Source organism: Micromonospora sp. DT46 (genome assembly GCF_049841735.1).
Classification (GTDB): Bacteria; Actinomycetota; Actinomycetes; order Mycobacteriales; family Micromonosporaceae; genus Micromonospora; species Micromonospora reichwaldensis.
The window spans coordinates 170,486-228,156 of the sequence record NZ_JBNCKW010000001.1 but is presented as its reverse complement, the minus strand read 5'-3'; the positions used below and the strand labels follow the sequence as shown (position 1 = coordinate 228,156).

Genomic DNA, 57,671 nt, shown 5'->3' with positions numbered 1-57,671 from the left:
ATCCGGTCGACCACGACGGTGCGGTGGCCCAGTTGCGACGGTCCTACGCGGCGGTGCCCGCGGGCGCGCCGGTGCGGCTGGCCAAGCGCACCTCCAACCTGTTCCGTCCCCGGTCCGCCCCCAGCGCGCCGGGCCTGGACGTCACCGGGCTCACGGGCGTGCTCGCCGTGGACCCGGTCGCCCGCACGGCCGACGTGCAGGGCATGTGCACCTACGAGGACCTGGTCGACGCGACCCTGCCGCACGGGCTGATGCCGCTGGTCGTGCCGCAGTTGCGCACCATCACCCTCGGCGGGGCGGTGACCGGTCTCGGCATCGAGTCGACCTCGTTCCGCAATGGCCTGCCGCACGAGTCGGTGGTCGAGATGGACGTGCTCACCGGGGCCGGCGAGATCGTGACCGCCCGCCCGGAGGGGGAGCACGCCGACCTCTTCGCGGCGTTTCCCAATTCGCTGGGCAGCCTCGGCTACGCCACCCGGCTGCGTATCGAACTCCAGCCGGTACGCCGCTTCGTGGCCCTGCGCAACGTCCGGTTCACCCGGATGGAGGCGCTCGCCGACGCGATCGCCGAGGTCGCCGCGACCCGGTCCTGGGCGGGGGAGGCGGTGGACGCGATGGACGGGGTGATGTTCAGTCCCGGCGAGGCGTACCTGGTGCTGGGCGCCTTCACCGACGACGCGCCGCCGGCCAGCGACTACACGGGACAGGACATCTACTACCGCTCGCTGCGCCGGCGCACGCACGACGCACTGACCACGTACGACTATCTCTGGCGCTGGGACACCGACTGGTTCTGGTGTTCGGCGGCGTTCGGGGTGCAGCACCCGGTGCTCCGGCGGGTCTGGCCGGCGCGGTGGCGGCGCAGCGACGTCTACCACCGGTTGGTCCGGTGGGAGCACCGGCACGGCGTGGCCGCCCGGATCGACCGCCTGCGGGGCCAGCCGGCGCGCGAGCGGGTGGTGCAGGACGTGGAGATCCCGCTGGAGCGGATGGCCGGGTTCCTGCGCTGGTTTGCCGGCACCGTCGGGATGACCCCGGTCTGGCTGTGCCCGTTGCGGCTGCGTGAGCCGTCCGGTCCCGGATCGGCCCGGGCCTGGCCGCTCTATCCGCTCCGGGCCGGGCAGAACTACGTGAACGTCGGCTTCTGGGGCAGCGTGCCGATCGCGTCGGGGGCCGCCGACGGCGACGTCAACCGGGCGATCGAGCGCATGGTGTCGGAGTCGGGCGGCCACAAGTCGCTCTACTCCGACGCGTACTACGACCGGGAATCCTTTGACCGGCTCTACGGCGGCGCGACGTGGCGCGCGGTGAAGGACCGTTACGACCCGGACCACCGGCTCACCGGACTGTACGAGAAGGCGGTAGCGAGAGCATGAGCCTGACCGATCGAGACCAGGGGGCGGCGAGCGCTCCCGCCAGCCCGCCGGCGGGGAGCCGGCGCCTGGGTCCGACCGTGGCGGACGTCGTCCGCGCGTTGACGACCGGCGCCCTGCCGGTGCGGGTCACCGGGTACGACGGCAGCGCGGTCGGCCCGGCCGATGCCGGCATCACCCTGTCGATCCGTTCCGAGCGGGGCCTGACGTACCTGCTCACCGCCCCGGGCGACCTGGGCATGGCCCGGGCGTACGTCGGCGGCGACCTGGCGTTGCAGGGGGTGCACCCGGGCGACCCGTACGAGGCGTTGCGGGTGCTCAAGGACGAGCTGCGGCTGCGTACGCCGTCGCTGGCCGAAGGGCTGGCCCTGGTGCGCGGGCTGGGCTGGGAGCGGCTGATGCCGCCGCCGCCCCCGCCGCAGGAGGCGCTGCCGCGCTGGAAGCGCGTGGTGAACGGGCTGCGGCACTCCCGCACCCGGGACAGCACCGCGATCTCCCACCACTACGACGTCTCGAACGCCTTCTACGAGAAGGTGCTCGGCCCGTCGATGACGTACACCTGCGCGCTCTTCCGCTCGCCCGACGACACGCTGGAGCAGGCGCAGGCGGCCAAGTACGACCTGGTGGCGCAGAAGCTGGCGCTGAAGGCCGGGATGCGGCTGCTCGACGTGGGCTGCGGGTGGGGCGGCATGGTCCGGCACGCGGCCCGCGAGTACGGCGTGAAGGCGCTCGGGGTGACCCTGTCCCGGGCGCAGGCCGAGTGGGCCCGGGCGGCGATCGAGCGGGAGGGGCTGACCGGCCTGGCCGAGGTGCGCCACCTCGACTACCGGGACGCGCCGCGCGAGCAGTTCGACGCGGTCTCCTCGATCGGCCTGACCGAGCATGTCGGGGTGCGCCACTACCCGGCCTACTTCGGGGCCCTGCGGGACCGGCTGCGGCCGGACGGGCGGCTGCTCAACCACTGCATCACGCGGGCCGACAACCGCGCGCCGCACCGGTCGGGCGCGTTCATCGACCGCTACGTCTTCCCCGACGGGGAGCTGGCCGGCCCGGGGCGCCTGGTCAGCGAGATCCACGACGTCGGGTTGGAGGTGCAGCACGAGGAGAACCTGCGGCTGCACTACGCGTTGACGCTGGCCGGCTGGTGCCGCAACCTCGCGGCGCACTGGGACTCCTGCGTCGCCGAGGTGGGGGCCGGCACGGCGCGGGTGTGGGGCCTCTACATGGCCGGGTCCCGGCTGGCGTTCGAGCGCAACGGCATCCAGCTGCACCAGGTGCTCGCCACCCGCCTCGGTCCGGAGGGGGCGAGCGGCTACCCGCTGCGCCCCGACTGGCTGCCCTGACCGGGTCCGACAGCCGCGCCGTCCACCGGCGCGGCTGTCGCCGAAGCTATTGACAAACAAGTTTTGTACGTACAAACTGATTTTGCCATGAGAGACGTCCTGTACCTGGAACAGATCGAGCAGGCCGAGGTCCTGCTCAAGCCGCACCGCGTCGAGGTGCTGCGACAACTGGCCGAGCCGCGCACCTGCACCGAGGTCGCCACCCGGCTGGAGCAGACGCCGCAGCGCGTCTACTACCACGTCAAGCAGCTCGTCGCCGCCGGGCTGGTCGAGCTGGTCAACGAACGCAAGGTCCGGGGCATCACCGAGGGCATCTACCAGGCCGCCGCCCGGTCCTACTGGCTGTCCCCCCGGCTGGTCGGCCGGATCGGCCTGCGCCGGGCCCGCGACGAGCTGAGCCTCGGCTACCTGCTGGACCTGATGGAGGAGGTCCAGGAGGACATCGCCGGGCTCGACCGTGCCGCCCCCGAACTCCCCTCGGTCGGGGTCGCCGGCGAGATCCGGGTGCCGGCGGAGCTCCGCCAGCAGTTCCTGCACGACCTGCAGAGCACTCTGCAGGACCTGTTCACCCGCTACGGGGGCGCCGAGGGCGACGCCTTCAAGCTCGCCGTGGCCTGCTATCCGAAGGGGAAAGAACGTGACTGAATCGATGAGGCTGCCCGTCCGTCTCGCCGCGCCGGCCGAGGCCGTCCGCCGCGCCCTGACCGACCCGGCCGAGCTGCGCGTCTGGCTCGCCGAGCACGCCGAGGTCGAGCTGCCGCGACGGTACGAGTTCTGGGGGCGCCACACCCCGGAAGGCGACGCGCCGCACCAGCGGCTGCTACACGTCGACGACGACACGCTGCGCTTCGCGTGGCTGCTCGACGGGGTGGAGACCACCACCGAGTTCGCCCTGCTCGCGGAGGGCCCCGGGACGACGGTGCTGACGCTGACCCAGAGCCACTTCGACTTCGCCGAGGCGATGAGCGGCAGCACCATCCGGGGCGTGCTCCAGACGTTCTGGAGCCTGTCGCTCGCCAACCTGGCCGCCCACCTGGCGGGGCAGTCGCTGCTGCCGAAGGTCGACTTCGCCTCCGCCGAGATGCGCGGCGAGCTGCTGATCGACGCGCCAGCGGCGAAGGTGTTCGAGTCGCTGACCGACTCCGAGCAGGCCAGCGCCTGGTTCGGCTACCCGATCGGCATCGAGCCCTGGGTCGGCGGCCGCTACGCCATGGGCGGCTTCGAGCACGGCTACGCGGCCAAGGTCGTCGACCTGGAGCCGGGCCGGAAGCTGTCGGTGGACTGGGGGCCGACCGGCGTCAGCACCTGGGAGCTGGCCGAGTCGCAGGGGAAGACGAAGCTGACCTTCGTGCAGTCCGGCTTCGACGAGCAGAACCCGCCGTACGGGGCGTGGGCCGGGTCGGTCTCGTCGCTGTTCGAGCTGCGCCGGTTCCACGAGATGAAGGACTGGCAGCCGATCTGGCTCCCCGCTGAGGTGCCGGGCCTGGAACCCGAGCCCGCGAAGGCGACGAGCTGACGCACGCCCCCGGGGCGCGCTCCAGCCGGAGCGCGCCCCGGGCCGTCGAAAGTCGCAGGTGATAGTCGGGCGACTCGTGGGTACTGGGGGGCGATGTTCTTCATCTTCGGGCTCCGCACCAAGGTCAGCCAGTCCGGCGTGGTGCAGCAGGTCTGCCGCAACTGCCACAACCAGGCCGCGCAGGTGATCACGCGCCGATCGACGAAGTTCAGCCTGTTCTTCGTGCCGCTCATCCCGATCCGCACCCGCTACGTGCAGCAGTGCACCTTCTGCGGCGCCCAGTACGACATCTCCCGGTCGGAGGCCGAGCGCCTCCCGGTCGGCTGAGCCCACCGATGGCCCGTTTCCTCTGCTGGCTGATCGGCCGGCAGCCCGCCGTGCCCGCGCCCGTGCACACCGTCTCCCGGCCGCCGTGCACCCCCGGCCGCCGCCGTCGTCGCCGCGACCGCCGGCCGCTGGCCGGCACCGCCCTGCCCCGTTCGCCCTGGAACCGCTCCGCCGGGCGCTGACCGATTCGTGATCCGCCGAGGCGCGGCGGACTGGTGGGACCGTGCCAGGATGTGGCGGTGTCGTACCCCCCTCATGCGTCGTACCCGCACATGCCAGGCCCGGTGACGCCGATGGTGTACCCCCACCCGATCGCGCCCCCGCCCGGCTACGCGGTGCTCGCCGTCACGGTGAACCGTGGCCCGTACATCGTGCCCGCCCCCGCCACGAGCAAGTTCAAGGTCAACGGCCAGGCGGTGCCGATCCCCGGCGAGGGCACCTGGTACGTGGTGATTCCTCCCGGGTCACTCGACGTGCGGTACACCGATTTCATGGGCCTGCCGCTGATCACCACCACGCTGGTCGCCCATCCCGGCGCGGCCTACCATCTGTCGTTCCGCTTCGGCGGCTGGCGCAACCGCGCCTACGACGGGTACGGCACCGACGTGACGAAGTTCGGGCTCTGGTCGAACTACAGCATCGCGCTGGTCATGTTGGGCGCCTTCGGGCTGATCTGCTGCGGTTTCCTGGGGCCGTTCACCACCCTGCTCTGAGCAGGTCCCGCGCGGCCCGGCCCCGGGTTGACGGCTGCGGCGGCTGCCACCGGCCGGGGCGGCGCCGGGCGCGGGCGGCGGCGACCGCCTATCGTGGCGGATCGTGACGAGCACCGAGGAACGACTGGCCGCGATCCGCGGCGGCGTGCCACCGAGGCGGCACAACGCGCGCACCATCGCCGCCCTGACCGGCAACCCGGGCTGCACCCGGCGGGCCGTGCTGGACGGCGCGGGGGTGGACAAGCCGAAGCTGGCCGAGCGGATCGGCTTTCCCGCCCGGTTCGGGCAGTCCCGGTTCGCCATCACCCGGGGCAACGCGTTCGAGGCGCAGGTCAAGGCCGACGGCGGGGCCGAGCTGCTGCGGCTGGTCGCCGAGCGGCTGGGCGTACCGGTGCCGGCGGCGGCGAGCTGGACGGACCTCGGCGACGGCGTCGAGGACGACACGGCCGCCCGGCACCGCCGCTCCGCCGCGCTGCTGACCGGCGCCACCCCCGGCGGGACGGACGACACCGCCGCACTGTTCGACCACCCGCTGCTCGGCCTGGAGGTCGCCGGCCGCCGGGTGCACCTGGAGCCGGACCTGGTCGCCGCCCGGCTCGCCGGTCGGTTCCACGTCGTCGAGATCAAGTCGTTCCCGGTGGTCGACGGCCAGGCCGACCCGGCCAAGGTGTCCGCCGCCGCGATCCAGTCCGCCGTCTACGTGCTGGCCCTGCGCGAGCTGCTCGCCGCCGCCGGGCACGACCCGGAGCTGGTGTCGCACGACGCGGTGCTGGTCTGCCCGCGCGACTTCGCCCTCCAGCCGGTGGCCAGCCTGGTCGACGTGCGCAAGCAGCTGCTGGTGCTGCGCCGCCAGCTCGACCGGATGGCCCGGGTCGACGCGCTGCTGGCCGCCGTGCCCGAGGACTTCACCGCCGACCTGACGGTCGAGCCGGCGGCCCTGCTCGCCGCGTTGTCGCAGGTGGAGGCCCGCTACGCGCCCGACTGCCTGGCGGCCTGCGAGCTGGCGTACTTCTGCCGGCACGAGGCGCGCGGACACACCGGGGCGCTGGGCCGGCCGGTCCGGGAGGCGCTCGGCGGGGTCGCGGAGGTCGACGAGGTGCTGGCGCTGGCCGCCGGCGAGCGCGCCCCGGAGCCCGGGCAGGAGCAGGCCGCCGCGCTGCTGCGGGCCGCCGCCCGGTTGCGCGCCGACGCCCTCACCGGGACCCCCGCATGAGTACGCCCCGCGACTCCCGCCCGGCCGTCCCGAGCACCGGGCGGGGTGGGCCCGCGTGAGTACGCTCCGCGCGTTCGCCAGGGCCCAGGCGCTCGCCGCCGGGGTGGCCCAGCCGGTGGCCACCGTCCGGCACCTGCACCTGTCCGCGCGGCCGCTGGTGCTGGTGCCGCTGGCGATGGCCGGCGAGGCCAACGCGCCACTGGCGGCGCTGGTCGGCGACGCCCCGGACGCGGCGCGGCTGCTGATCGTGCCGCAGCCCCGCAACCGTGACCAGCGGTTCGCGTTCGCCGCCGAGCTGGCCGGGATCGTGCTGCCCTACCTGGACGGGTTCCGGGGCGTCTCCGAGGCGGTGCCGGTCGACCGGGGCAGGGACGTGCGGTACCGCCACGTCGACGCCCCGCAGCTGCTGGTGCCGAACCCCGCCGGGATCACCTTCCTGCGGCTGTTCGGCCGCTCCACCCGCTTCCGCCGGCCCGACGGGGACTATCCGGTGCACCCGTCGGTGCCGGTGCTCGGGCGCTGGCTGACCTTCTTCGCCGAGCGGGCCGAGCATCCCGGTTCGTCGGCGCTGCTGGCGATGACCGACGCGCTGGCCCTGCACTGGGCCACCGGGCAGAGCGTGGTGGAGGACCTGCACCTGCCGGCGCTGCTCGGCTGGATCGACCCGCCCGCCGGGCTCACCGGCGCCGAGGCGGCGGCCCGGGCCGAGGACCCGGCGACCTGCCCGCCCGCCGGCCCGGCCACCGACCCGGACTTCGACAACCGGTCGCTCGCCCCGGCCATCGCCGCGTACGCCGCCGCCGAGGACGACCCGGTCGCGCGCGCCGGGGCGTACGCGGAGCTGGAACGGCTGCTGCGCGACCAGCTCGCGCCCACCTGGGAGCTGATGTGGCGCGGCGTGGGGTTGCTGCGCGGCCTGCCCCCGGGCGCCCGGGTGGCCGGCCGGTGGGACGGCGACAAGGACGCCTTCACCGGCTACGCCGAGCACGTCGACGCGGGCGGCGCGCCGCAACCCCGCCGGGACGGGGCGGTCTCCGCCGCCCAGCGGCTGCACCGGCTGGAACGGGCCCTGACCTCCTACGCGGTGCAGCGCGCCTACGACGACCCGCTGGTGATGGCGGAACACCGGCTGACCGGGGAGGCGTTCGTCGGCGAGGTGACCCTGGCGGACCCGAAGCGGGTGGACGACACCGGGAAGCGGCCGGTGCTGCGCCCCCGGATCCAGCTGGTCACCACCGAGCCGGTGGCGGTGCCGATCGGCGCGACGCTGTACTCGCCGGCCCGGCCGGCGCAGAAGGCCCGGGTGGTCTTCGTGACCCCGGCGGCGGACGGCAAGACCGAGGTGGTGCTGGAGCTCTCCGGCGGGATGGGCCGGGGGCTGACCGCGCCGCCGGGCAGCGTGCCCGAGGTGGGGGAGCGGCTCTGCTACACCACCCTGTCGGACGCGTTCATGCCGGCGGGGGCGTTCCCGGCGGTCGAGGAGACACCGTGGACGCACGGTGGTCCGCCGGCCGCCGCCAGCGACGGGGCCGGGGACGCGGACGACGATCCCGCGTCGGAGGGGCACTGACCGACCCGCACCCGACGGCCCTCTTGTCCCGTCTCGAACGCCTATGCGCGCAGGGGCATCCCCGCCGTGGCAGCCTCGATAGCATCCATCGAGATCGAACCGACCCTGGTCGGATCGCAACGGTTCACCAATCACGGGGGATGCATTGTCAGTTCACCGAACGCGTCGATGGGGTGCCGCCCTGTTCGCCGCCACGGTCACAGCAGGCCTGCTGGGCGGCGCTTCCGCCCAGGCCGTCACGGGTGCCCAGCCGGTCCCGGACGGCACCTACCGGTTCAGCGCCAAGGTCACCTTCGGCGATCTCCGCGCCTGCTCGGGTGCGCTCGTCGACAAGAACTGGGTCGTGACGACGAAGAGTTGCCTGGCCGAGGGCAGTGCGCCGGTCGCCGCCGGCCCGCCCAGCCGGCCGACCACGGTGCTGGTCGGCCGCGCGGACCTCACCGGCACCGCCGGCCACCAGCGCTCGGTGGCGGCGGTCGCACCGCACCCGGACCGCAACGTCGCCCTGGTCCGCCTCGCCGCCCCGGTCACCGACGTGCCGCCGGTCGCGCTCGCCAGCACGCCGCCGTCGGCCACCGAGACGCTCAAGGTGACCGGCTACGGCCGGACGGCCACCGAATGGGTGCCGGATCGCCTGCACCAGGGCTCGTTCACGGTGCAGGACGTCGACGCCACGTCGGTCGGCCTGCTCGGCGCGTCGGCCGGCGCGACGCTCTGCAAGGGCGACGCGGGCGGCCCGGCGTTCCGCGACGGGTCCGCCGAGCTGGTCGCGGTCGTCAGCACCTCGTGGCAGAAGGGCTGCCTGGCCGAGACCGAGACCCGCGACGGCGCCACCGCCACCCGGGTCGACGACCTCGGTTGGTGGATCCGCTGGCAGACCACCGACGTCCACCTCTTCGGCGTCACGAATCAGCTCATGCCGGACGCCACCGTGCAGAGGCGGCTCGTCGCCCACGCCGTCGACTCCGCCACCGGCGGCCTGCAGACCCGCACCGCGGCCGCGCTCCTGCCCTTCGCTCCCAAGTCGATGGCCACACTCAACGCGGACACCATCCTGCTGACAAACGGGGCCGGCGAGCTGCACCGGGTGGATGTGGCGAACACGGTCGCACTGACCTACACCATCACGAAGATCGCCTCCGCCGACTGGGCCTTCGACGAGTTGGTCTACGACGGACACGGCTCGCTGTACGGCATCCTCGCGGGCTCCCTGCGTCGCTTCACGGTGACCAGCGCCAAGCCGGTGGCGGCCGACTTCACGGCCCCCACCACGATCAGCAGCGGCTTCGGTCTGCAGACGCTCGCCTCGCCCGGCCCCGGGCGGATCCTCGGCACCACCTCTGCCGGCCCTCTGCTCTCCTACAAGATCAATGGGGCCAATTCCTGGTCCCGGTCCGATCTCCACCAGACCGGCTGGGACCGGCCCAGGGAGCTGGTCTCGCCGGGCGGGGGCCTCTATCTCACCATCCATCCGACCGACGGCCTCAAGCGCTACCGCGACGCCAACCCGTTCGACGGCCGGGGTGACGACATCACGTTGATCGGCGAGGAGTCGGTGAGCGGCGCCTGGTTCCGTCACCAGCTGCTCTCCGCGCGGCCGTGGACGGGTGTCGTGTCGGTCTTCGGCACGGGGCCGGAAGGGCGGCTGTCCCACACGACTGTCGATCCGGTGACCGGCGCCAAGCAAAAAGTGGTCGCCGCGGCGCCGCTCGGCTTCACCCCGAAGGCGATGGCCACCCTCAACGCCGACACCCTGCTGGTGACCAGCACGGGAGGGCAGCTCCACCGGGTGGACGTCACCGGCACCGACCCGCTGACCTTCACCACGACGAAGCTTGCCGACACCGGATGGACGCAGGACCGGCTGGCCTACGACGGCAACGGCTCGCTCTTCGGCATCAACGCCGGCTCGGCGCTGCGCCGATACACGGTGACCAAGCCGAAGCCGGCCTACGCCGACATCACCAACGCGAAGGCGATCACCGGCAACTTCACGCTGACCTCGCTGGCCGCCCCCGGTCCCGGCCGGATCCTCGGCACGACCAGCACCGGCAAGCTGCTGGCGTACGTCATCGACGCCGCTGGCGTGTGGACCGTCGCGGAGCTCGCCGCGACCGGGTGGGGCGACACCGCATCGCTCTTCGGGCCCGGCGGCGGCCTCTACTACAAGCGGTTCGACTCCGGTCTGGTCGTCGCACACCTGGACGCCAGCCCGTTCGACGACAGCGGGGCGGACATCAAGATCCACCTGCCCGACGCCCGGAACAACACGGGCTGGGACCCGATCCTCTCGGCCCGCCCGTACGACGCCTGGCCGGACGGCCGCCGCTGGTGACCGCCTGACCGCCCTACCGCAGTGACCGTGCGGGCCGCCCGATCCTCGGGCGGCCCGCACCGTCGTCTCCGGCCGGCGACGCCCGGCGAACCGCCCCGACCCGGGCCGGGACGGCGGATGCGCCGGCCGGCGGGGCGCAGAATGGATCGGGCTTGACCCTCACGTAACGGCAGGCGGGAGCCTCGGTGGCGGAAGGGAGGGAACCATGGCCTACACGGTGGGACAGGTCGCGAAGGCGGCCGGCGTGACCGTGCGGACGCTGCACCACTACGACGGGATCGGGCTGCTCTCGCCCAGTGACCGCAGCAGCACCGGCTACCGGCGCTACGACGACGCCGACCTGGACCGGTTGCAGCACATCCGCTACTACCGGGAGCTGGGGTTCCCGCTGGAGGAGATCGCCGCGATCCTCGACGACCCGGCGAGTGACCGGGCGGCGCACCTGCGTCGCCAGCACGAGCTGCTGTCCGTACGGATCAGGAAGCTCCAGGAGATGGTCGCGGCGATCGAGTTCGCGATGGAGGCGAGCAAGTTGAACATTCCACTGACCCCGCAGGAGCGGTTCGAGGTCTTCGGCGACTTCGACCCGGACGCGCACACCGAGGAGGTCGAGCAGCGCTGGGGCGACACCGACGCGTACCGCCAGTCGAACGAGCGGGTCGCCCGCTACACCAAGGACGACTGGCTGCGGAACAAGGCCGAGAACGAGGACTGGGCGCGGCGGTTCGTCGAGGTGATGGCATCCGGGGCGCCCGCGAACGGGCCGGCGGCCATGGACCTGGCCGAGGAGCACCGGCAGCTCATCAGCCGCTGGTTCTACGACTGCCCGCTCGAGCTGCACACCTGTCTGGCCGACATGTACGTGTCGGACGAGCGGTTCACCGCGTACTTCGAGACGATCAGGCCGGGGATGGCCGCGTACCTGGGTGAGGCCATCCACGCCAACGCCATCACCCGCGCCTGACGCGCGGCCGTACCCGGAGGTCAGCAGTGTTCATCGTCGCCGGCAGTCTCTACGTCGACCCGGACCAGCGGGACGCCTACCTGGCCGACTGCGTGGAGGTCGTCCGGCAGGCGCGGTCCGCGCCGGGCTGCGTCGACTTCGCGATCGGCGCGGACCTGGTCGAGCCGGGGCGGATCAACGTCTACGAGCGCTGGGAGTCCGAGGAGCAACTGCTCGACTTCCGGGGCTCCGGCCCCTCGACGGAGCAGGAGGTGGCGATCCGCGGCGCGGAGGTGCACCGCTACCTGATCTCCGGGGTCGAGGCTCCCTGACGGGGCCGGCCGGGCGTCACGGCGTCCGGCCAGCCCCGGCGGGGGCGACCAGGTGGTCGTAGACGGTGCGGGCGAAGCGACGGACCACCTCGTCGCCGGTGGCGATCGGGCCCGGGCCCCGGCCCGCCGCCGTCCGCCGCCGCGGGGTCCGCCGCCAGCGTCAGCGCCGTGACGACCGCCAGCGGTACGCGGACAGCCGTCCACCGGGAAGACGAACGCTTCTTGTCTGCTTTGCTCACATTCGCACCATATGGACGCGGTTGTCGTGGGCGTCCCCGCCCCCGCTGGCGTCACCCGTCCGGGCGGCGCCCTACGGCGGTCGGCGGCGCCAGTGCCGGTGGCGGGGTCAGGCCCGGGGCGAGGCGGCGCAGCGAGGTGAACGTGGGAACCAGCGCGTCGTAGAGCCCGGCGAAGAGCGGCAGCAGGGCGGCGTAGGTGGCGGCGGCGGCCGGATCCGGGCGTGCCGTCTCCTCGATGCGCACCAGGTGGGCGGCGACCTCGATGGAGGGGATCAGCCCCAGCGCCTCCATGCCGAGCAGCGCCGCGCCGAAGCCGGAGCCCTCCCGCGTGGCGGGGAAGTGCACCGGCATGCCGAGCACGTCGGCCAGCATCTGCCGCCACAGCGCGCTGCGCGCGAAGCCGCCGCTGGCGCGAATCTCCCGGACCTCGTTGCCGGCGGCCCGCACCGAGGCCAGTACCAGCGCCAACTGCTGGCAGACGCCCTCCAGCGCGGCCCGCACCAGGTGCGCCCGGCGGTGCCCGTGGGTCAGCCCCACGTACGCGCCGCGCGGCAGCGCGCTCCAGTGCGGGGCGCGCTCGCTGAGCAGGTACGGCAGCATGATCAGACCGCCGGAGCCGACCGGTGCCAGCGCGGCCTGCGCCAGCAGCTCCTCCTCGGCGTCCTCGCCCAGCTCCGGGGCGAGCGCGTCGCCGGTCCATTCCAGCACGACGCCGCCGTTGTTGATCGCCCCGCCGACCACCCAGCGTTGCTCGGTCAGCGCGTAGCAGAACACCCCGCCGAGCGGGTCGACGCCGGGGCGCTCCACCATCACCCGCATCGCGCCGCTGGTGCCGATCGTGCAGGCCATCACGCCCGGGGCGACCGCGCCGAGCCCGAGGTTGGCCAGCGGGCCGTCCCCGGCGCCGACGACCACCTTCGTGTCCCGGGGCAGCCCGGTCGCCGCGGCGGCCTCGGCGGTGAGGCCGGGCAGCACGGTGGTGGTGGGGACCAGCTCCGGCAACTGCTCCGCGGTGATCCCGGCGACACCGAGTGCCTCCTCGTCCCAGGAGAGCTGGTGCATGTCCATCAGCCCGGTGGCGGAGGCGACCGAGTGGTCGGTCACCAGCGCGTCGCACAGCCGCAGCAGCACCCAGTCCTTGATGCCCACCCAGTACGCCGCCCGCCCGAACAGCACCGGCTCCTGCTCGGCGAACCAGAGCAGCTTGGGCAGCGGCGCCATCGGATGCACCGGGGTGCCGGTGCGGCGGTGCAGCGCCAGCCCGGACGGGACCGCGCGCAGCCGCTCGGCCTGCCGGCTGGCCCGCGAGTCGGCCCAGGTGAGCGACGGGGTGAGCGGGCGGCCGTCCGCGTCCAGGCCGATCAGGCTGTGCATCGCCGTGCCGAAGGAGAGCCCGGCGATCGGCCGGTCCAGCTCCGCCACGACCGCGCGCACCGACTCCAGCACCGCCGCGTGGATGTGCCGCGCGTCCTGCTCCGCGTAGCCGGGGAAGGGTTCGTCGAGGGGGTAGCCGACCGAGTGGTGGGCGAGCTGGGCGCCGTCCAGGTCGTACGCGACCGCCTTGGTGCTGGTGGTGCCGATGTCGACGCCGATCACCACCGGGCGGAGCGGGTCGCCCACCGGTCCCACCCCCTCGTCGGCCCTGGCTGCCGCCGACGTTACCCAGCACCCGGGTGGTCCGTAGGGGGAACAACCCGGTTTCCCGGTCGGGTCTTCCTCGGCACGCCCGCGCCCGGCGAGAATGCCGGTCGTGTGAACTTCTCACACGTCCACCGGACGGGAGGAAGTCCCGATGAGGCCAAGGCCGCTCTGCGCACTGGTCACCGCCCTCGCCACGGTCGCCACCACAGCGGTCGCCGGCGTCCCGCCGGCCGCCGCGCGGCACCATGACGGCGGCTACTCGGCGGAGATCCGCCGGGCGTCGTACGGCGTCCCGCACATCACCGCCCGCACCTTCGCCAGCCTCGGCTTCGGCGTCGGCCACGTCCAGGCCGAGGACAACATCTGCGTCATCGCGGAGAAGGCCGTCACGGTCAACGCCGAGCGGTCCCGCTACTTCGGAGCGGCGAGCCCCACGGACGCGAACGTCCGCAGCGACCTCTTCCACCGCAAGGCGATCGACGACCGCACCGCCGAGCGGCTGCTACAGGGACCCCGCGACGGCGTGCACTCCCCGTCCGACGAGGTCCGTGACCAGATCCGCGGCTTCGTCGCCGGCTACAACAGCTATCTGCGCCGCACCGGCGCGGCGAACCTCACCGACCCGGCCTGCCGGGGCAAGCCGTGGGTGCGTCCGCTGACCGAGCTGGACATGTGGCGCGCGAGCTGGGCCAGCATGGTGCGGGCCGGCTCGCGGGCGGTGCTCGACGGGATCGTCGCCGCCGCCCCGCCCACGGCCACCGGCCCGGCCGCCGCCCTCGACGCGCCGGGCGCCGCGGCGGTCGTCGCCGCCCGCGACGGCGCGCCCGCCGGCGTCGGCAGCAACGCGTACGGGCTGGGCGCGCGGGCCACCACGCACGGCGGCGGGATGGTGCTGGCCAACCCGCACTTCCCGTGGGAGGGGGCGGAACGCTTCTACCGGATGCACCTGAAGGTCCCGGGCCGCTACGACGTGGAGGGCGCGGCGCTCATCGGCGACCCGATCATCGAGATCGGGCACAACCGCACCCTCGCCTGGAGCCACACCGTCTCCACCGCCCGCCGCTTCGTCTGGCACCGGCTCGCGCTGGTCCCCGGCGACCCCACCTCGTACTACGTGGACGGCCGGGCCCGGAAGATGACCACCCGCACGGTCACCGTCCAGGTGCCCGCCCCGGGTGGCGGCACCGTGCCGGTCAGCCGCACCTTCCACGACACCCACTTCGGTCCGGTGGTCGTCGTCCCCGGCACCTTCGACTGGACCACCACCGCCGCGTACGCGATCACCGACGTCAACGCGACGAACAACCGGGCCTTCGACGGCTGGCTCGAGATGGGCCGGGCGAAGACGGTCCGCGAGCTGAAGCAGGTCCTCGACCGGCACCAGTTCCTGCCCTGGGTGAACGTCATCGCCGCCGACGCCCGTGGCGAGGCGCTCTACGCCGACCACTCGGTGGTGCCCAGGGTCACCGACGAGCTGGCCGCCGCCTGCATCCCCGCGCCGTTCCAGCCGCTCTACGCCAGCAGCGGCCAGGCCGTCCTCGACGGCTCCCGGTCGGCCTGCGCGCTGGGCCGCGACCGCGACGCGGCGGTGCCCGGCATCCTCGGCCCGGCCAACCTGCCGATCCGGTTCCGCGCCGACTACGTGACCAACTCCAACGACAGCCACTGGCTGGCCAACCCGGAGGCGCCGCTGGAGGGCTTCCCGCGGATCGTCGGCAACGAGCGCACCGAGCGCAGCCTGCGTACGCGCCTCGGCGTGGAGCAGGTGCGGGAGCGGCTCGCCGGCACCGACGGGCTGCCCGGGCGGGGCTACACCACGTCCCGGCTCTGGCAGACGGTCTTCGGCAACCGCGCGTACGGCGGCGAACTGCTGCGCGACGACCTGGTGGCACTCTGCGCCGCGCAGCCCACCGCGACCGCCTCCGACGGGACCACTGTCGACCTGCGGGGGGCCTGCGCGGCGTTGAAGGGCTGGGACCTGCGCGTCGACCTGGACAGCCGCGGCGCGCACCTGTTCACCGAGTTCGCCCTGTCGGGCGGCATCCGGTTCGCCGACGCGTTCGACGCCGCCGACCCGGTGCGCACCCCGAGCCGGCTCAACACCGCCGACCCGCGCGTGCTCACCGCGCTCGCCGACGCCGTCCGCAAGCTCGCCGGCATCCCCCTCGACGCGCGCCTGGGCGACATCCAGACCGAGCCGCGTGGCGACCGGCGCATCCCGATCCACGGCGGACGCGCCGAGGCCGGCGTGTTCAACATGATCATCGGTCCGTTGGCGCCGGGCGTCGGCTACCCGAAGGTGGTGCACGGCTCGTCCTTCGTGATGGCCGTCGAGTTGGGCCGCAACGGCCCCTCGGGGCGGCAGATCCTCACCTACTCGCAGTCGAGCAACCCGAACTCGCCCTGGTACGGCGACCAGACCCGGCTCTACTCGGGCAAGGGCTGGGACACCATCAAATACACGGAGGCGCAGATCAAGGCCGACCCGAACCTGCGCACCTACCGGGTGGGGGAGGGCCGCCCCCGGCACTGACCGCGGCCCGACGAAATCCACCTATCGCCCGTTTTCGCCCGTCGTTCGGTCATTTTGCCCGTTGCGGCGTGTCCCCGTCGGCCGTTGTCACCGTTGATAGCTGTGACACCCCGGTTGGTGGCCTGCGCGGCGAAGGAGTCGGCGTGGCAAGGACTGATTCGACGGGTTCCACATGGCGGTACCGGTGGGTGCACCGGCAGAACGAACGGCGGCGGCGGGAGTTCCGCAGCGCCGACAAGGCATGGCGACGACGCGACGACGAACTGCGCCGCCTGCGTACCCTCGCCGAGGAGTTCCAGGGCTCGGCCGCGGCGGGCGCCGGCCTGGCGCTGGAGCTCGCGCCCGACGAGGTGGTGTTCTGGGTGCTGCCGGCCGCGCAGCTGGTGGAGGTGCGACACACCACCGTGCTGCCCGCGCCTGACCTGACGGTCGCCCCGGCGGCCGCGCCGCCGCGGCCCCGCAGGCCGGACGGTGTCCGGGTCGCCGACGCCGGCATGGCGGTGATCACCAACCGCCGGCTGGTGCTGCTCGGCGGTCGCGGCCGGCGCGACTGGGCGTACGGGAGGATGACCGGGCTGGCCCACGACCCGCACGCGCCGGTCACCCTCATGCAGGTGCTGGACCGGCGGCGCACCTCCGGCCTGATGCTCCCGGCCGACGTCGCCGCCGATTTCCGGTTCAAGCTGACCCTGGCCTTCGCCGACGCCATCGAGCAGCGCGGCGCGGTGCTCGACCAGCTCGACGAGGCGATCGCCGAGCATGCGCAGCTCAAGCCGTTCCGGCCGCAGATCGCGACCCCGGCGCAGGCCCAGCCCTTCGCGTTCGTGCCCGGCGGCCGGCGCACCGTGGCCGTCGCCGCCGGCATCGCCCTACTGGTGCCCGCCGCCCTGCTGGACACCGATCCCGCCGACCCGACCGGCTCGGAGGTCGCCGTCGCCGCGACTCCCGCGCCGACCTTCGTCGCCCCGCCGGTCGCCCTCCCGGCCGCGCAGGCGAAGGTGCCGCCCGCCGCGTCGAAGCCGCGACGTGGCACCACCGCGCCCACGCCGACGCCCGCCCGCGAGCGGCTCTGCGGCGCCCCGGCCAACCCGATGGGGTACGACTTCTGCGGCGGCGAGCGCATCCGCAGGCCGGCCGTCGAGGTCTGCGACTGGTTCGACTGCGTACCCGAGTTCTGGGCCGGCCGGGGCCACCTGGTGCAGTGCGGCGACGGCTCGGTCAGCCTCACCGGCGGGCGGCGCGACGCCTGCGCCGGGCACGACGGCGTGCGCCGCACGGTCCGGCGCTGACCCCGCTGCGCCACCTGGCCGGGCTGCGCCGGGTCGGTGGCCGGGCTGCGCCGGGTCGGTGGCCGGGCTGCGCCGGGCCGGCGGAGGCGACAGAGCGCGCGTCGTCGCCCGGCTCGGCGGGTTTCCGCACCCGGCTGTGCGGCACCCCTTGGCTGTGCGGCACCCTCGGCTCCGCGGCGCTCCCGGTCGGGGCGAGGGCTCACGTGCGCAACGCTGTCGAGCTGATGTCGTAGACGATTCACCGCCCTCTGGTGGCACAGCGGGCCGGACACCACCACCTGATGTCACAGCCGACTCAGCTCGACAGCGTCGTAGGGTCCCTTCGCTGGCGGACCGACTCGGCGGCCACCACCGAGCCGGCCACCACCGAGCCGGCCACCACCGAGCCGGCCACCACCGGGGCGATGGAACGCCATCCGAGGGATTCGGGGTGGCGCGGAAGTCGCATGATGTTCCCTGTGATCTACCTCCCGAGCAACCAGCGTCGCAAGAAGAAGAGCCGTTTCGACAACTGCGACGCCTGCAACTGCGACATCCCCTGCTGCGACCTGGGGCTCTTCTCCACCCTGCTGACCCTGGGCGCGCTGGGCGCCCGGCTCGTGTCGCCCGGCCGGGCCTCGGCACCGCCGACCGTCGACGCCGGGCGGGCGCCGCTGGTGGACCGGGCCGGGCGGGCCGCGATCCTGGGCTACCGGCGCTGGCTGTCGCACCGCTGGCCCGGGCAGTGCCGCTTCACCCCGACGTGCAGCGCTTACGGGCTCGCCGCCGTGGAGCGCTACGGGCTGGCCGTCGGCGGGCGGATGGCCGCCGACCGGGTGCGCCGCTGCCGGCCAGACGTGCCGCGCGGCACCCACGACCCGGTGCGCTGACCGGGGCGCCCGCGCCCGGGGCCGCTGTTCGCCGGGGCGCCCTGAGCTGCGGGGATGCCGCCATCCGCGCCTCGGGATCGGTCATGATGACAGGATGGAGATCCGCTCCGACGACGGTGCCCGGGTGAGGATCCGGCCGGTGGGCTACCAGCCCGGGGTCGAGCCGCCGGACGACCCGGACGAGGCGGCGGACTGGGACGACTGGCTGCTCGTCGAGACCGACGCCCGCACCGCCGACGGGCAGGCCTGGTCGCGCCTCGAACCCTGCCTGACGGTGGCCGAGGCGTACGCGCTGGCGGGCTGGCTGCGGCAGCAGGCGGAGACGGCCGGTGACCCGGCGGAGCCCTCGGCGGTGGCCCGCTTCACCGAGCCGAACCTGGCCTTCCGCACCCGGGTGCTGCGCCGGCGCCGGCTGGCGCTGACCGTCGAGTTCTCGTACGAGTCGCTGCCGCCCTGGATGCGGCGGCAGCCGCTCGGCGCGGTCTACCCGCTGACGCTCACCGTATCCGCCGACGCCCTCTCCGTGGCCGCCGAGCAGTGGGCGCGCGAAGCCGACGCGTACCCCCGCCGCATCGCTTCCTGACGGCCGCCGACCCGGGCGTGAACCGTGCCGCACGGGCAAGCGGCGTGCAAGCCCTTCCCGCCGTTTAGTTTGCGGCGGCTACGGCCGGATGATCTGACCGTCCGCGTCATGGTGGCTCCACCACGTGGGGCGGTGTTTGCGCAGGCTCCCCGCGACGCGGGTTAGCAGCAGCAGGTCGTAATTGAACATCAGGGCCGCGTCTTCGGCCCGTTCCTTCAGGACCCGGGCGGTGGTCGCCAGCACGTTGGGGATCCCCTTGTCGGCCAGCACGTCCTTGCGCATGTAGAAGCCGATGTCGACGTACGTCTCCGGCTCCCACACCCACAGCGAACCGTCGTCGTCCTCGGCCTCGTAGTACCCGTGGGTGCCCCCGGTGATGTCGACGACGAATCCGCATTCCTCGTTCAGCGCCGAGGTGAGCATGCGGTTGCCGGACGCGGTGCGTGTCTCGACGGCGTTCGGTGCGGCGAGCAAGGCCACCTCGTCGAGGGTGATCTCGCCTGCCAGCATCAACTGGAACTCAACAGCCATCGGGGCGAGCCCGGATCACTGCGTGCCGCCGTCGCCTTCCCCGTGCCCGGTGGGCGGGTCGAAGTCGGGGACGGTGAGTGAGCCGTCCGGGCCGAGGGGGAAGCCCGGGTTCCAGGCGATCTCCCAGACATGCCCGTCGGGGTCGGCGAAGCAGCCGGCGTAGCCGCCGTAGAAGGTCTCGCGTGCCGGCACGGTCACCTCCGCCCCGGCGTCGGCCGCCGCCGTCAGCAGCTCGTCGACCTCGCCCCGGGAGCGGACGTTCTGCGCCAGCGTCATCCCGCCGAACCCGCCCGCCTCCCGGTCGGGCACGCCCGCGTCGGCTGCCAGCTTCTCCCGGCTCCACAGCACCAGGGCCAGGCCGCCCGCCTGGAAGAAGACGGTCTCCTCGACCTCCTGGCCGCGCCAGCCGAGCCGCTCGTAGAAGACGCGTGCCCGGGCCACGTCGGCGACGCCGAGCGTCACGAGGCTGATCCGCTGTTCCATCACCCGACGACCCTCCACGTACGACCCGACACCGTCCACCGCCACCGTAGCGTCGAACCGGCGGCCGTTCCGGCTCCGGCCGCCGGCCTGCGCGATCCGGGCGACGACGCCCCGCTCGACCCGCTGACCGGTGGCTCAGCCCCGCCCCGTCATCCGGTCGGCGAGGCGGCGCAGCGCCGGGGCGGCGGCGAGCAGCGTCTCGCGGTCCGGGGCGTCCAGCTCGGCCAGCGCGGCGGCGAGCAGGTCGCGCCGGTGCCGCCCGTACGCGGCCATCCGCTCCCGCGCCGCGTCGGTCAGCTCCAGCCGGATCGTGCGCCGGTCGGCCGGGTCCCGCTCGCGGTGCAGCAGCCCGGCGGTGGTCAGCTCGCCGACGAGGGTGCTGACCGTGTTCGGAGCGGTGCCCAGCCGTTCGGCGGCCTCGCGGACGCCGATTCCCGGGCGCCGCTGCACCAGTCGCAGCACCTCCACCTGGGCGTCCGGCAGGGCGGTGCGGCCGACCCGCTGGGTGGCCGTCCGGCGCAGCATCCGGTGCAGGTCACCGAGCGCTCCGCCGAGCAGGTCGACCGTCTCTTCCGTCACAGTCAGGCCCTCCGACGCCGAAATAGCTCTGTAGTCAGAGCTATCGTATCCGGGCCGAGCCACCAGTGAGGGGACCGCCATGCCGCACGCCACCGCGCCGCCCGTCCGACCGGACGAGCGCGTCGCCGCGCCCACCGGGCGGGCCGCCGTCGTGCTGCTGGTGCTGCTCGGCACGCTCACCGCGTTCGGGCCACTCTCCCTGGACACCTACCTGCCGGCGTTCCCGGAGATGACCCGCGACCTGTCCGCCAGCCAGGCGCAGATCCAGCTCTCGCTGACCACCTGCCTCGTCGGCATGGCCCTCGGCCAGCTCGTCACCGGCCCGCTCAGCGACCGCTTCGGGCGGCGCCGGCCCGTGCTGGTGGGCGTCGCCGCGTACACCCTGCTGTCGTTGGTGTGCGCGGCCGTGCCGTCGGCCGAGACCCTGGCCGCCGCGCGGCTCGCGCAGGGCTTCGCCGGCGGCATGGGCGTCGTCGTCGCCCGCGCCGTCGTGCGTGACCTCTACGCCGGCCGCGAGGCCGCCAAGTACTTCTCCCGGCTCACCCTGGTCTTCGGCGTCGCCCCGATGGCCGCGCCCGCCTTCGGCAGCCTGGTGCTGCGCTTCGGGGACTGGCGTACGGTCTTCGTCGCCCTCGCGGTGATCGGCGCGCTGCTCGCCGCCGCCGTCGCGTGGCGGCTGCCGGAGACGCTGCCCGCCGCGCGGCGCAGCACCGGCGGCCTCGCCGCCACGGTCGCCGCCGGCCGCTCGCTCTTCACCGACCGGATCTTCCTCGGGTACGCGCTGGCGCAGGGCCTCGCCTTCGCCGCGCTCTTCGCCTACATCTCCGGGTCGTCCTTCGTCTTCCAGGACGTCTTCGGCGTCTCAGCCGGCGCGTTCAGCCTCATCTTCGGCGTCAACGCGCTCGCCCTGGTCGCCGCCGGCCAGCTCAACGCCCGCCTGCTGGACCGCTTCGCGCCCCGCACCCTGCTGCTCCGCCCGCTGGGCGTGGGGCTGCTGGCCGCCGCCGTCCTGCTCGCCGGCGCGCTGCTCGGCAGCCTGCCGCTGGTGGCGGTGGCGCTCTTCGTCTTCATGGGATCCCTCGGCATGGTGATGCCGAACGGCACCGCGCTCGCCCTGGACCGGCACCCCGCCCACGCCGGCACGGCCGCCGCCCTGCTCGGCACCATCCAGTCGCTGGTGGGGGCGATGGCCGCCCCGCTGGTCGGGCTGGGCGGCGAGGGCAGCGCCGTGCCGATGGCCGTGGTGCTCGCCGGGGCGGCGGTCGCCTCCCTCGCCGTCGTCGGCACCCTCGCCCGCACCCGCCGCCCCTGACGGCTCCGTCGCCGGCATGGTGAGCACCCGGCGGCGCTGGCGACCTCGCCCGGTTAACCCCTCGCCCGGGTCCGGCGGTCGGCGGTAGCGTGCCGGCGTGTCCCGCCTCGTGACCCTCGTCCTGGTCGATGCCGCCGGCGCTCCGCTGGGCGCCCTGCCGCCGTTCGACGTTCCGTCGCCCTGGTGGCAGGAGGTCGGCCCCGTCGTGGCCGAGGCCCGCCGGCGGTACGGCGTCGAGGTGGCCGTGCTCCGCCTGCTGACCGGCGACGCGCCGCAGCCGATGGGCGGCACGGTCACGTACCTCGCCCAGGTCGACGGGCCGCCCGCCACGCCGCTCGTACCGGCGAAGCTCGACCTGTCGGCGGACCCGCTGCGCGCCCCCTACGCCGAGCCCGGCGGCCCGGCGCGCAGCCTCGCCTGGGCGACGGCGGAGCTGCGGCGGCTCGGCCGCCCGGCGGAGACCGTGACCCAGCAGCGCACCTGGAACCTGTCGGCGGTCTGGCGGCTCGGCGGGCCGGGCGGTACGGCCTGGCTGAAGCAGGTGCCGGTGTTCTTCCGGCACGAGGCCGCGGTACTGCGCTGGCTCGGCCGGGCCGCGCCGGGGAAGACGTCGACGCTGCTCGCCGACGACGGCGACGGCCGGATGCTGATCGAGCACGTGCCCGGCGAGGACCGCTACGGCGCCCCCGTCGAGGAGCGGCTGGCGATGGCGGCCGACTTCCATCCGGTCCAGCTGCGGTCGGTCCCGGACGCGGCGGAGCTGGTCGCGGCGGGCGTGCCGGACCTGCGCGCCGACGCCCTGCCGGGCTGGATCCGCGACCGGCTGGCCGGCTGGGACACCTCGCTGGTGCAGTCCCTGCTGGCGGGGCTGGAGGCGCGGCTCGACGAGGTACGCGGGTGCGGGCTGCCGGACACCCTCGTGCACGGCGACCTGCACCCCGGCAACGTACGCGCCGACGCCGGGCTGCACGTGGTCATCGACTGGGGCGACGCGTTCGTGGGACACCCGGCGTTCGACGCGCTGCGGCTGGTGGAGGGGCTCGCCGACGACGTCGCCGCCCCGGTGCTCGCCGAGTGGTGCGCGCGGTGGCGGGCCGAGGTGCCGGGATGCGAGCCGGAGCGGGCCGTGGAACTGCTGCGGCCGGTCGCGGCGCTGCGGCTGGCGGCGGTGTACGCGATGTTCCTCGACGGGATCGAGGCGAGCGAACGGGTCTACCACGCGACGGACGTCGACACCTACTTTGAGCAGGCACTCGCGCCCGCTGCCCCCTGACGCCCCTGTGGTGGCGGATGCAGGGTTACCCGCACGCCGGCGGAGCGGCCCCGATCCGGTGGTGGGACGGTGCTCACTCAGGCTTGGAATCCTCGCCGCCCCAGGTCGCCAGCGCGGCGGAAAGCTCTTCGAGAAGCGCGTCGACCTGAGTGGAGTCATATCCGCGCGTGGCCCTGGGCAGGGCGGCGCGCGCCTCGTCAAGCTCGGCTTTGACCTGGTAGCGCTGCAACGTCCGGCCCGAGATCAGCGCGTCCTGGCCGCGTCGGATCAGCTCGTCCACTCGCGCCGGGTCGTAACCGCGCAGTCCGATGGTGAAGTCGGGCGAATCGAACCGCTCTCGGCGTAGTCGCCGGACATCCGTGAAGCGGTCTCCTCCGAAGCGGGCGAGGGCCGCCGCCACCTCGTCCGCCGACTGTCGAACGTCACCGAGGTCGAGGAGGGCCAGGCCAACGCGATCGTCGATCGGGCTCCGGCCCATAAGAGGGCGATCGATGGTCGATCCGGCGGCCGGCACCAGCAACAGCGACGGGGAGGTGGGCTTACTGCCGCCGAGCGACGGCCCCGGCTCATCGAGAATGATCGCGTCGATCTCGGCCCACGGCACCAGCCGGTTGAGCCCGGCAACCCGCAGGGTCAGCCCCTCGGCCCCGATGAGGAACCTGAACGGCTTCAGCTCGCTGACGACGAACACGCCACCCAGCAGCGCCGCGAGTCCGCCGACGACCAATGCGCCGATCGAAGGGGACGAACCTCCCGCGCCACCGCACAGCAGCACGAGTACCCCGAGCGACAGGAACAAGACGCTAGCCACCAGCAAGCGTCGGCTCTTACGCAGCTCCATGCCCAGACCTCGATTTCGTTCGAACGGCCGATGGGAGCATGGCACGGGGTTACAAACGATCAGCCGGTGCGAGCATCGAGGCGGCGAGCTACGCGGCGAGGGCTCGGGCGGTGGCGTACAGCTTGGCGGGGAGGGGATTGTAGCCGCCAACCTGAGCGCATGGCCCTGTCACCGGTGTTCTTTGGCAGGTCATCCGGGCTCGTACAGGCGCACCTGCACGCTCGGCAAGTCGGCGAGGGCTGCCTCGAGCAGGGGGCGGACGTCGGCCCAGTCGAGGCCGCCGTTGCCGCAGCCGAGAGCCGGCACCGCCACCGAGGCGATGCGGTTGTCGCGCAGGACGCGTACCAGATCGGGCAGCCCAGCTTCGACGTCGGCGAGGCGGGACGGCGAGCGCCAGTGGCCCTTGGTCGGGAAGTTGACGACGTAGCGGTGCCGGCCCGGCGTGCCCGAGTCGTAGACGAACATCTGCCCGAGTCGGACGGTGCCGGCGGCGCAGGCCGCGCGGTACGCGGTGAAGTTCGCGGGGTGGGCCCTCTTGAAGGCCAGGGCGAGCCCTTTGCCCATCACACCGACGGTATTGACCGGGTTGACGAGCGCCTCGACGTCCGCGTCGAGCAGGTTGCCGTGCCGAATGCTGATCACGGCAACCTGGCTACCAGAGGGTTGTGACAGCGGAACTCCGCTCGGTGCTGCTGTCGCGTCCCTGACAGAGTCGCTGCGCCATCGTGCTCCAGCCCGTCGGGATGGCCGTCGCGCGGAGTCTCAGCCTCGGACCGGCTGTCCCTACTGAGCAGGGCGAATGCGGCATCGCCGGCAAGTAGTTGTCCGTGCGCAATATCGACTCCGCAGGTAATTGACGGCGGGAACAGGTGAGCCGAGGCCGGCCGATCGGTGGAACCTCGGGGGTCCCGCTGGTAGGACTCTTGTGGGTAGGGTCCGGGGACCGCCAGTGGGGAGGTGGGAGCCGTGCGTCAGCGCGGAGGTGACCGACTGCTCGCACGACGAGCCCGCCTGCCGATCTCCTGACGACAGGTCGATCCGTCCCGTCCTGGCCGGTCCACCCAGCAGAACCAAAGGTGCCGCATGCTTTCCCGCTCCACGTCCTCGACGGAATCGCCCGCACTCATCCGGGACCGGGCCACCTCCCTGGTCGAGTACTTGATGGCCGTGCGGGCGCAGCTGGAGAAGCCGGCCCGGACGGTTCCCACCGCCGACGCCTTCTGGCAGCACGACTTCCCCGCGCACGCCGCCTGCGAGGTGGGCGTCTCGACCGACGGCGCCAGCTGGCTGCGGGTCGGCCTGCCCGCCGCCACGAGACCGATCAGGACCCCCGCGGAGTTCGCGCCGTACCTGGCCGGTGCGCCGTCGTACGCCGTGGAACCCCGGCTCGTCGGCGACGACGAGACGATCGAGAGGCTCCAGGAGCGGTTCGCGCAGTGGCGTGAGCGGGAGTGGCGCCCCTGGGCCGACCAGACCCGGCGTACGGAGGCGACGCGGCAACTGCACCGCAGCCTGTTCGACCTGAAGCACCGCGTCGACATGGACGCCGCCACCCACGAACTCGTGTGGGGCCACGGCGTCATCCGCACCGACGTCGCCGGGCACCGGGTGCAGTACCCGCTGGTGGTGACTCCGGTCGCCATCGAGTTCGACGCCGACCGGTCGATGGTCACGGTGGCGCCGCAGGGCGCGCCCCGGCTTCAGACCGACCCGCTCACCGGCCTCGACGAGCGCTACCTCAGTCAACTGCTCGCGTTGGCCGGCTCCGGCGGTCAGCTCGACCTCGACGTCTGGCACGACCTCGACCGCGTCGAGTTCTTCGAGCGGGCGCTGCGCCGGCTCGGGCACGACCCCGTCGTACGGGACAGCGGCGCGGCGGCCCCGGCCGGCCCGCACGTGCACGACACGGGCGTGCTCTTCGTCCGGCCCCGGCAGCGGATGCTGCGCCGCTTCCTGGAGGAGTTGCGCGCCCGGCTGCTCGCCGGCGACACCGCGAGCATCGGCTCGCTGGCCGCCATCCTGGCGCACGAGCCGAGCCGGCTGGAGATGCCGCAGGACCAGCCGGCGCGGTGGGCGCCGCTGGGGGAGCGGCTGCTCATGCCGCTGCCGACCAACGAGGCGCAGGAGTCCATCGCGCGTCGGCTCGCGCAGCACCGCAACGTCGCCGTGCAGGGCCCGCCCGGCACCGGCAAGACCCACACCATCCGCAACCTGATCTGCCACCTCATGGCGCACGGCAAGCGGGTGCTCGTGGTGGCGCAGAAGGAGGACCCGCTGCGGGTCCTGCGCGACGGCCTGCCGAAGGAGATCCAGTCGCTGTGCCTGGCGGTGCTGGGCCGCTCCACCGACCAGCTCGTGCAGCTCCAATTGGCCGCCCGCGAACTCTCCGACCGTGGGGCGACCCTCGACAAGCGGGGCGAACAGCAGCGCGTCGACCGGCTGCGCCGGCAACTGGAGGAGGCCGAGCGGGACCTCGGCCAGGCCCTCGGCGGCCTGCGCACCATGGCCGAGAACGAGTCCGCGCACTACGAGATCGACGGCATCCGGTTGTCGCCGAGCGACGTCGGCAACTGGCTGCGGGAGCGGGCCGACCGCTACGGGGACATCCCCGACGCCCTCGCGCCGGACGTGGCCGCACCGCTGGGCGTGGAGGAGTTCACCGAGCTGCTCGACATCGCCCGGCGTACCGTCCGGCAGGACCGCACCCAGGCGCTGCGGCACCTGCCCACGGCCGCCGAACTGCCCGCGGAGGCCGCCGTCCTCGCCGGGCGGCGCGAACTCGCCGCCGCCCGCGAGGAACTCGACCGGCTCGCCGCCGCCGGGGTCGTCCTGCCGGAGGTACGGGCGTTCGGCCGGCCGGCGCTCGACGACCTCGTCGGGCAACTGCGTCAGGCGCTGACCCTGCTCGCCGGCCGCGAGGGGGCGTGGACCGACCGGCTGGCCACCCTGCTCCAGGCCGACCCGAACTGGCAGACCATGTGGCAGGACCACGTCGCGGCCTGTCAGCGCGCGCTCACCGACCTGACCGCGGCGACCCGGACCCTCGCCGGCCACCAGGTGAGCGTGCCCGAGGCGCAGCTCGCCGAGCCCCGCCGCCTCCTGGCCCAGCTCGGTGAGCTGCGGCAGCGGTTCGCGACCGGCAAGGGCGTCAACCGGCTCTTCCAGAGCACCCTCGCCCGGCTCGCCACCGAATGCCGCATCGACAGCGAGCCCCTGCGCACCACCGAGGACGTCGACATCGTCGTCGCGTACGTCACCCGGCTGCGGCTGCGTCAGGAGCTGAACACCCGGTGGACCGAGTGGCGGCAACTGCTCAACCTCCCCGCCGACCTCGGCGACCAGCCCGACCTGTGGGTGGGTCGGCTGCTCACCGACGCCGCCACCGCGCTCGACTGGGACCGCCGCCGCTGGCCCACCCTGCACGCCACCGTCCGCCGCCTCGTCCCCCGGGCCGAGCAGGCGGTCGACGTACGCCGGCTGACCGCCCTCGCCGACCTGGTCACCCGGTGCGCGACCGTGTTCGACCACGACCGGCTCGTCGCCGACGAGCGGGCCCTCGGCACGGTGCTCCAGGAGGGCATGTCGAGCACGGACGCCAGCGAGCTGTGGCGGCTGCTCGACCAGAGCCGCCAGCGCGCCGACCTCGAAGGGTGGGACGGCATCCTCGACGAGGTACGCCGGCTCGCCGCCCTGCGCCCCGACGCGCAACGCTTCGCGCAGCTCACCGAGCGGCTGCGGCCGGTCGCGCCCGGCTGGACCGCCCAGATCGAGGACGGCACCGCCGTCGCGATCGGCGGCACCGGGGCCGACTGCCCGCACCGCTGGCAGTGGCGCCGCGCACAGACCTGGTTCGACACCGTCGTCGGCAGCGTCGACCCCGTCGCGCTGGGCCGCCGGATCGAGCAGACGCGGGAACGGATCCGCCGGCTGACCCAGGAACTCGTCGTCGCCTCGTCCTGGCTGGAGGTGTCCAAGGCGCTCGACGACCGGCGCCGGGCCGCGCTCGCCGACTGGACCACCGCACTGCGCAAGATCGGCAAGGGTACGGGCAAGAACGCCGCCCAGTGGCAGGCGCACGCCCAGCGGGCCATGAACTCCGCCGTCGACGCCGTGCCCGTCTGGGTCATGTCCGTCGACCGGGCCATCGAGCAGTTCGCCGGCGGCGCCCACTTCGACGTCGTGATCGTCGACGAGGCGTCGCAGGCGGACATGTTCTCCCTGCCGATCCTCAGCCTCGCCGAACGGGCCGTCGTCGTCGGCGACGACCAGCAGATCGGCCCGCAGCTGTCGTTCGTCGGCACGGTCACCGGCCTGATCAACTCGCACCTGGTCGACGTGCCCTCCGCCGAGCACTTCGACCCGGAGAGCAGCCTCTACGACCACGCCGTACGCCGCTCACCCGAGCGGATCCTGCTCACCGAGCACTTCCGCTCCGTACCGGCGATCATCGGCTTCTCCAGCCAGACGTACTACGGCGGCGAGATCGAGCCCCTGCGCACCGACCGGCCCGCCGGCATCGGCGACCCCGTCATCGCCGTGCACGTCCCCGAGGGCATCCGCCAGGACCTGCCCACCTACGGCAACGTCAACGTCGCCGAGGCCGAGGCCCTCGTCGACCGGGTCGCCGCGATCGTCGCCGACCCCGCGTACGAGGGACGCACCATCGGGGTGGTGAGCCTGCTCAGCACCAGCGGTCAGGCCATCTACCTGCTCACCCGCCTGCGCGAGGTGGTGGGCGAGGAGGAGATGGAACGACGTCGGCTGCGCGTCGGCGACCCGTACACCTTCCAGGGCGACGAACGCGACATCGTGCTCGTCTCCACGGTCGTCTCCCCGCACAACGGCATGGTCTCCGCCTTCACCAAGCGCGACCACCACCGGCGGGTCAACGTCGCCGCCTCCCGCGCCCGCGACCAGCTCTGGGTCTTCCACTCCGTGCAGCCCGCCGACCTGCGCGAGGACGACGCCCGGGGGCTGCTGCTCACCTACTGCCAGAACGTCACCGCCGCCGAGGAGGCCTACGACGACCTGGAGAAGCGCTGCGACAGCGACTTCGAACGCGCGGTGCTGCGCCGCGTCCTGACCCGGGGATACCGGCCGCTGCCGCAGTACCGCATCGGCGGGTACCGGATCGACTTCGTCCTCCCCGCACCCGACGGGCGGCGACTCGCCATCGAGTGCGACGGCGACGCCTACCACGGGCCGGACCAGTGGGAGAGCGACATGCGCCGGCAGGCGGTGCTGGAGCGGGTCGGCAACTGCGTCTTCGTCCGCATCCGGGGGAGCGTCTTCAGCCGGGACCCGGAGGCGGCGCTGGAGCCGCTGTGGGAGCGCATCGCCGAGCTGGGCATCGAGGTCTCGTCCCCGACGGCCGCGCCGGTCATCGACGCGGAGGCCGTCGAGGCTGCGCCGGTCATCGGCGCGGAGGTCGGCGAGGATGCGCCGGTCAGCACGGAGGCGACCCGTGCGACGTCTCTCGTCGCGCCGGCCCCGGTGCCCGCCGAGCCGGTCGATGACGCTCGGCCGCTGGCGGGGACGACCGGCGGCGATGGTTCCGTCGGCACCGAACCGCCGCCGGTGGCGACCGAGCCCGTCGGGACCGAACCGCCGTCGGTGGTGACCGAGCCCGTTCCTCCGGCGCCGGCTGCCCGCGCCGGCTCCGAGGGCAGCGGCGACAAGGAGCCGCGCGGGGTGGCGGTACCCCCGGTGCGACCCACGCCCGGCGCGGCCCCGCCACCGGCAGACGAGCCGGCAGGGACCCCGGACGACGGCATGGCGCCCGTGCCCGCCGGCTACCGGAACGTGGCCTGGCTGCGGCCGTACGAGGCGGTGGCCGCCCTGGACAGCTACCAGCACTGCCGCGACGTGCCGGTGCGGCACGAGGGCAAGGTGCTGGGATGGGCCCGCTACTACGACAGTGCCTCCGCCGAGGCGCGCAAGTACCGGGCCAACGTCCGCGTCGAGCGGGCACACCCGAACGGCGCGCGGCTGGTCTGCTGGGTGCGCCCGCACGAGGCGAAGGCAGTGATCGCCGCGGCGTCGATGAAGCGCGACATGCCGGTGGAGGACAGTCGCGGCCGGCACGCGGGCCTGGTCCAGTACTTCCCGGCCGCCAGCCCCGCCGCCGTACGCTTCCGCAGCGTCACCCGGCTCCTGCGGCTGTCGGGCGGCGAGAGCCGCGACGCTCGCCCGGCCGCGCCGCCGGTCCGGCCCGCGCCCGAGCCGCGCGGCCCAGCCGAGCCGCGGCCCGCACCGGCGGGCGAGGGGACGCCCGCCCGACGGGAGCTGGAGGAGACGCTGCACCAGGCGATGGTGCAGGCGTACGACCAGGAGGCCGAGCCGGCGGACGAACCCGTCGAGGCCTCGGCCGATCGCCGGGCGCTCGAAGCGGCGTTCCACGAGGCGATGGTGCGTACGTACGAGCGGGCCCGGGACGAGGCGAACTACCACGCCAGCCTGCTGCTGCGGATGGTGACGGAGAAGGGCGGCCTCGCCACGGCCCGGCAGCTCCTGCACCACCCGCTGGTCTCCGACGGGTTCACCGCGCTGTGGGAGCGGGGGCGCGTGGACCTGACGGCCGAGGCGGTGGTGATCCGGCCACGCTTCCGACCGCTGTTCACCGACGAGGAGTTGGCCATCGCCAGCAACCGGGTGGTGGATGCCTCGGCACACGCGTCATGATCTCAATTTCAACGATGTCCAACAGAAATATATGGCGCACACCTCAGGCGCCGAGGAAGGTGCAGCTGCCATGAATGATTTCGCGGCGGTCGACTTCACAACAGAGGCGCGCGCAGCGGAGCGTCCTTGGCATAAGGAGGTCCCCACCAGCGGTTCTGTCGAGCTGCCTCCGGACCCGCATGCGTTCGACGGCCTCGGACGTAACCACAGGATCGAGACGGCCCTCGCCGACCTGGTCGATAATTCTGTCGATGCCGGCGCCGATCAGGTGTTGATTCGCTTCGTTCAGCGCGACGGGCGCCTTTGTTCACTCTATGTGGTGGATAACGGCAGAGGCATGAGCGGCGATGTCATCGATACGGCAATGACCGTCGGTGGCCGCCGGGAGTATGGCTCTGACGACCTCGGCAAGTTTGGCCTGGGAATGAAGGCGTCGTCTTTCAGTCAAGCCCGGAGTCTGACCGTGCTGTCCCGAGCGGCTGGAAACGTACCGGTCGGTCGCCGTTGGCGGCTCAGCAGCCGCCGGGACTTTCGCTGCGATGTCGTACCCCCGGATTTCTCAGCGGCAGAACTCGATCGCTCTTGGGGCATGTCTCTTGCCGATAGCGGGACGGTGATCCGCTGGGACGATGTCACGGGTTTTCCTGTGACGGAGGATCCCATACGCGTGCAAGAGTTCGTCACCGCTACAGCAACCGTGATCCTCAACCACCTCGGCCTAGTGTTCCATCGGCTGCTCGTAGGGCAGCGGCTGGGCATCAGGGTCGATGTAGAGGACGTAACTAGTGCCCTGGTAGGGGCGCCCTTCGATGTGGTCGCCCTCAACCCCTTCGCCTATCACAAGTCCGGGCATCCCGCCTACCCGAAGCATCTCGTCGCTTCTGTATCCGGTCACCGACTTGAGTTCAACTGTCACATATGGCCGGCCCGGTCGAAGTCTGAGCACTTCCGACTTCCTGGCGGCCAAGTCGAGCGGCAGGGACTTTACTTCTACCGCCGGGGCCGCCTGCTGCACTCAGGCGGTTGGGATGGCGTGACCGTTTCGGATCCTCGGCTACAGCTCGCGCGGGTCGAAATTGACATCGAAGACGACGTCGCCGGTCTTTTCCGGATGAACCCGGAGAAATCCCGCGTGACGGTCGGCCCTGAGTTTGCCCACCTCGCAGAGGAGGCGATTGCCGAGGATGGCACTAAGATGGTCGACTACCTGCGCGACGCGGAGACCACTTACAAGAAATCTCGTGAGAGAAGTCGGAACCGCCGCCGCATGTATCCGCCCGGTAAAGGGCTTGAGCCGGCGCTCAAGCGGGCCATCGCGGACGAAGTCCCTTTCCTTGACAACGAGAGGGACCTGGACATCCGATGGCGGCGTATGGAGGGATTTGACTTTTCGCTGTCGACCGCGACGAGAACATACTTTGGCTTAACGATCGGTACCGCGGGGCGCTATTGGCGGGCCGGCGCGGAGGACTCAACGACGCTCCCCTAGTCAAGGCATTGCTCTATCTATTGACTGAAGAAGTCTTCCAAGGGGAGTACTTGGGGCCTAAAGACAAGGACAACATCTCTCTGTGGCAAGAGATCTTGACTGCTGCGGCACGGGCAGAGGTGTCCCGGAGCGAGAAGGGTGTCTAGCGCATCACGTCACCTCAGCCTTGCGGGTTTTGAGCAGTATCTCCGCAGGGGTGTGGCGATCGAGCAGCCCATCGATGGCGAGCCTCAGCTGGTGCTCACTATCGATCCGGACGTGCCGGCGCTTGCCCTCCGAGCACCCCGACGACTGCATGAGGTGCCGCTCAAGACAAACCTGGAGTATGTGCGGGTGATTTCGGGACAATGCGCCTCTGGTCCATTTCTTCAGGTCAGGGTCACCGATTCAAGGTTGTTCCTCGATGCATACCCAGTGCTCTGTTCCATCGCCGATCGCGTACAACTCCAAGGGCTGACGTTTACCGCTGCGGTCTCGGACACGCTGCGATCGCTCGGCAAGCTTCTGGCGCGAGACGAGGCGCTTCCTAGGGAGCACGAGATTGGGCTGATCGGGGAGTTGCTAACGCTACTGGGGTTGTCCAACCGCGTCGGTGCCGAACTTGCGGTGGCCGCCTGGCGGGGACCACACGGTGAAGAGCACGATTTCGGTGTCAGCGGGTTCGACGTGGAGGTAAAGACGGCATCAACTGAAACTAGGGTGCACTGGATACGATCGCTAACTCAGCTACAGCCTAATGCGGATCGACCCCTGTGGCTCGTCTCCCACCAGCTCACCGAGGCCAGCCCCGATGATGGGTGGCGTCTTGGTGACCTCGTGGCCGCAGCGCGTAGAGCCGCCTCAGGGGCAAATGTTCGGGACGAACTAGATTGCCTGCTGGCCGCGTCTGGGTGGGCTGACCCATTTGCGGAGATTTGCCGAACGCGATGGCGCCGGAGGTTTCCGTCCGCAGCATATTTGGTTGCAGGAGACTTTCCGGCTCTTACCTTAGCAGCATTACAGACCTCCAACGTGAATCTCTCCTCGATAAGCGACGTTCGATACCGAATCGACTTGACGGGACGCATGGTCGGTCCGTCTGTTCCAGCCCTGCTCGCCGAAGCCATAGATTTCGAGGTGAAAGAGACGTGACCACAACTTCTGTTGCCTATCGCGAAGCGCTTCGCGCGATGGACCTCAACGGTCCACGTGGGTTACATGCTTTGGCAGCGGCATTGTCAACTGACAGCGGCATCGTGGTCGGTGAAGATGCCTTGCGCGGGCATCTCGCCGCAGCGCAACCGGACGATCCCTTGAGGAAGGATATCCATTTAAGGATTGCGACATGGGACGCTGCGCAGAAGCCGGGCTGGGCGGGCGAAACGGCACCGCGAACGCAAGAGCGGCGCGCACGCATTGTTGAACTTCTCAGGGTTGACGACAAGACCGGCTCGCTCTTCGCCCAGTTGTTTCCCGTGGCGTCCAGTGAACTTATGGTTATCGACAAAGAGTGGGAGCCTTGGTATACGGAAGACCTTCGCCAAGATCGGAACTTTTATTGGGCGGCGTACAGACGGCACCTAGCCGAGGAGCGGGGATTTGGTGCGGAGCCGATCGCGAGGCTTGATGCCGCGACCAATAGCGTTGTCGAGCGCCTCGCTGATCCTACGCGTCATGAGAGGCATCAAGCAAAGGGTCTTGTCGTCGGCTACGTCCAGAGCGGCAAGACCGCCAACTTCACAGGAGTGATCGCCAAAGCCATCGACGCTGGTTACCGGCTCATAGTGGTTTTAACTGGCACGACTGACTTGCTCCGAACGCAGACCCAACGGCGCCTTGATATGGAGCTTGCAGGCCGTGAAAATCTCCTGCGGGGGATTTCAGAGGATGACACGGAATCGTTCGACTATCACGACGACCCGGATTGGATTAGTGGGAAGTTCCTGCAGCATGGATGCCGCCCTTCTGACGTAGGCCGTCCTGACATTATTCGGCTCACGACTCGAAGCTTTGATTACCGCAGTCTCCAGCAGGGGATTAGCGCACTCGATTTCGAACGCCGCGATAGAACCCGTCCCTACTTCGACCCGACGAACCTACTGCCGAGTGACGCCCGATTGCTAGTGGTAAAGAAGAATGGACCGGTCCTGAGGAAACTGGTAAAAGATCTTGGCAAGATCACCGCAAGGCTGAGCGAGATTCCGGCGCTTGTTATTGACGACGAGTCGGACCAAGCTTCGCCCAACACTAGTAACCCCAAGAAGTGGGCAGAAGACCAGACCGAGAGAACTGCAATCAATAAGGTTATCGCGGAACTCTTGGTACTGTTGCCTCGGGCACAATACGTCGGCTACACCGCCACGCCCTTCGCGAACGTGTTCATCGACCCGAGTGACGCCGAGAATATCTTTCCGAAGGATTTCCTTATCTCACTGGAGCGGCCGCAGGAATATATGGGAGCTGAGGACTTTCACGATCTTGACGCCTCCTTTGGGCAGGATGGCCCTACCTTCGCTAATTCGAAAGAGAAGGCTCACGTCAGGGCGCTCAATCAGGACAACACATTGGAAGATCCGCAGCTTCTCGATGCCCTAGATATGTTCGTTTTGACGGGGGCGGTAAAGCTGTACCGGCAGGATCAAGGCCTTCCGCCTTATGTGCACCACACGATGCTAGTCCACGAAGCAATGAAGACCGTAACGCACCGGGAACAAGCGACGGTTTTGCGCAGCCTCTGGCGGAGGTCGGGTTACTATTCTCCGGCTAGTAGTGCTCGCCTTCGCGACCTCTATCAAAACGACGTAGCGCCGGTTAGTCGGGCCATCTCCCCCGAGCAGCCGCTCCCTGACACGTACGAGGACCTCGCCCCTTATGTCGCCCAGGCGGTGCGCCGAATTGGTCAGTCGGGCGATCCAGTCATTGTCGTGAACAGCGAAAAGGATATTGAAAAGGAGGAAATCGACTTCGACAAGCGGTCCGTTTGGCGGATCCTTATTGGCGGCAACAAGTTAGCACGTGGTTTTACTGTTGAAGGGCTGACCGTTTCATACTACCGGCGCATGACCAAGCAGCAGGACACGCTCATGCAGATGGGACGATGGTTCGGCTTTCGGCGCAATTATCGGGACCTAGTCCGCCTATACATTACACCCACTCTGCACGAGGCCTTTGAGGCAAGCTGCCGCGACGAGGAATACTTTCGAGCGGAACTTCGACGGTACGCCGCACCGGTGGAGGGCGGCCGGCAGATTACGCCGGCACAGATCCCGCCCCTTGTAGCGCAGCACCTCTACTGGCTCAAGCCGACTGCGGCGAACAAGATGTATAACGCGCAGCTCACGGAACGCCGGTCGCCTGGAATCCCGATCGAACCCCGATGTTTCCCGTCAAGCACCCAGCTCACCCGCCAGAATACCGAAGCTTTCCTTCCTCTCATGGAAGCTGCCAGCGAGCGTGTGTCGCTGTACGCCGAGTCGGGTAGCTGGGATTATCAAGCTTTGATGGGAAGCGTTTCGCATTCCGTGCTGCTCAGCGTTTTGGAATCTGTTAGCTTCGCCGTACCGGGCTTCTTAAGCCCGGATCTTCGCTGGCTCGCTTCGCTGAGCTCGGGCGATATATCCAGGTGGGCCATCATCTTTCCGCAACAAGCCAGCGCTTTGAGTGAGCGGCGAATCCTCGGTTGTGGACCTATGAGCATCTTCGTGCGTAAACGCCTTCGGGAAGACTATTTCAGCGTTATTAGCGAAGAGCGGCACCGGTACCCGGTCGAGGCTATTAAGCGCGGCTCCGGCATGATAGGGGACCCCTTCGCTGATGACCTGGTCAGGCCGCGGACCGGGGCAATCCTTGTCTACCCAGTTGTTCCCAGGAATGCTGATGGCTCCGCTCTCCTGGCCGGACAATCGGGAGATGATATAGATCCGGGCAAGGTGACGATGGCGTTCCACCTAGTGGCGCCGTCAACGGCGACTGGCAAGGATTCTAAGCTTGTCACATTCACTACCCGGGACCGATCTCGAGAGGATGACCCTATTATTGACAAATTCTGAGACTTCCCAAGCGGGGCGTTCGATTGGGAAAGAAAAGGTGGCAGGGTTGACTAGAGCCGCCGAATCACTCTGCCATTCTCGGTTTTTTCTTAATATTTAACCTGCCTTGGTTTATTAGCTACATCGAGGGAATTCATGCCTGAAGCGCGGGAGTATTTGGATTTGAGGCAAAGAGAGGCCCGCGACCAGTGGATTCTAGTCAAGGAGCGTTCTCCCATCGTCAAAGGGCGGCAGGTGGACTTCTTGCCTGTGGAGACGCTGCTATGCTTAACCGCGAGTCTGCTAGTCAACCATCGTCGTTACGGTGGCTCCACCAGTCATAAAGCCGAAGAGCCAGTCCCGGCCCTCGCCCGCCTGTTCTGCAGGCCCAACAGCAGTGTGCTGGCGAAGATGGCGAACCTGGACGGTAGTCGGCCGAACGGAGCCAGATACGAGGTCGAGGTGGCTGCACAACTCCTCGCCGCGCCAGAGCGGCTGGCCTCGACCTATCGCCTGATTCTGTCCGCCGCTCGTAGCGCTGGCATTGATGAGCTGTCGCTACCGGACTTCCTTGGCCTAGAAATAGTAGGCGCGGGGCTGGAGCTACTTGGTCAGGAGAAACTAGATCGGGCAGACGTTGAGGCAGCCGCCCAGGAAGCGTCTGCCAACTGGCTCAAGAGGCGTCCGGACCTTGAGGACCGGGTGACCGAAAAGCTGTTGGTATCGGTGGCCCGTATAGGACAGCACCGATTCGCAACTGATGTCTTGCGCAATCATGGCTTTCGGTGTGTATTTTGCGGCATGGCATTGACTGCCGCCGGCGGTAAGAGGGCGCGCCGTATGCTGGTCGCCAGTCACATCAAACCCTGGAAAGCTAGTTTGCCTAAAGAACGACTAGACGTTCAGAATGGCCTTGCAGCTTGTCCGACACATGATGTTGCCTTCGACACAGGTCTGGTAACCGTGAACGTCGACCATCGAATCCGGGTGAGCCCGAAGTTAGAAGATGCAGCGCGGACCGACCCAGCGATCGCAGCAGCTTTCGGCCGTCCGCCTCTGGCTGAAAATCTTCTAGTCGCCGAGGACACGGTTTTGCCCGGTCGACGTTATCTGCTCTGGCATCATGAGCATGTCTACCGGGAGCCCCTCACAACTCATCGTGAGTGAGAGCTGGTAAGGGGGATAAGGCCATGGGACGACAAGGGCCGTAAGAGGGCTGTCTCTGGTGCAAGATCGATCGCGCTTCGGGGTACTAGCCGGGTTGATGAGCCGTGTGTTAGCCCGTTACGGATATGTGCGTCGCGCGCTCGGATATGGTCCATTCTTGGGATACATGATGACGTAACCGGGAAGGGCAGTTATCTGCCAGGCCGGCTCTACGACGGAAATCGCCCGTGCTAGGCATTGAAAAAGCTGGTCTGCGGTCGGCCGCTGAGATGTGACGTTGACGGCCACCTCCTTGTGGAAAGAGGCCTGCTGATAGCGGAAGACGTAGGGCAGAGCGTTCTTTAGGCTCTTGAGTAGATGAGCTGCTGTGTATCGGCCGGGCATGATTGTCTCGCAAACCCAGTCGAGGTTTGCCGGGTGTAGAATATCGAAGTGGTACGGTTTCTTGGAAAGATCTGTCGTGTCTCGTTCCTTTCCCGGGTCGTTGTTACCGAAGCCGTTGTTGTTCCACGGAGCCTGGCCTTGGCCCTTATACCTTGCGATCAGTAGCTTTTCGGGTGCGACAGCGTGAAGGTCCTCCTCGACGTACAGGCAGGCAAAGGTCATGTGGCCGACGTGAAGACGGCCGGAGATCTTCGCGAGGTGCTCCGCGAGGCGTCCGGGCAAAGAGTTATCCGCCTTGCCGACGTAGACGAAGCGGCCGTCTTCGTAGAGCTGGTACACGCCGGGACGGGGGGCGATAGCCATGATGTTAGCGGGGTCGAGCGGCGCCGGCGTCAGCATGCTTAAGGACTCAGCGAGCTGGTCACCGAGGGCTCGGGTGATGCTCAGGCGGAACTCAGCGCTGTTGTGCATACGAAGACCTCGACCTTCCGCGTCGCGGTCGCGAGTCGATCTCGTGGCGCGATCTCCGCCAGCCTACTCAACCAACATCCACAACCAAAGCCGAGCACGGCCAGGAAGACGCCAATCGACACCCAGGGCAAGGCGGCCGCGGCAACACCCTCGGCTGCCTTCAGCCAACCGTGTCACCTCCTGCAGTGGGATCAGCGCGGAACCGCTTCCCGCTCGGTGGTTGCATGGACACATATGTCAACTGCGTCCCAGCCGCATGTTCACCACGCTGATTACGGTTACGATCTGTATCGGCGTTGCTCACTCCGCGCATCACGAAGTTGCAGGTCACCTACCGGCTTCTGGCGTTCTGGGCGGCCGACCTAGCCCTTGCGGAGTGCGGGATGGGAGGTGGAACATTTAGAGCTGTCCCTCGGGGATGTGCTTTCGGTCGCCGGCGGACTGTCCACGAACTACCTCTTGGATGCGATTGGCGGCCGTCGTGAAATCCTCGTGCTCCCAAATTCGGATCACGGTCCAGCCAGCGTCGACGAGTAGTTGGTCGGTTTCTCGGTCGCGAACACGATTTCGATCAATCTTCTCGCGCCAGAACTGGTCGTTGGCCCGGGCAGGGCGATAGTGCTCAGGGCATCCGTGCCAGTAGCAGCCATCGACGAAAACCGCTACGTGTGCGCCTGGGAACACCACGTCTGCGGTGCGGCGCAGAGATCGCAGCGGTCGAGCATTGACCCGGTACCGTAAGCCCGCCTGGTGCAGGAGGGAGCGCAGCCGTCGTTCAGGACCCGTGTCGCGGGCCTTGTTGGCGCGCATCACGGCCCGCACGGCAGGGCTCTTCGCCCATGAGGTCGCGCTGGCTTCTGGCAGTGTGAGGAATCCCCGCTCCCAAGCCAGCCGCCATCCTTCAGCGAGATTCTCAGCTCGAGTGGCGTGCTCGGCCTCGCCGAGATAGCGGGCGGGTGAGCGCCCGCTATCTGACCACCGCAGATAAGCGCGGATTCGCCGAGTTCGGGGTAGCAGTTTGAGTTCGACTGACGCCCGTGCCTGACGTCCATCACCGAGGTCGACCCACCGGCGATCAGGTCCACCTGCAGCCCGATCTTGTTCAGCGGACGCGGCTCGCCTGCTGCGACCCTTTCGCCCTTTCCAAGCTCTCGGGTCGGGGGGCTTGTCCGCCCAGCGCTGGTCGGGTCGGACCGGCGATGACGTCATGGCTGGCTCTCGACCTCATCAAGTGCAGTGGCGATTGCTCGGGCGAAGAATTCGCCGAGCAGGACGGGAACCGCGTTGCCGAGTTGGCGCATCTGCTCCCCACGAGGACCGGCAAGCTTCCAGTCGTCGGGGAAGGTCATGACCCGTGCGGTTTCGCGTACCGTCATGTATCTGTGTCGGTAGGTATATTGCGACGCATGGAGTGGTTCGGCCAGCAGCTCGTCAGTCAACAGCACCGACTCCCCACCAGGTACGCCATGCACGCCGGCTTTCACAGTCTTCGCTGGTCGGTCAAGCTCGTTCGGGGTGTGGCCCGCGTAGATGCGGGCGTCTGGCCAGCCGATGTGATCGGTGAAGCCACCGAGCCGGTACTCTCGCCGGTCCAATCGGTCCCACGGTACCGGCGGTAGCGGGCGCTGCCCGTTAAGCCCCTTAATGGCGTCCCGCAGCGTGCGCCAGGGAAGCATGCCGTCATCCTCTGGAGCGCTGTCCGGCAGTCGCGACATGACACGTCGACGCACATGGTCGGGGACGTCAGGATGCCGCCGCCAGTAAGAGCCATTGAACATCGACCGGATCAGCGCGGCTTCCGAGTATTGCGGGCGCACGGCTTGCTTGAAGCGCTCGACATCGATGCCGAGGTCTGCCCTAAACGCCACAATGATGATCCTGTTACGGATCTGCGGCACGCCATAATCGGCGGCATTCACCGTCGTGGTTAATACATCGTATCGCCGCTTCGGGTCTGTCGGCTCCTCATTTAGGCGCTCCCGCAGCACCTCGTCATGCTCACGCCACGTGGCGTTGACCTCCCGTTCCTCGAATGGCAGCCGCAACTCCCGCTCAATGTACTCGAAGTACGGTTTGAAGGACGGACGTAGTAGGCCGCGCACGTTCTCGCACATCACGGCCTTAGGCTGAATGTTGCGAATGGCGCGGAACATCTCCGGGAACATGTTGCGCTTGTCCTCGTCGCCTCTCGCGACGCCGCCAAGGCTGAACGGTTGGCAGGGTGGCCCGCCAGCGAGTAAGTCTACGCGGTCCCACAAATAGTCGAGCTTGATGTCGCGAACGTCCCCCTCGACGAGGGGCCATCGCTCGCCAGGGGAGGGGATGTGCTCGCTCTCGCCTCGGGAAGTGGCCGCGTTCGCTTTGAGCGTGTCGCACGCGTGCTTGACGAGTTCATTGACCAGGAGCGGGCGGAAGCCTGCTCTGTGGACGGCCATCGCCAGACCACCGCCGCCCGCGAAAAGTTCCACGGACGTCCGATCACTGGTGGGCTCTCCTGGCGGTTCAGACATGGCAGGAGCATACCGCGGAGTTATCGATCTTGGAAGTGGACTCTCCCGGTGTAGGGCGCTCATGCGTGCGGTCGCGCCCTCGGCCCAGAGCCAAGGCCGGAAGTTGGACCACCTCAAGGATGTGGTTTGGTTACGCCAGTCAGAGGAGGGGTGATGGCGACCTGGCAGCTCGGTCCGTTCGACAACGATGACGCGGTCGAGTGGTGCGGCATCCTGGAGACAACAGCTCCCGCCCAGAGGACCGAGCTTGTACGCGACGTTCTCGAAGCGGTCGTGTCGTCCGGGCCGGCCCTCCCCGCAGGCGAGGCCGCCCGAGCGATTGCGGCCGCCGCGACCGTGCTCCAGTCGCTCACCGGCGCACCAGCCTCGGATTCGGCCTACGCTCCACGATTCCTGCTTGGCCGACGGGACATCCGGGTAAGCCCATCGCTGCAGGCCCTGGCCATGCGGGCCCTCGACGTGGTACTCGCGAACGGCTCGACCTGGCGTCAACGGTGGGCTGACGACGTGGAAGAGGAAGAGGCGCTAGCCGTCATCGAGGAACTCCGGCTTAGTCTCGGCTCGGCAACGATGGCATAGGGGGCGCTGAGGTCCATGCGACCTCCTCTATGAATAGCTCTGCGCGTCCTAACGGCAGGGTCAGTCTTGACCGAGCTCTTCGTTCGCGGCGGTCGTGAAGCTAGCCGGCACGAGTCGGTGCATCCACGACGTGCTACGCCGAGTTTTCGAACGGCTTGGAGTCAACAGACGAATCTCGCTCTCCTGGTCGGCTTGGAGAGATCCGCGAACGGCGTCCAGCGCGCATCGTGATCATCGTTCTGCACCGAACGGAGTCGGATGACGAATTCGGCAGCGACTGTTGCCGAGGTGGCCAGCAGCGGCACGGCAGCGACGATCATCTTCAGCTCGCGGGCCTCGCGAAAGATCGGCCACGACGGGTCAGAGGTGACGTCGATGCCGTAGGCGTTGGCCAACGCACGGTGCGCTCCTGTGCCTCCGAATCGAGCCTCGCCGGCGGCAACTGCTGCCAGGTCAACCTGCCAGGGCCCGACGCACGTGGCGTCGAAGTCACACATGACTGTCCGGCCTGACGGCTCTCGAAGCAGGTTGCCGACGTGAGCGTCCCCGTGGATGAGCATCCGCTCCGCGCGTTGGTTGAGGGCATAGATCTGTGGCTCGACTCGGTCGCACCACTCGACCAGAAAGTCACGGTCGTGACTGCCAAGCCCATCTGCGTCGTCCAGCCGTCGGCGTGCGTCACGGACTGGATCCCAGACGGGTAGCGGAAAGGGAGGAACGCCGAGGGCGTGAAACTTGCGCAACACCAGGCCGAGGTCCTTCACCGCCGGGGCAGGCGACCGTGGCGGAACGTACGTCCAGATCGAGGCGACCAGGTCGCCGACCTCAACCGGCTGCTCGACGTCCGTCGCCAGGCGAATCGTCGGTGCGTCAATTTCGGCGCTCCAGCGCGCGAGCTGAACGACCTTCGTCACCCGGTCACGCAGCCGATAGGTGCGCGCGATCCGGATGACGATCCCAGAGTGAGGCAGGGCGAAGACGGCGTTGTTGGTCAGTCGTAGCAGTTCAGCGTCATCCGACGGGACGCCTAGATCGGTGGCGACCTGCCGCATGGCCGCCGTCATCGCCTCCTCGGAGAACCGTCCACTCATCTGGTTGCCGAAGCGTGAGCCGTGAGGCGGCACTCGAACTCGGCGACCTGCGGAAGCCCGCGATGCTGCGCCAGATCGCGGCGCAGATTGACGACCCGATCGATCACTCGCTTCGAACTCATCGTTCGTGCCAGCTCCACGACGCGGGCGCCTACCGCAAGCGCCCGCTCCGGTTCGTCGGCGAGGAACAATGCGCTGCACAGCCCAACCTCGTTCAGTACCGTGCTACGCACGTTCGCCGGACCAAACGCGGCTATGGCGTTTTGGACCCAGCGAACTGCCTCGGGCGCATGCCTGCGGTCCTCCCGCGCTTTGTCCCGGTGCACGCGGCCGTACTGGGCGAACAACTCGCCGCGGTCGTAGAAGCCCAACCAGCCCGGCTCGCGCTCGCTGTCGATGCGCTCGAACTGATCGCTCGCCTTGCCGAGGGTGGTCACGGCGGTCCGGTGGTCGCCGAGTGCCGCGACGGAGGCGGCTTCCGCGCCCCAGAGCAGAGCCCTGATCGCCGGGGTGGCGTGTGTCCCAAGCTGCGCGTGAGCGAGCTGCAGCGTTGCGAGTGCGTCTCGGTTGTGTCGGAGGTGTTGAAGCTGTTTGGCCTGCGAATATCGGATCATCGCTGCCAGCAACACATCTCCAGCGGTCAGCGCGGCCCGTTCGCCTGCGACGAAGTGCCGCTGCGCGTCATGGTGCCGACCCGCGTCGAGCGCCGTCCAACCGGCCAGTTGGCGTGCTGCAGCCACCGCAGCGACGAGGCTTGGCGTCAGCCCGGCCGGGTGCGACCAGTCGAGCATGCGGTACACCGACTCGGCGAAGCGGGCCACCTCCTGGTACAGCAGCCCGCCACCGCATTCATAGTCCACCGAGCGGTACAGCTCCAGCACTGCGTTGAGCCGAGCGACATCCGCTGCGCCGATTCGTCGGGGCTGGACGAGCCCCACCCCACCGACGAGTCCCGCGCCTGCGGCGACGGCAGCGATACCGGCTAACAGTGCCCGCCGACCCTCGTCGGGTCCCGAGGACTGCTGGCCAGGTCGAGAACTGACCTCCGCAGCGGTGTCGCTCGATTGGGGGGCCTGGCCCGGAAGCGCGAACCATAGGCGTGCCAAGGGGATGCGAAGCACCTGCGCCCAGTGCGTCAACCGGTCCAGGTGCACCAGCGGCGGACCGTTCTCCACCCGGCTGAGCTGCGCCTGCGTGATCCCCAGCCACCCCGCCACCACGGTCTGCGGCAACGCGGCCCGCCCGTGGTACGGGTGGCACCGATACGCCCGGATGGCCCGCCCGAGGTGGCGCTCCGCCAGCGCCCGCCGCACCGGCTCGTGTTCCCAGAAGCTTGCCGGCACCACCGGCGGCGCGCTCAACCTGTCCCGCTCGGCGGCCTGGCACGGCGCGCAGCGCCCGCTGTCGTTGTCGCGGGCCAACCGTCCGCCGCACCGGGGGCAGTTCGCGTGTGTCACCGGCAACCTCGCCATGCGCAGGTGGCTCCGTCCATTCCGCCTCGTCGAGCCTATCCATTCAAGCCACTCCGTGCAGGATCGGTATACGCAGCGCGCATATTCGCGCGGTCATCCACGCCGCTCGTCGCTTGCCCGGCAAGGACATGCCCTCATGGACGGGGCAGCTCGACAGGGCCGAACGCGTAGGGAGGCGAGCGACTCGAAGCCTCAGGCAGAGAGTGACTTGTCGGATGCACAGCGTGCATTGCCATCAGGATCATCGCGGCATACCGGGAGCCCCGGCCCGAGCCGAAGGTCGACGCATGGCCCGGGGCGGGTGCTGGCTGCGGAACTGCGTCGATTCCCGAACGACACAGCTCCGCTTCCGCCCGCCCCGGCGCCACTCCAACCCTTCGCAAGGGGCCCTTCCTCTACCGAATCCGTTAGCAAGGGCACCTTCCTTACACCCATGAGGAGCCGGCATGGCCACCTCCGTCGACGATTCCCGGTGCTCAAGTCCGTCCCAGGTCGAACCGGGCGGTTGGGCATGAGCGTGCAGGAGGTGGTCGGGCGGTGGCTGCGGCTCGTGGTGGCGGACGCGGAGCTGTCGCCGTACCTCATCGGGGTCGACCTGGAGCGGCTCGGCGCGCACCTGGCAGCGGGCCTTGCCGGGGCCCTCGAAGGCCAGCCAAGAGAGGACCCGTGGCGCGGGTTCGGCCTGTCGGAGGAGCAGCACCGGCGCATCGTCGACTACCTGGCGGGGGTGCTCTGGGCGCTCGACGAGCCCGACGAGCGGATCGCCCGCGCCCGCCGGGCCTTTGCCGGCGAGGTGGGCGCGTGACCATCGTCGCCGCCTGGGAGGCAGCCGTCGAGCGGGGCGCCGACGACTTCTGGTGCACGCTGGAGGACCGCCGCCCCGGCCTGCTTCCCGAGCGGGACGCGCCGCTGCTCTTCGCCGCGCTCGGCCGCCTCACCGTCGGCGGCGACGACCCGGCCGGGCGGGCGGCGCTGCTGGCGGTGCTCGGCCGCGTGTACCGCCGGCATGGCCTGCTGCCGCACGCCGCCACCATCGGCGACGCGCTGCTCGCCGCCGTCGCCCGGCGCGCCCGCCCACTGTGGACGCCGCGGCTCGCCGACGCCTGGGAGCACGCCGGCCGCCGCGCCGACGAGGCCGTGCGCCGCGCCGCCGCCCGCGCCGAGGATGGCCCGGCCTGGTGCCCCGCCGAGGTGATCGGCCACGACCGGCCGTGCGACACGATCGCCATCCTGACCGTACGCCCCTGGCAGCGCCTGACCCACCGGCCCGGCCAGGCGGTCCCGGTCTGCACACCGCGCCGGCCCGGCCGCTGGCGCTGGCTCTCCCCGGCCAACGCCCCGCGCCCCGACGGCACCGTCGAGCTGCACGTCCGCGCCGTCGCCGCCGGGGCCGTCGCCCACCGCCTCGTCCACGACGTACGCCCCGGCGAGCTGCTCCACCTCGGCCCGCCGCGCGACGCCGGGCTGAGCCTGGACCCGTCCGCGCGGCGGGACCTGCTGCTCGTCGCCGGGGGTACCGGGCTGGCGCCGCTGCGCGCCCTGGTCGAGCAGGTCGCCGCCGCGCCCGATGGCCGGCGGGTGACCCTGGTCGTCGGCGCGCGCGCCTTCGCGGACCTGTACGACGCGACCGCCCTCGACAAGCTCCAGCAAGCCCACGACTGGCTGACCGTCGTGCCCGCCTTCAGCCATGATCCCGGCGCCGAGCCCGCCGAGCAGGGTGACGCCCTCACGATCGCCCTCGACCATCGCCGCCCCGACGACGACGTGTACGTCTGCGGCCCGCCCCCGATGCTTGCCGGCGCGCGGCTGCGGCTGCTCGCCGCCGGGGTGCCCGCCGACCGCATCCACCTGCCGGCGGAGCCGAGGCCCTGACGGCCGAGCTCCTGCGCGACCCTCCGACGCCGCCGCGTCGGAGTCGCGACGACCACCGGGGGAGCGAGTCGGCTGTCGATGGGTCCGAGTGATCCTGATTGGACGATGGCGATGCCGCCGGATCGGCCGGAAGGTTGGTGATCACTAGGATCGGCGCCGTGATGATCAAACGACGGCTTCCAGCGGTCCTCTTAGGACTGTTGGTGGCCTTCCCGACACTGGGCGTGCCTCCCGCCTACGCCGACGAGCACGAGACCGAACCCGTCGAGCCGCCCAAAGTGGAGCTGGTCCTCGACGTCAGCGGCTCGATGCGCGCCAAGGACATCGGCGGGCGTTCCCGTATCGCCGTGGCCCAGGAGGCGTTCAACGACGTCGTGGACGCGCTGCCCGAGACGACGGATCTCGGCATCCGCGTCCTCGGCGCCACCTACGGCGGGGACGACAAGAAGGTCGGCTGCCAGGACACCCAGCAACTCGTACCGGTCGGCCCCGTCGACCGGGTGAAGGCCAAGAACGCCATCGCCACCCTGCGCCCGACCGGCTTCACCCCCGTCGGGCTGGCCCTGCGCGAGGCGGCGAAGGACCTCGGCACCGGCGAAACCACCCGGCGCATCGTGCTCATCACCGACGGCGAGGACACCTGCGCGCCGCCGGACCCCTGCGAGGTGGCCCGCGAGCTGGCCGCCCAGGGCACCAAACTGGTGGTCGACACGCTCGGCCTCATCCCGGACGAGAAGGTACGCAAGCAGCTCGTCTGCATCGCCTCGGCGACCGGCGGGACCTACACCTCGGCGCAGAGCAAGGAAGACCTGACCCGGCGGATCAAGCAGATCGTGGAACGGGCCAAGGACACGCACACGAAGACGCCGGCGAAGGTGGCCGGCACCGACGTCTGCGCCAAGGCGCCCGTGCTCACCCCCGGTGTCTACACCGACCGGGAGCGCTTCGAGGAGCACCGGTGGTACCGGATCCCGGTCCAGCCGGGGCAGGAGCTGCGGGCCTCGGTGAGCATCGGCCTGGACCGGCCGTTGAACCGGGACTACGGCGTACTGCTGCGGGCCACCGCCACCGACGGGCGGGAACTGGTGCGGGGCAACGACGCCGGCAGCGGTCGTACCGACGTGCTGTCGACCGGCGTGCGCTGGTCGGCGGCGGACGACGAGGACGAGGAGGAGTCGGCGGACGACGACAAGGGCGGCGTCTTCACGGAGTCGACGGAGAAGGCTCCCGAGCCCACCGTCGTCTGCCTGGTGGTCAGCAACTCCTTCTCCGCGAAGGCGGGCGCCGGTGCGGCTCCGGGCATGCCGCTCGAACTGACCATCGACCTGGTCGACGCGTCGCCCGCCCCGAACAGTCCGGGTCTCGGCCGGGGCTGGGTGCTGCTGGGCGTACTCATGCTCGCGGGCCTGCTCAGTGGGCTGATCGTTGGTTGGCTGACCCGCTGGTGGGTAGCGGTCTGGAGGACCCGATGACGATGCGGAAGGCTCCGGCCCTGACCTCGGCCCGCCGGGCGGCGGCGCTGCTCGCCGCCACCGGCATCGCCATCGCGCTGCCGGCCGCCGCCAGCGCGGACACGCCCACCCCGTCGCCGGGGGCCGCCACCATCAACAAGGCCGGCACCTCGTTCCTCACCGCCGCCGGGATCAGCCCCGGCCAGCCGGTACGGGTCGGCGCCTCCGTGGGCGACTACCTGTACTGGTCGTTCACGGCCGCGGCGGGGGACACCCATCACGTGGCGGCCACCGTGTCGCTGCCCGCCGCGGCGAGCCGGAAGGGCGACTCCACCTGGACGGTCGAGGTCTTCGACGGGCTGCGCCGCCGGCAGGCGTGTGTGGCAGGGGCGCAGACCCCGGTGGCGTCGAAGAGCGCCGCCACCGTCGAACTCGACTGCGAGCTGCGCCAGGTGCGCTCGTGGGCCGAGCCGTGGTCGGGTGACCCGTTGCCGGGCACCTACTACGTCCGGCTGTCCGGCATCGAGTTGCCGGAGCAGGAGCTGGGCCTGCCGATCGAGGTGAGCCTGCTGGTCGGGGTGGAGTCCGACGGCGACACCGAGCCGGAGGGCGGCGACCTGAAGGAGCCCCTGGTCCCGGCGGTGAACCCGGGCAAGGTGCTCGCCGGCGATCCGGCCGCCAGCACTCCGGCCCCGGGGGCGGCCGGTGGCGAGGAGGACGGCTGGTTCGACTGGGTGCAATGGCCGAGCCTGTCGTCCCGCTGGTACTGGACCATCGGCGGTGGCATCCTGGCCGCCGTCGCAGGCGTGGTCGGCTTCGCCCTGACCCGCCCCCGCCAGCGCGTCGGCTGACCGATGACGGCAGGGCGGGCTTGACCGAACGGGCCATGCCCGCCCTGCCGTCAGCACGGACGCGTACGCCGACCCTCGCCTCCCGCGCTCAGCAGTGCCGGACCACGCGTCGGCGCCGGCGCCGGTAGCCTCCCCCGGATGCCGGACTCCACTCTCGACGGTCTGCTCGATCCCTTCACCGAACCGAAGCCGTTCACACCCGACACCGCGGCCCTTGCGCCCCTCGCGCCGGGGACACACGTCGTGCTCCTCGACGGCGACATCGTCTACGTGGGCGAGACGGGGCGGACCCTGCGGGAACGACTCCGCACCCACCTGCGGGGCAACCGGGGCTCGTCGGTGCTGCACAAGCAGGTCGGCGAGCTGCTCGACCGGGAACTCGGCCGGCAGGCGACCGCCGCCGAGGTCGCCGCGTGGCTCGGTCGGTGCGAGATCAGGTGGCGGGAGACGGGTGACCCGAAGGCGCTCAAGGAGGCCCTGCTCACCCTGGTCGCTCCCCGGTTCAACCGGCTGCTGCCCGGGCAGCGGGTCACGTCCACGGATGCCGTGAGCCGCTTCGAGCGGCTGGCCGACGGCCCGTACCTCGACTCGGTGGTGGCGGCCAACCGGGCCTACCTCGACGCGGTGGTGCCGGACGCGGCGGCCACCGAGCGGGACCACTGGGCGCTTTCCTGCCTGCCCGGCACCCGGACGGATCCGCCACGGCTGTCGGCGGTCTCCATGAAGACGATGGAGACGTTCGTGCTGCACGAGCCGACCGAACCGGGCGCCAACGCGCGGGCCGAGGGCTTCGTGGTCGTCCGGAAGTCGGTGCTCGACGGGCACTGGACGCCGGCAGGCTTCCGGGCGGCCCATCCCGGCCTCACCAGATAGCCGTCGGACTACGTCGACGCCGGGCCGGACCAGGAGGTCCTCGCCGGCGACGTCGAGGACCTGATCGCGGCGCTCGCGGACGAGCGCGTCGTCCTGGCCGCCCGTGCCCTCACCGAACCGCTGCTTCAGTCGCGGACCCTGCACGCGCGGGGCCACAACCAGCCGCTCGCCGACGCGGTGCTCGGCCGGCACGAGCAGACCGACTGGCTCTGCCCGGTGAACGCGGGCGACAGCTCGTCGGGGGAGGACGTCTGGGAGTACTTCCGCAGCGACGCGGTGGGCGACTGGCAGCTCTCCGCCGGCTATCACCAGATCGCCGCCGGAGACCGGATCTGGGCCTACGCCACCGAGCCACCCGCACGCCTCGTCGCGGCGGGAGTCGCCTGGGACGACCCTCGTCAGCGGGCGACGGAGGACGGGCTGGAATGGCGGGTCGCGGTCCGGTGGGACGCCGAGTTGACCCGGCGCCTCCTCGACAGCGAGGAGGACGTGCCCGTACTGCCGGCGGGTTCGGTGCGTGGCGTGCGGGAGATGAGCGCGACCGAGCTCGACCGCGTCGTCGACGCGCTGGAAGCGAGCGGGGTGCCGGAGCCCGAGGCCCTGCCGGAGGGGCGTCGCCGCCGGCTCGCGGAGGTCACCGCCCGCCAGGGGCAGGCCGACTTCCGGCGCAGGCTCATCGAGGCGTACGGGCGGCGCTGCGCGATCACCGGCTGCGACACCGAGGCCGCGCTCCAGGCCGCCCACATCGCGCCGTACGACGGGCCCGCCACGAACAGGGTCACCAACGGTCTGCTGCTCCGGGCCGACGTGCACAACCTCTTCGACCGTGGCCTGATCTGGGTCGACGAGCAGCTCCGCGTCCGGGTCAAGGCGGAGGCCGCGCACTACGCCGAATGGCACGGCCGGGAACTGCGTCCCCCGGCCCGTACGGCGGACCGCCCGGATCCCGGCGCGCTGCGTGCCCACCGCCGGGAGGTGGCCGGCATGCCGTGACACGTTCCGTCGACTCCGGGGCGGCCGGGTCGACGGATCAGGCTCCCGGCGGCTGGTACGCCACCTGCATCCCGAGCGCCTCGTCCACGTCCTCGGGGGTCAGCAGCGGGCTGACCCGGGTGTCCAGGCCGCCGGCCGCCCGGATGGTGACGGCCAGGGCGACGGCGGTCCGGTGGTCCGGCAGATCGCAGACGACGTAGGTGTCGTACTGGCCGAACCCGAAGTACAGCGCCTCCATCCGGCCACCGGAGTTCTCGATCAACGCTCGGATCACCTCGGCGCGTGTCGTGCCGCCGTCCTTCATCAACCCGTTGATCCCCTCGACCGTGTAGGTCGACGTGAGTAGGAACTTCGCCATCCGGGCGTCACCTCCGTATCCCGGCCGTGGGTACCCGACGTGCCGGCGACTAGTCCTGCCCGCCCCGCCATTGACGAGGGCGTGGAACAACCAGGGGGGTACGACGCCCCGAGCGCGCGCAACCCGGGTGGTAGGCGCATCGCCAACTCCGGCATGACGACCCGTGACCACGCCGGTACATACGCTGCCGGCTGTACTCGTCATGCGAGCGAAGGGATCCTCGATGAACGTCCGTCACCTGCTTGCCGCCACCAGTGCCTACACCATGAGCGCCGGCCGACTCGGGGCCATCGTCGCTGCTTCGCTGGGGCTGGCCGGCGTGATCGTCGGCGGGCTGGCTCTGGCCCGCCCCAGCGGTCGGTTCGGCACCGGCTCCGGCCGGCTCGGGGCCACCGTGGCGCTGGCCGCGGGGCTGATGGGCGTCGCCCTCGGCGGGCTGGTCGTGGCCACCTCCGACAGCGGTATCGGCACCGGAAACGGGCGGGGCGGGGCCTACGTGGCCCTGGTGCTGGGGCTGGTCGCCGTGGTCCTCGGTGGGCTGGCCCTGATGCGTTCCCGGCGCACCGCCTGATCGTGGACCGGCCAGGGGCGCCGGGTCGGTGCGGCGCCGCGGAGGTCGCCGTCAGGAGCGGGCGAGCCAGCCGGGAACGGTCAGGCCGGACTCGTACGCGAGGATCACCAACTGGGCCCGGTCCCGGACTCGGGTCTTGGTCATGATCCGGCTGACGTGCGTCTTCGCGGTGGCCGGGCTCAGCACCAGCCGCGCCGCGATCTCGTCGTTGGACAGGCCGGCGGCGACCAGCACCAGCACCTCACGCTCCCGCTCCGTCAGCGCGTTCAGCCGCGGCCCCGGATCCGGGTACGTGGCCCGGGCGGCGAACTCGGAGATCAGTCGGCGGGTGATCGACGGCGCGATGAGCGCGTCACCGCGCGCCACCACCCGCACGCCGTGGATGAGCTCTGCGGGCTCGGTGTCCTTGACCAGGAAACCGCTCGCGCCGGCCCGCAGCGCGCCGTAGACGTACTCGTCCAGGTCGAACGTGGTCAGGATGATCACGCGGACGTCGGAGCTCGTGGCGATCTCCCGGGTGGCGGCCAGGCCGTCCAGCCGGGGCATCCGGATGTCCATGAGGACGACGTCCGGCCGCAGCTGCCGGGCGAGCCGCACCGCCTCGGCACCGTCGGCGGCCTCGCCGACCACCTCGATGCCGTCCTCACCGCCCAGGATGGACCCGAACCCGGCGCGCACCAGGGTCTGGTCGTCGGCGAGCAGCACCCGGATCACGCCACGTCCCCCGGACCCGGTCGGGGCGCGGGCGGGCCCGCCGGCACCGGGACGGGCGGTATCGGCAGGCGGGCGCGTACCCGGAAGCCGCCGTCCACGCCCGGGCCCGTGGTCAGCGAGCCGCCCAGTGCCCGGGCCCGCTCGCCCATGCCCAGGATCCCGTTGCCGGGTTGGCCCGCCGTGCCGGCGCCGTCGTCCTCGACCTCCAGCAGCACGTCGTCGCGGTCCGGTCGGACCCGGATCACCACGGCGGTCGCACCGGCGTGCCGGGTCACGTTGGTAAGCGCCTCCTGGACGATCCGGTACGCCGCCAGGTCGACCTCCGGCGGCAGCGCGCGAGTCTCGGCCAGCTCGGTGCGGATCTCCAACCCGGACCGCCCGGCCGTCGTGACCAGCTCGTACAGGCGGTCGAGGCCGGGTGCGGGACCGCTCGGCGCCGCATCCTCCCGCCGCAGGATGCCGAGCGTCGTGCGCAACTCCCGCAGCGTCTCCTTGCTCGTCTGTTTGATCGCGGCGAGCGCCTGCGCGGACCGGTCGGGATCCGGGCGGTGCAGCGCGGCGCTGGCCTGCACGTTGATCAGCGAGAGATGGTGACCGAGCACGTCGTGCAGCTCACGGGCGATGCGCAGCCGCTCCTCGGTGGCCCGTCGCCGGGCCTCCTCCTCCTTGCCCTGCTCCGCGGCCAGCACCCGGGCCTGCGCCTCGGCGAGGTAGGCCCGGCGGTTGCGGGTCACGCCCACGATGACCGCGACGAGCCAACCGGCGTGCAGCAGCGTCGCCCCGTTCACACTCTCGGCCGTCCGGTTGTAGCTGTCCGCGACGGCGAAGGCGACCACCGAGGCGAGACCGAGCCCGACGGCGACCCCGAGATGCCCCTCGTCGACGACGGTGTAGAGCGCCACGACGAACACCAGCATGATCGGCCCGGGCCGGTGCAGCAGCGCGCCGTACGCGCCGACGGCAGCCAGCGCCACCACGCCCACCGCCACCGGATGGCGGCGGCGGAGGTAGAGCGCGCCGGAGGACGCCAGCACCGCCAACAGCGCCGCCCGTTCGGCGCCGGTGTCGATGCCGGACGCCTGCACCACCAGGCCGACGACGGCCACGAGGCCGACCACCGGCGCCAGGGCCGCCTTCGCCGCCAGGCCGTGCCATCGCGACGTCCACATGCGTCGAAGCCTAGTGCCGGACGCCGTACGGCTCACTTGCGCCAGGCGGGGGCCATCCGCTCGGACATCTCGTGCCAGAACGTGCGCAGGTCCCTGCGGTTGACCGCCTGCCAGTCGGCCCGCGCGCCCGGCCGGAACCAGTGCCCGACGAGGTCGATCTGGTGGGCGCAGAAGACCTCCTCCATCTGGTACGGCAGCTCGTCGCCCTTCGGCGGCAGCGGGCACAGCCGGAACGGGCAGTCGTCGACGCAGGTGGAGCCGGGCTGGACGTCGTGGGCCTGGCGGCGGCTGAGGGTGACCCGCATGGCGGTGCGGTCGATGGTGAGGCACGGCGGCAGCTCGGGCCGGCTGGCCCGGGTGAGCCGGCGGGCCCGTTCGGTGCTGTCCCGGCCCCGGTCGGCGAGGTTGAGCAGCAGCATCACGTCGGCCAGCAGTCGTTGCGCCCGTGGTTCCAGGACGGCCCAGCCGTGCGAGGCGGGCAGCCAGGAGTCCTGGAGCCGGCGGATGCCGGGCTGTGGGCTGACCGTCCCCACCCGACCGACTATCTCCCGCTCGTCGATCCAGCAGCGTCGTTCGGGGTGCCGGTCGACGAGCGACTCGACGCACAGGTCCGCGACCTTGCGGACGAGCGGGTGGTCGGTGCCGCTGTGGTGGTGCGGGGCGTGATCGCCGCCGCCGGCGATCGAGGTCCAGAAGTCGACCAGTCCGCGCGGGTCCGATCCGTGGCCCCGCTCGCGCAGCGTCTCGCCGGGATCGCGGGGCAGTGCCAGCAGGGTCAGCGCCTGGATGAGCACCAGGTGCGAGTACCAGAACCGGGAGTACCGCAGCGCCTTCTCGGCCTCCTCGATCAGCAGGCTGCGGTGCGCCGGGTAGACCCGGCAGTTCGCCGCGAGGCGGAACCCCTGGGCGAGCGTGAGCTCGTGGACGCGGGCCCCGTCGGTGGCGTTGGTGGCCAGCCGGTGCACCCAGCGTTGCAGGGCCCGGTGGGCCTCGTGCCGCCAGTTGGGTTCGCCGGGTTCGTGCTCGTCGTCCGCGTAGAGGAACAGCGACGGTGTCATCCAGGTCCGTATCTCGTCGAGGCGCTCCCGGCCCGGTGACTCGTCCGCTCGCGGCGGGTCGGAGAGCCGGCCGCGCAGCGCGCGGACAGCCGCGTTGCCGCCGGCGGCGATCTCCCGGGCCGCGGCCAGCCGGGGAAGATAGGAACCCTCGTCGGCCATCATCAGGAACAGTTGGTCGTACTGCGGGGCGGGTCGCCGCGACCGGAGCCCGGTGGGATCGGGGGGCCGCTCCGCGAGCTGCCGGGCGGCGTCGCCGTACCGGTGCACGAGGGCGATCTTGGCGTCTTCGAGCGGGCGGTCGGTGACGGACCCGTCGCCCTGGTAGTGACACCAGGCGCGGTGGATGGTGTCGGCCAGCCGTCGGTGCGAGGTGTGCCCGGTGGCGGCGTCCATCTCCAGCGCGGCCGCGAACATCTCCAGCGCCCGGGTGCGGTTCGGGGTGCGCGCCGCCTCGGTGCAGAGCCGCCGCACGAGGTCGATCGACGTCTTCCGGGTGGCGGTCGCGTCCCGGCTCTCCGCCGGCAGGCCCACCCTGCGCCGTACGGCGTCGCCGAGGCGGGGCAGGTTCCCGGGCCGGACGGTCCGCTGGCGTCGCCCGTCCAGTTGCGCGAACGCGCCCGCACTGCGGGTGTGCAGGGTGAGGGCGGCCAGCAGCTCCCGCCCCGGGCCGTGGTGGTGGGCGAAGGCGCGGTCGAGGAAGCCGGGGTCGCGCATGGCGGCGGTGAGGAAGCGCGCGCCGAGGTACGCCTGGATCACCCCGTGCTGGAAACGCACCCCCTCCTGCCGCTTCACCACGATGTTCAGCGCGTCCCCGGTGGTCTCGGCCAGCCCGACGTCCTGGGCGTTGCCGGCGTCGAGCTTGCGCAGCCGGTTGCGCAGCTCGGTCAGGATCCACCGCCGGCCGGCGTCGGTGGCGCCGTCGCCGCCGGTGAGTTCTGTCGTCCGTACCGACAGTCGGTTGTCGCGCAGTCCGATGCAGGCGAGGGCGGAGAGCACCTCGATCGCGTCGGACCGTTCGACCTGCGGCAGGCCGTAGTCCTCGTACAGGTCGCCGGCGACGGTGGCGGCGCACCACTCCTCCAGCAGGCACCAGCGCAGCGCCACCCGGCCCGGGCCCACCGGCTCGACGCGGTCCAGCCGGTCGACCTCGTGGAGCTGCCCGATGACCCGCAGGTAGAACGGCGAGTCCGCGACGTCGGCGGCCTTGACCAGTTCGGTGATGCGCTCCCACCGGTGGCCCGTCTCCGAGCGGCGGCTGCGGGCCTGCACGTATTCGAGGGCGGGACCCTGGGCGAGCGGCTCCAGTTGCAGCAGCAGCGCGTCCAGCCCGCGCAGCGGGTCGTCGGGCCGCGAGGTGACCACCAGGGGAAGCCGCTCGCGGACGGCGGCCCGGACGGCGTCCCGCAGCACGCTGTCCCGGTCGGCGGGCTGGGCGGCGTCGGCGAGGCTCTCCTCCAGCCCGTCGGCGAGCACCACGAGGCGGTTCTCCAGCCAGAGCCTCCGCCAGATCCGGTCGGCCTCGCCCGAGGCGCGCAGCCGGGTGTCGATGGTGCGTCCGAACTGTTCGACGGCGAGCTCGCGGAAGTTCAGCTTCTCCGGGTCGGTGACCGACCGCAGGTCGACCCCGACCGGTACGACGTCGGCGGCCATCAGCATCTCCGCGAGGCGTGCCAGGGTGGCCGTCTTGCCGGTGCCGATGCCGCCCACCAGCAGCAGTGGGCGCCGGGTCGCCCGGTCGCGCAGTCGCTGGATCAGCAGCTCGCACAGCTCGTCGCGGCCGACGACGTCAGCCGGGTCGAGGCCCCGTTCGACGCTGGGCAGCACCATCCGGCTGTTGCGCCGCACGTTGCGCCGGTACCAGCGGCGGACCGGGACGTAGCGCCAGTAGTAGAAGAACGCGACGCCAAGCGCCGCGGCCATCAGGGGCTTGACGAAGCCCTGCACCTGCCCGCAGTAGTACGCCCTCGGCTGGTCTCCCTCGCACCACCGGGTCACCCGCAGGAAGTGCGGCTCGGTGCCGAGGACCGTCAGGACCAGGGAGAGCAGGGTCCAGCCCAGCAACGTCCAGGCGACGGCGACGATGCTCCACCGCAGCCAGCGGCGGTAGCGCCACCTGACCCGGTTGCTGGCCCGCTCGTCGGTCCGCCGGCGGCTGTCCCGCTCCGTACGGCGTTCGCGTCGGGTGCGCCACCGGCGCCGGCGCTGGCGTAGCCACAGTTGGGCCGCCCAGACCGGACCACGTTTCGGCCCGCGCACGGACACCCCCATGGTCGACATGGCCGGTTACCGGACGGAGGCGTCCCCGCCCTCACGTTCACGCTAGAGGGGTTCGCGCTGGTAGGGGCCCGGTTTCGGCGTTCCGTCGCGGCCCGCCGCGCCCGCCCCGCACCTCCAGCTCCGACACCCCGGCCGTCGAGGGGCTGGCCGTCCCGCGGGGCCTGACCGGGGCACGGCGTCACCGCTCGACGGTGGGGCAGGCGTAGTGTCCCGGTGATCGGTGGGAGGGGGAATCAATGCGCTCCGGGCTGGAGGTGCCGCCGGCGGTCGAGGCGGAGCGGGTCATCGCCGCCGTACTGGCCGACCTGCGCTCCGGCGACCATCGCGGCGTGGTGGTCGACTCGCCGCCGGGGGCCGGCAAGTCGACCCTGGTGGTGCGCGCCGCCGTCGAGCTGGCCGCCGCCGGCGAACCGCTGATCATCATCGCGCAGACCAACGAGCAGGTCGACGACCTCATCGACCGCCTGGCGCGCAAGGCGCCCGAGCTGCGCATCGGGCGGCTCTCCGCCGCCGACTACCGGCCGTCCGAGCGGGTCAGGGGCCACGAGACGGTCCGGGTCGCCGCGAAGGTCGCCGACCTCGGCGGTCCGGCCGTCATCATCGGTACGGCCGCCAAGTGGGCCACGGTCGCCGAGGGCTCCTGGCCGTGGGCGATCGTCGACGAGGCGTACCAGATGCGTTCGGACGCCCTGCTGCGCGTGGCCGGGCGGTTCGAGCGGGCGCTGTTCGTCGGCGATCCCGGTCAGCTCGACCCGTTCTCGACGGTGGAGACGGGCCGCTGGACGGGCCTGACCTGGGATCCGATGCAGTCGGCGGTGGCCGTGCTGCTGCGGCACAACCCGGAGCTGCCGGTGCACCGGCTGCCGGTGTCGTGGCGGCTGCCCGCCTCGGCGGCCCCGGTGGTCGCGGCGGCGTTCTACCCGTTCACCGGGTTCCGCGCCGGCACCGGCCCGGCCGACCGGGCGTTGCGCCTCGGCGAGCCCGGGGCGGGCGACGCCCTGGACCGGACGGTGGACCTGGCGGCGGCCACCGGCTGGGCGCTGCACGAGCTGCCGGCGCGGCAGACCCTGCGTACCGATGCGGAGGCCGCCTCGGCCTGCGCGGCCCTGGCGCTGCGGGTGCTTGAGCGGGGAGCGGTCGCCGTCTCCGAGCACGCGCCGGCGGGCGCGCCGGTCACCGCCGACCGGATCGCCGTCGGGGCTGCCCACCGCGACCAGGCCGCCGCCATCCGCGCGCACCTGGGGCCGGCGGGGGCCGGCATCACCGTCGACACCGCCAACCGGCTCCAGGGCCGGGAGTACGACGTGACGATCGTGCTGCACCCGCTGTCGGGGCGGCGCGATGCCACCGCGTTCCACCTGGAGTCGGGGCGGCTCTGCGTGTTGACGTCGCGGCACCGTCAGGCGTGCATCGTGGTGGCGCGCGCCGGGATCGGGGAGCTGCTGGACGCCCACCCGTCGACGGAGACCGTGCACCTCGACGTGCCGGTCAAGTTCCCGGACGGCTGGGAGGCGAACCAGACGATCCTCGCCCTGCTCGCCGGCACGACGGTGGCCGGCTGACCCGGCCCCCGCCGCCGGCCGGTTCCGCCCGCCGGACGGAACCGTCCGCCCCCTCTCGCCGGATGGTGATGGCTGCCCTAACATCCATCAACATCAAATCCGGCTCCGGAGGGAACTTCCCCTATGACGGGTCTACTCGCCCGCGTCCTCGCCTCGGCCCGCCTGGCTCTCGCCGGCGTCGGCGCCGTGCTGCTCGCCATGGTGGGCGCCATCGCTGTCGTGGCCGCACCGGC

At 71.0% G+C, this 57,671-nt stretch carries 49 protein-coding genes (2 of these 49 running past the window's edge); 33 read left to right on the top strand and 16 right to left on the bottom strand.

The genetic code is table 11. The annotated features are described in order from the left end of the window. The 12 genes from ACLQ20_RS01010 to ACLQ20_RS00955 all read left to right on the top strand — a co-directional run. A protein-coding gene (locus tag ACLQ20_RS01010) for an FAD-binding oxidoreductase (RefSeq protein ID WP_425853915.1) crosses the window boundary here: on the top strand, window positions 1-1,376 show its 3' portion. 25 nt of this gene lie to the left of the window's left edge; only the last 1,376 of its 1,401 coding nucleotides appear in the window; its start codon lies off the left edge, out of view; it ends in the stop codon at window positions 1,374-1,376. Next, a complete protein-coding gene (locus tag ACLQ20_RS01005; RefSeq protein ID WP_151455159.1) occupies window positions 1,373-2,716 on the top strand; it encodes a class I SAM-dependent methyltransferase in 1,344 nt (447 codons plus the stop codon). The genes ACLQ20_RS01010 and ACLQ20_RS01005 overlap by 4 nt, the downstream gene beginning before the upstream one ends. A gap of 87 nt (window positions 2,717-2,803) precedes the next feature. Next, window positions 2,804-3,361: a winged helix-turn-helix domain-containing protein gene (locus ACLQ20_RS01000; protein ID WP_151455158.1), complete on the top strand. Its 558-nt coding sequence runs from the start codon at window positions 2,804-2,806 to the stop codon at window positions 3,359-3,361. Then, on the top strand, window positions 3,354-4,232 hold the full coding sequence (locus ACLQ20_RS00995) for an SRPBCC family protein (protein ID WP_327030566.1): 879 nt from the start codon (window positions 3,354-3,356) through the stop codon (window positions 4,230-4,232). The genes ACLQ20_RS01000 and ACLQ20_RS00995 overlap by 8 nt, the downstream gene beginning before the upstream one ends. Before the next feature lie 93 nt (window positions 4,233-4,325). Next, window positions 4,326-4,559 carry a zinc-ribbon domain-containing protein gene (locus ACLQ20_RS00990; protein ID WP_132233650.1) on the top strand — a complete coding sequence of 78 codons (234 nt, stop codon included), beginning with the start codon at window positions 4,326-4,328 and terminating at the stop codon, window positions 4,557-4,559. An 8-nt stretch (window positions 4,560-4,567) separates the two neighbouring features. Next, window positions 4,568-4,741, top strand: a complete 174-nt coding sequence (locus tag ACLQ20_RS00985; protein WP_192581430.1) for a hypothetical protein — start codon at window positions 4,568-4,570, stop codon at window positions 4,739-4,741. Window positions 4,742-4,852: 111 nt separating this feature from the next. Then, entirely contained in the window at window positions 4,853-5,272 is a 420-nt protein-coding gene (locus ACLQ20_RS00980) for a hypothetical protein (RefSeq protein ID WP_327030567.1), read from the top strand. A 103-nt stretch (window positions 5,273-5,375) separates the two neighbouring features. Then, window positions 5,376-6,485: a hypothetical protein gene (locus ACLQ20_RS00975; protein WP_327030568.1), complete on the top strand. Its 1,110-nt coding sequence runs from the start codon at window positions 5,376-5,378 to the stop codon at window positions 6,483-6,485. Between the two features lie 55 nt (window positions 6,486-6,540). Further along, window positions 6,541-8,055, top strand: a complete 1,515-nt coding sequence (locus ACLQ20_RS00970) for a hypothetical protein (protein ID WP_151454442.1) — start codon at window positions 6,541-6,543, stop codon at window positions 8,053-8,055. 145 nt (window positions 8,056-8,200) lie between these two features. Further along, window positions 8,201-10,390 (top strand): S1 family peptidase, encoded by a 2,190-nt coding sequence (locus tag ACLQ20_RS00965; protein WP_425853914.1) that lies wholly within the window; start codon window positions 8,201-8,203, stop codon window positions 10,388-10,390. A gap of 205 nt (window positions 10,391-10,595) precedes the next feature. Next, on the top strand, window positions 10,596-11,354 hold the full coding sequence (locus ACLQ20_RS00960) for a MerR family transcriptional regulator (protein WP_151454444.1): 759 nt from the start codon (window positions 10,596-10,598) through the stop codon (window positions 11,352-11,354). 26 nt (window positions 11,355-11,380) lie between these two features. Further along, complete coding sequence (locus tag ACLQ20_RS00955) at window positions 11,381-11,665, top strand: putative quinol monooxygenase (protein WP_151454445.1); 285 nt, start codon at window positions 11,381-11,383, stop codon at window positions 11,663-11,665. Window positions 11,666-11,955: 290 nt separating this feature from the next. On the opposite strand, the gene ACLQ20_RS00950 is transcribed toward ACLQ20_RS00955, so the two are convergent. Next, complete coding sequence (locus ACLQ20_RS00950) at window positions 11,956-13,524, bottom strand: gluconokinase (RefSeq protein WP_425853913.1); 1,569 nt, start codon at window positions 13,522-13,524, stop codon at window positions 11,956-11,958. A 172-nt stretch (window positions 13,525-13,696) separates the two neighbouring features. Here ACLQ20_RS00950 and ACLQ20_RS00945 point away from each other — a divergent pair, with 172 nt between their 5' ends. Both ACLQ20_RS00945 and ACLQ20_RS00940 read left to right on the top strand, forming a co-directional pair. Beyond that, entirely contained in the window at window positions 13,697-16,078 is a 2,382-nt protein-coding gene (locus ACLQ20_RS00945) for an acylase (RefSeq protein ID WP_358115682.1), read from the top strand. A 143-nt stretch (window positions 16,079-16,221) separates the two neighbouring features. Then, window positions 16,222-17,367 (top strand): hypothetical protein, encoded by a 1,146-nt coding sequence (locus ACLQ20_RS00940; protein ID WP_151454448.1) that lies wholly within the window; start codon window positions 16,222-16,224, stop codon window positions 17,365-17,367. A gap of 295 nt (window positions 17,368-17,662) precedes the next feature. Here ACLQ20_RS00940 and ACLQ20_RS00935 read toward each other — a convergent pair whose 3' ends face one another. Then, window positions 17,663-17,815: a hypothetical protein gene (locus tag ACLQ20_RS00935; protein WP_425853912.1), complete on the bottom strand. Its 153-nt coding sequence runs from the start codon at window positions 17,813-17,815 to the stop codon at window positions 17,663-17,665. Between the two features lies 1 nt (window position 17,816). Between ACLQ20_RS00935 and yidD the strand changes: the two genes are divergently transcribed. After that, a complete protein-coding gene (gene yidD / locus ACLQ20_RS00930) occupies window positions 17,817-18,236 on the top strand; it encodes a membrane protein insertion efficiency factor YidD (RefSeq protein WP_225852171.1) in 420 nt (139 codons plus the stop codon). A 94-nt stretch (window positions 18,237-18,330) separates the two neighbouring features. Further along, window positions 18,331-18,819, top strand: a complete 489-nt coding sequence (locus ACLQ20_RS00925) for a WapI family immunity protein (RefSeq protein ID WP_425853911.1) — start codon at window positions 18,331-18,333, stop codon at window positions 18,817-18,819. A 78-nt stretch (window positions 18,820-18,897) separates the two neighbouring features. On the opposite strand, the gene ACLQ20_RS00920 is transcribed toward ACLQ20_RS00925, so the two are convergent. From ACLQ20_RS00920 to ACLQ20_RS00910, 3 genes are all read right to left on the bottom strand, one after another. Then, a complete protein-coding gene (locus ACLQ20_RS00920) occupies window positions 18,898-19,350 on the bottom strand; it encodes a SitI3 family protein (protein WP_425853910.1) in 453 nt (150 codons plus the stop codon). A 15-nt stretch (window positions 19,351-19,365) separates the two neighbouring features. Then, window positions 19,366-19,833, bottom strand: coding sequence for a VOC family protein (locus ACLQ20_RS00915; RefSeq protein ID WP_425853909.1), 468 nt, complete (start codon window positions 19,831-19,833; stop codon window positions 19,366-19,368). 135 nt (window positions 19,834-19,968) lie between these two features. Beyond that, on the bottom strand, window positions 19,969-20,358 hold the full coding sequence (locus tag ACLQ20_RS00910; protein ID WP_327031153.1) for a MarR family winged helix-turn-helix transcriptional regulator: 390 nt from the start codon (window positions 20,356-20,358) through the stop codon (window positions 19,969-19,971). A 133-nt stretch (window positions 20,359-20,491) separates the two neighbouring features. On the opposite strand from ACLQ20_RS00910, the gene ACLQ20_RS00905 reads away from it, so the two are divergent. Then, complete coding sequence (locus tag ACLQ20_RS00905; protein WP_425853908.1) at window positions 20,492-21,724, top strand: multidrug effflux MFS transporter; 1,233 nt, start codon at window positions 20,492-20,494, stop codon at window positions 21,722-21,724. Window positions 21,725-21,821: 97 nt separating this feature from the next. Further along, complete coding sequence (locus tag ACLQ20_RS00900; RefSeq protein WP_425853907.1) at window positions 21,822-22,997, top strand: phosphotransferase family protein; 1,176 nt, start codon at window positions 21,822-21,824, stop codon at window positions 22,995-22,997. A gap of 73 nt (window positions 22,998-23,070) precedes the next feature. On the opposite strand, the gene ACLQ20_RS00895 is transcribed toward ACLQ20_RS00900, so the two are convergent. Beyond that, window positions 23,071-23,838 carry a hypothetical protein gene (locus ACLQ20_RS00895; protein WP_425853906.1) on the bottom strand — a complete coding sequence of 256 codons (768 nt, stop codon included), beginning with the start codon at window positions 23,836-23,838 and terminating at the stop codon, window positions 23,071-23,073. Between the two features lie 189 nt (window positions 23,839-24,027). Next, on the bottom strand, window positions 24,028-24,480 hold the full coding sequence (locus ACLQ20_RS00890; RefSeq protein ID WP_151454455.1) for a macro domain-containing protein: 453 nt from the start codon (window positions 24,478-24,480) through the stop codon (window positions 24,028-24,030). 441 nt (window positions 24,481-24,921) lie between these two features. Here ACLQ20_RS00890 and ACLQ20_RS00885 point away from each other — a divergent pair, with 441 nt between their 5' ends. The 5 genes from ACLQ20_RS00885 to ACLQ20_RS00865 all read left to right on the top strand — a co-directional run bounded on the left by ACLQ20_RS00885 (window position 24,922) and on the right by ACLQ20_RS00865 (window position 37,182). Next, window positions 24,922-30,519, top strand: coding sequence for an AAA domain-containing protein (locus ACLQ20_RS00885; RefSeq protein WP_425853905.1), 5,598 nt, complete (start codon window positions 24,922-24,924; stop codon window positions 30,517-30,519). Beyond that, the gene (locus tag ACLQ20_RS00880) at window positions 30,497-32,008 is read left to right on the top strand and encodes an ATP-binding protein (protein WP_425853904.1); all 1,512 of its coding nucleotides are present in this window, start codon (window positions 30,497-30,499) and stop codon (window positions 32,006-32,008) included. Before ACLQ20_RS00885 ends, ACLQ20_RS00880 begins: the two co-directional genes overlap by 23 nt. Window positions 32,009-32,206: 198 nt before the next feature. Continuing rightward, window positions 32,207-33,139: a PD-(D/E)XK motif protein gene (locus ACLQ20_RS00875; protein ID WP_425853903.1), complete on the top strand. Its 933-nt coding sequence runs from the start codon at window positions 32,207-32,209 to the stop codon at window positions 33,137-33,139. Beyond that, complete coding sequence (locus ACLQ20_RS00870) at window positions 33,136-36,036, top strand: Z1 domain-containing protein (protein WP_425853902.1); 2,901 nt, start codon at window positions 33,136-33,138, stop codon at window positions 36,034-36,036. Before ACLQ20_RS00875 ends, ACLQ20_RS00870 begins: the two co-directional genes overlap by 4 nt. Window positions 36,037-36,171: 135 nt before the next feature. Then, window positions 36,172-37,182: an HNH endonuclease gene (locus ACLQ20_RS00865; RefSeq protein WP_425853901.1), complete on the top strand. Its 1,011-nt coding sequence runs from the start codon at window positions 36,172-36,174 to the stop codon at window positions 37,180-37,182. A gap of 117 nt (window positions 37,183-37,299) precedes the next feature. On the opposite strand, the gene ACLQ20_RS00860 is transcribed toward ACLQ20_RS00865, so the two are convergent. The 3 genes from ACLQ20_RS00860 to ACLQ20_RS00850 form a co-directional block, all read right to left on the bottom strand. Next, complete coding sequence (locus tag ACLQ20_RS00860; RefSeq protein WP_425853900.1) at window positions 37,300-38,037, bottom strand: GIY-YIG nuclease family protein; 738 nt, start codon at window positions 38,035-38,037, stop codon at window positions 37,300-37,302. A 399-nt stretch (window positions 38,038-38,436) separates the two neighbouring features. Then, a complete protein-coding gene (locus ACLQ20_RS00855; protein ID WP_425853899.1) occupies window positions 38,437-38,859 on the bottom strand; it encodes a very short patch repair endonuclease in 423 nt (140 codons plus the stop codon). 383 nt (window positions 38,860-39,242) lie between these two features. Next, a complete protein-coding gene (locus ACLQ20_RS00850; RefSeq protein WP_425853898.1) occupies window positions 39,243-40,547 on the bottom strand; it encodes a DNA cytosine methyltransferase in 1,305 nt (434 codons plus the stop codon). 153 nt (window positions 40,548-40,700) lie between these two features. Here ACLQ20_RS00850 and ACLQ20_RS00845 point away from each other — a divergent pair, with 153 nt between their 5' ends. Then, window positions 40,701-41,126, top strand: coding sequence for a DUF4259 domain-containing protein (locus ACLQ20_RS00845; protein ID WP_425853897.1), 426 nt, complete (start codon window positions 40,701-40,703; stop codon window positions 41,124-41,126). A gap of 161 nt (window positions 41,127-41,287) precedes the next feature. On the opposite strand, the gene ACLQ20_RS00840 is transcribed toward ACLQ20_RS00845, so the two are convergent. Continuing rightward, complete coding sequence (locus tag ACLQ20_RS00840; protein WP_425853896.1) at window positions 41,288-42,217, bottom strand: aminoglycoside phosphotransferase family protein; 930 nt, start codon at window positions 42,215-42,217, stop codon at window positions 41,288-41,290. Continuing rightward, a complete protein-coding gene (locus tag ACLQ20_RS00835) occupies window positions 42,214-43,674 on the bottom strand; it encodes a helix-turn-helix domain-containing protein (RefSeq protein WP_425853895.1) in 1,461 nt (486 codons plus the stop codon). Before ACLQ20_RS00835 ends, ACLQ20_RS00840 begins: the two co-directional genes overlap by 4 nt. A 526-nt stretch (window positions 43,675-44,200) precedes the next feature. Between ACLQ20_RS00835 and ACLQ20_RS00830 the strand changes: the two genes are divergently transcribed. From ACLQ20_RS00830 to ACLQ20_RS00805, 6 genes are all read left to right on the top strand, one after another. Further along, complete coding sequence (locus ACLQ20_RS00830; RefSeq protein ID WP_425853894.1) at window positions 44,201-44,494, top strand: hypothetical protein; 294 nt, start codon at window positions 44,201-44,203, stop codon at window positions 44,492-44,494. After that, window positions 44,491-45,561 carry an FAD-binding oxidoreductase gene (locus ACLQ20_RS00825; protein ID WP_425853893.1) on the top strand — a complete coding sequence of 357 codons (1,071 nt, stop codon included), beginning with the start codon at window positions 44,491-44,493 and terminating at the stop codon, window positions 45,559-45,561. Before ACLQ20_RS00830 ends, ACLQ20_RS00825 begins: the two co-directional genes overlap by 4 nt. 161 nt (window positions 45,562-45,722) lie before the next feature. Further along, window positions 45,723-47,033: a VWA domain-containing protein gene (locus tag ACLQ20_RS00820; RefSeq protein WP_425854229.1), complete on the top strand. Its 1,311-nt coding sequence runs from the start codon at window positions 45,723-45,725 to the stop codon at window positions 47,031-47,033. Beyond that, window positions 47,030-47,863 carry a peptidase gene (locus ACLQ20_RS00815; RefSeq protein ID WP_425853892.1) on the top strand — a complete coding sequence of 278 codons (834 nt, stop codon included), beginning with the start codon at window positions 47,030-47,032 and terminating at the stop codon, window positions 47,861-47,863. The genes ACLQ20_RS00820 and ACLQ20_RS00815 overlap by 4 nt, the downstream gene beginning before the upstream one ends. 138 nt (window positions 47,864-48,001) lie before the next feature. Further along, window positions 48,002-48,736, top strand: a complete 735-nt coding sequence (locus ACLQ20_RS00810) for a hypothetical protein (protein WP_425853891.1) — start codon at window positions 48,002-48,004, stop codon at window positions 48,734-48,736. Between the two features lie 177 nt (window positions 48,737-48,913). Continuing rightward, window positions 48,914-49,729 (top strand): HNH endonuclease, encoded by an 816-nt coding sequence (locus ACLQ20_RS00805; protein ID WP_425853890.1) that lies wholly within the window; start codon window positions 48,914-48,916, stop codon window positions 49,727-49,729. A gap of 37 nt (window positions 49,730-49,766) precedes the next feature. On the opposite strand, the gene ACLQ20_RS00800 is transcribed toward ACLQ20_RS00805, so the two are convergent. Further along, the gene (locus tag ACLQ20_RS00800; protein ID WP_358115759.1) at window positions 49,767-50,087 is read right to left on the bottom strand and encodes a GYD domain-containing protein; all 321 of its coding nucleotides are present in this window, start codon (window positions 50,085-50,087) and stop codon (window positions 49,767-49,769) included. A gap of 223 nt (window positions 50,088-50,310) precedes the next feature. Between ACLQ20_RS00800 and ACLQ20_RS00795 the strand changes: the two genes are divergently transcribed. Beyond that, the gene (locus ACLQ20_RS00795; protein WP_425853889.1) at window positions 50,311-50,658 is read left to right on the top strand and encodes a DUF6223 family protein; all 348 of its coding nucleotides are present in this window, start codon (window positions 50,311-50,313) and stop codon (window positions 50,656-50,658) included. Between the two features lie 51 nt (window positions 50,659-50,709). On the opposite strand, the gene ACLQ20_RS00790 is transcribed toward ACLQ20_RS00795, so the two are convergent. Genes ACLQ20_RS00790 through ACLQ20_RS00780 form a run of 3 tightly spaced genes read right to left on the bottom strand, consistent with a single transcriptional unit; the run spans window position 50,710 to window position 55,876 of the window. Then, the gene (locus tag ACLQ20_RS00790) at window positions 50,710-51,372 is read right to left on the bottom strand and encodes a response regulator transcription factor (RefSeq protein WP_358115765.1); all 663 of its coding nucleotides are present in this window, start codon (window positions 51,370-51,372) and stop codon (window positions 50,710-50,712) included. Continuing rightward, window positions 51,369-52,541, bottom strand: a complete 1,173-nt coding sequence (locus tag ACLQ20_RS00785) for a sensor histidine kinase (RefSeq protein WP_425853888.1) — start codon at window positions 52,539-52,541, stop codon at window positions 51,369-51,371. Before ACLQ20_RS00785 ends, ACLQ20_RS00790 begins: the two co-directional genes overlap by 4 nt. A 32-nt stretch (window positions 52,542-52,573) precedes the next feature. After that, window positions 52,574-55,876 carry an NACHT domain-containing protein gene (locus ACLQ20_RS00780; RefSeq protein ID WP_425853887.1) on the bottom strand — a complete coding sequence of 1,101 codons (3,303 nt, stop codon included), beginning with the start codon at window positions 55,874-55,876 and terminating at the stop codon, window positions 52,574-52,576. Window positions 55,877-56,112: 236 nt separating this feature from the next. Here ACLQ20_RS00780 and ACLQ20_RS00775 point away from each other — a divergent pair, with 236 nt between their 5' ends. Together ACLQ20_RS00775 and ACLQ20_RS00770 are read left to right on the top strand one after the other, a co-directional pair. Then, complete coding sequence (locus ACLQ20_RS00775; protein ID WP_151454244.1) at window positions 56,113-57,438, top strand: AAA family ATPase; 1,326 nt, start codon at window positions 56,113-56,115, stop codon at window positions 57,436-57,438. A 123-nt stretch (window positions 57,439-57,561) separates the two neighbouring features. Further along, window positions 57,562-57,671: the start of a M23 family metallopeptidase gene (locus ACLQ20_RS00770; protein ID WP_327030607.1), read on the top strand. 1,267 nt of this gene lie beyond the right edge of the window; only the first 110 of its 1,377 coding nucleotides appear in the window; its start codon is at window positions 57,562-57,564; its stop codon lies off the right edge, out of view.

Coding starts and splice junctions, on each gene's coding strand:
- ACLQ20_RS00845 (WP_425853897.1), top strand. CDS start 40,701: ATGGCGACCTGGCAGCTCGGTCCGTTCGACAACGATGACGCGGTCGAG.
- ACLQ20_RS00960 (WP_151454444.1), top strand. CDS start 10,596: ATGGCCTACACGGTGGGACAGGTCGCGAAGGCGGCCGGCGTGACCGTG.
- ACLQ20_RS00935 (WP_425853912.1), bottom strand. CDS start 17,815: ATGCGACTTCCGCGCCACCCCGAATCCCTCGGATGGCGTTCCATCGCC.
- ACLQ20_RS00990 (WP_132233650.1), top strand. CDS start 4,326: ATGTTCTTCATCTTCGGGCTCCGCACCAAGGTCAGCCAGTCCGGCGTG.
- ACLQ20_RS00795 (WP_425853889.1), top strand. CDS start 50,311: ATGAACGTCCGTCACCTGCTTGCCGCCACCAGTGCCTACACCATGAGC.
- ACLQ20_RS00920 (WP_425853910.1), bottom strand. CDS start 19,350: ATGGCTGTTGAGTTCCAGTTGATGCTGGCAGGCGAGATCACCCTCGAC.
- ACLQ20_RS00810 (WP_425853891.1), top strand. CDS start 48,002: ATGCCGGACTCCACTCTCGACGGTCTGCTCGATCCCTTCACCGAACCG.
- ACLQ20_RS00905 (WP_425853908.1), top strand. CDS start 20,492: ATGCCGCACGCCACCGCGCCGCCCGTCCGACCGGACGAGCGCGTCGCC.
- ACLQ20_RS00800 (WP_358115759.1), bottom strand. CDS start 50,087: ATGGCGAAGTTCCTACTCACGTCGACCTACACGGTCGAGGGGATCAAC.
- ACLQ20_RS01005 (WP_151455159.1), top strand. CDS start 1,373: ATGAGCCTGACCGATCGAGACCAGGGGGCGGCGAGCGCTCCCGCCAGC.
- yidD (WP_225852171.1), top strand. CDS start 17,817: ATGTTCCCTGTGATCTACCTCCCGAGCAACCAGCGTCGCAAGAAGAAG.
- ACLQ20_RS00780 (WP_425853887.1), bottom strand. CDS start 55,876: ATGTCGACCATGGGGGTGTCCGTGCGCGGGCCGAAACGTGGTCCGGTC.
- ACLQ20_RS00815 (WP_425853892.1), top strand. CDS start 47,030: ATGACGATGCGGAAGGCTCCGGCCCTGACCTCGGCCCGCCGGGCGGCG.
- ACLQ20_RS00850 (WP_425853898.1), bottom strand. CDS start 40,547: ATGTCTGAACCGCCAGGAGAGCCCACCAGTGATCGGACGTCCGTGGAA.
- ACLQ20_RS00820 (WP_425854229.1), top strand. CDS start 45,723: ATGATCAAACGACGGCTTCCAGCGGTCCTCTTAGGACTGTTGGTGGCC.
- ACLQ20_RS00915 (WP_425853909.1), bottom strand. CDS start 19,833: ATGGAACAGCGGATCAGCCTCGTGACGCTCGGCGTCGCCGACGTGGCC.
- ACLQ20_RS00885 (WP_425853905.1), top strand. CDS start 24,922: ATGCTTTCCCGCTCCACGTCCTCGACGGAATCGCCCGCACTCATCCGG.
- ACLQ20_RS00985 (WP_192581430.1), top strand. CDS start 4,568: ATGGCCCGTTTCCTCTGCTGGCTGATCGGCCGGCAGCCCGCCGTGCCC.
- ACLQ20_RS00785 (WP_425853888.1), bottom strand. CDS start 52,541: ATGTGGACGTCGCGATGGCACGGCCTGGCGGCGAAGGCGGCCCTGGCG.
- ACLQ20_RS00860 (WP_425853900.1), bottom strand. CDS start 38,037: ATGCACAACAGCGCTGAGTTCCGCCTGAGCATCACCCGAGCCCTCGGT.
- ACLQ20_RS00945 (WP_358115682.1), top strand. CDS start 13,697: ATGAGGCCAAGGCCGCTCTGCGCACTGGTCACCGCCCTCGCCACGGTC.
- ACLQ20_RS00980 (WP_327030567.1), top strand. CDS start 4,853: ATGGTGTACCCCCACCCGATCGCGCCCCCGCCCGGCTACGCGGTGCTC.
- ACLQ20_RS00910 (WP_327031153.1), bottom strand. CDS start 20,358: ATGCTGCGCCGGACGGCCACCCAGCGGGTCGGCCGCACCGCCCTGCCG.
- ACLQ20_RS00895 (WP_425853906.1), bottom strand. CDS start 23,838: ATGGAGCTGCGTAAGAGCCGACGCTTGCTGGTGGCTAGCGTCTTGTTC.
- ACLQ20_RS00925 (WP_425853911.1), top strand. CDS start 18,331: ATGGAGATCCGCTCCGACGACGGTGCCCGGGTGAGGATCCGGCCGGTG.
- ACLQ20_RS00775 (WP_151454244.1), top strand. CDS start 56,113: ATGCGCTCCGGGCTGGAGGTGCCGCCGGCGGTCGAGGCGGAGCGGGTC.
- ACLQ20_RS00830 (WP_425853894.1), top strand. CDS start 44,201: ATGAGCGTGCAGGAGGTGGTCGGGCGGTGGCTGCGGCTCGTGGTGGCG.
- ACLQ20_RS00840 (WP_425853896.1), bottom strand. CDS start 42,217: ATGAGTGGACGGTTCTCCGAGGAGGCGATGACGGCGGCCATGCGGCAG.
- ACLQ20_RS00865 (WP_425853901.1), top strand. CDS start 36,172: ATGCCTGAAGCGCGGGAGTATTTGGATTTGAGGCAAAGAGAGGCCCGC.
- ACLQ20_RS01000 (WP_151455158.1), top strand. CDS start 2,804: ATGAGAGACGTCCTGTACCTGGAACAGATCGAGCAGGCCGAGGTCCTG.
- ACLQ20_RS00880 (WP_425853904.1), top strand. CDS start 30,497: ATGCCTCGGCACACGCGTCATGATCTCAATTTCAACGATGTCCAACAG.